This window comes from Prauserella cavernicola (assembly GCF_016595675.1).
GTDB classification, from domain to species: Bacteria; Actinomycetota; Actinomycetes; order Mycobacteriales; family Pseudonocardiaceae; genus Prauserella_A; species Prauserella_A cavernicola.
The window spans coordinates 226,912-282,125 of the sequence record NZ_JAENJH010000007.1; the positions used below are offsets into that span (position 1 = coordinate 226,912).

Here is a 55,214-nt window from a genome sequence, read left to right on the forward strand (position 1 = left end):
GTGCGCTTTCTGCTCACCGCGGGCGCGATCGGTCTGCTGTTCAAGGAGAACGCGTCGATCTCCGGTGCCGAGGTGGGGTGCCAGGGGGAGGTCGGCTCGGCCTGCTCGATGGCCGCGGCAGGGCTCGCCGAGGTGCTCGGCGCGACGCCCGAGCAGGTGGAGAACGCCGCCGAGATCGGGATCGAGCACAACCTGGGACTGACGTGCGATCCGGTGGGCGGTCTGGTGCAGATCCCGTGCATCGAGCGCAACGCGGTGGCCTCGATCAAGGCGATCACGGCGGCCCGGCTGGCGGTGCGGGGCGACGGCGCCCACCACGTGTCGCTGGACAAGGCCATCAAGACCATGCGCGAGACAGGCGCCGACATGAAGGACAAGTACAAGGAGACCGCCCGCGGCGGGCTGGCTCTCAACATCGTCGAGTGCTGAGGAGATCCCCGTGAGTGACACCTGCACCCTCACCCTGAGCTGTCCGAACCGCACCGGCATCGTCCGGGCGGTCAGCGGCTACCTGTTCGAGCAGGGTTGCGACATCGACGAGCACCGGCAGTTCGACGACGCGGCGCGCGAGAGGGTGTTCATGCGCACCCAGGTCAGCGCGCCCGACGGCGTGGACCTCGACCGGCTCGCCGCCGACTTCGCCCCGGTCGCCTCCGAGTTCCAGATGACCTACGAGTTCAGCGCCGCTCGGAGCGCGCGGATCCTGGTCATGGTCTCGAAACTCGGGCACTGCCTCAACGACCTGATCTTCCGCTGGCGGGCGGGCAGTCTGGGCGCCGACATCGTCGCCGTGGTGTCCAATCACGAGGACCTGCGCCCGATGGCGGAGTCGGCGGGCCTGCCGTTCGTGCACGTGCCCGTGAGCCCGGCGACGAAGGAGACCGCCGAGGCGCGCCTGTTGCGACTGGTGGAGGAGTACGACGCGGAACTCGTGGTGCTGGCGCGCTACATGCAGATCCTGTCCGACGCCACCAGCAAGGCGCTGCACGGGCGCGCGATCAACATCCACCACTCGTTCCTGCCCGGGTTCAAGGGGGCCAAGCCCTATCACCAGGCCTACGAGCGGGGCGTCAAGCTCGTGGGAGCCACCGCGCACTACGTGACGTCCGATCTGGACGAGGGACCGATCATCGAGCAGGAGGTGATCCGCATCGACCACACCTACGACCCGCGCGCCCTGCAGACCGTGGGCCGCGACGCTGAGGCGCTCGCGTTGTCGCGGGCGGTCCGCTGGCACTGCGAGCGCCGCGTGCTGCTCAACGGACACAGCACTGTCGTGTTCCCCTGAAGGGCGCCCACCGACGGGCAACGACGGTCACCGCGGGGTCAGCGATATCGCCGGGCACCGGCTCCCAGCGCCGACACGAGAAACCCGGGCCGGTGGCGTCCACCGGCCCGGGCTGTCGTCGAAGGTCAGCTCAGCGCGTTGTCCGGGCTCTGCGGCACCGCGGCCTCGACGTCGTCGTTGTTGGCGTAGGTGCCCTCCGGCAGGGCACGCAACGCCGCGAGGGTCTTCTCCCCGGCGTCGCGGGTCTGGGCGTACTCCAGGATCTCGCGCTTGTCCGCGGGAAAACGCAGTCCCTGCAACGCTTTCTGGGCTCGGAGATCGTCGCGTGTGGTCACCGGCTGCTCCTCAGCTCTCGGCGAGGGTCTCGACGAGCTCGCCGACGCGGTGCTCCGGCAGCGTCCGCGCGACGTCGGCCAGCGCGATCATGCCGACCAGCCGGTCGCCGTCGATCACCGGCACCCTGCGCACCGCGTGCCTGCTCATCGTGGCCAGCACCTCCTCGGCCGGGTCGTCGGCGCCTACGGTGACAGCCTCGCTCTGGTTCAGGTCGCCCGCGGGGAAGGTGCCCGCGTCGCGGCCCTTGGCGACCACCTTCGTGACCAGGTCGCGGTCGGTCACCACGCCCTTGATCTTGGAATCCTTGCCACAGATGGGCAGAGCTCCGACACCCTCACCGGCCATGATCCGCGCCGCGTCGGCGGCGGTTGCGTCGGTGGCCACCACGGTGGGGTTCGGGTTCATGATGTCGCGTGCGGTGGTCATCGGGTCAGCTCCTCGTCCTTGCGTCCGTACGGGTTTCGGCACCGCGATCGTGGTGTGGTCCAGGGCTGCCCAGCACGCACCGACGGCAAACGCGCGGAGACGCTCCACACAGGAACGAGTGGTCAGGACGAGTCGCCCGGAGCCAGCTCCCCGCACGCGGTCACCACGGCACCGGAGTCGGTGTAGCGGCGCCGGGGCAGCGCGGACAGGTGCCCCAGCACGTCGTCGTCGGCACCGGCCGCCGCGGCCTGGCGCACGAGATCGCTGTGGTCGCAGGGAAACTCCACTCCGGCGATGGCCGTGTGGAGGCGGTGCCAGTTCGGGGCGGTCATCGAGGTCGGCTCCCTTCGGGGTGACTCGGCGCCCGCCGTGTTCCCGCCGCCCGCGCGGGGGTAAACCCGCCCGGCGCTCGTCAGCTGAGCAACCCGCTCCCGTGAAGGTGGTCGAACACGACCCGGTTGACGGCCGAGACCCGGTCGCGGTCGGCGAAGGTCAGCCACGCCAGCTCCGCGATCTCACCGCTGGGCGAGGGCGTGCCCCGGTGGTCTGCGGTGTAGCACGTCACGCGCACCACGGCACCGTCCGGTGTGCCGTGAGCGGCCGCCTCGAACGTGCCGACGTGTGTCGCGGTGCTGGTCTCGATGGTGACGGCCAGCTCCTCGTGGATCTCCCTGGCGAGCGTGTCGAGGTCGGTCTCGCCGGGCTCGCGCTTGCCGCCGGGAAGGTAGAACACGTCCTTGCCGTGCGAGCGGGCGCCCAAAATCGCGCCGTCGGAGATCTGGATCCACGCGATCTTGTCGATGGTCGTCACGCCTCGAGTACACCAGGCCGTGCGGTCGGGAATGTCGGCCCCCACCACAGGTGACCTCGTGCGTTCGGGGTGTAACGAAACTCGGGTGGTCGCGACTGAGAGCCATGACCTCCACGCCGGACGTTCCCCCGGCGCCGCCACAGTCCGATCCGGGCGCCGCCGAGATCACCACCGCGTTCACCGTCAACGGCACACCGCGCACGGTCGGGGCCGACACCCGTGTCACGCTCCTGGACGCCCTCCGCGACCGGCTCGGGCTCACCGGCACCAAGAAGGGCTGCGACCAGGGTGCGTGCGGAGCGTGCACCGTGCACGTCGACGGCAGGCGCGTGCTCGCGTGTCTCATGCTGGCGGCCCAGTGCGACGGCCGGGAGGTGACCACGATCGAGGGTCTGTCCCGCGAGGGGCGGCCCCATCCCATGCAGGACGCGTTCGTCCGGCACGACGGTTTCCAGTGCGGCTACTGCACTCCCGGCCAGATCATGTCCGCGGTGGCGCTGCTGCGGGAGGGCCGTGCGGGCACCGACGAGGACATCCGCGAGTTCATGAGCGGCAACCTGTGCCGGTGCGCCGCCTACCCGAACGTCGTGGCCGCGATCAAGGACGTGGCGCGGGAGGGAGGCGACCATGCGCACCTTTGAGTACGTGCGCCCGGACGGAGTGCCCGGCGCGCTCGCCGCGCACGCGGGCGACGCGGCCACCGCCTTCCTCGCGGGCGGCACGACCCAGCTGGACCTGATGAAGGACGGCGTGCTCGAACCGGCCCGGCTGGTGGACATCAGCCGCCTGCCGATGCGGGGGAGCACCACCACCGGCGCCGCGCTGCGGGTCGGCGCGCTGACGACGATGGAGGAGCTGGCCACCGACCCCACGGTCGAGCGGCGACTGCCGCTGGTGCGCGAGGCGCTGCTGCTCGGCGCGTCCGTGCAGCTGCGCAACATGGCCACGATCGGGGGCAACCTGCTGCAGCGCACGCGCTGCCGGTACTTCCGCGACCCCGCGGTGCCCGCGTGCAACAAGCGTGCGCCGGGATCCGGGTGCGCCGCCGTCACCGGCCCGGCCAGGATGCACGCGATCCTCGGCGTCAGCGAGCGCTGCATCGCCCTGCACGCCTCCGACGTCGCGGTGGCGCTGGTCGCGCTCGACGCCGTCGTCGAGATCGAGGGCCCCGGGGGCGCGCGCCGCGTCCCGCTCACCGAGTTCTATCTGGAGGCGGGCGGACGACCGGAGGTCGAGCACACGCTGGAGCACGGCGAGCTGATCACCGGCGTCGAGATTCCGCTGCCGCCCGAGGGCACCCGCTCCGGCTACCTCAAGGTGCGTGACCGGGTCTCCTACGAGTTCGCCCTGACCTCGGCCGCGGTCGCGCTCCTGATCGAGGACGGCGTGGTCCGCGACGCACGGATCGGGCTCGGCGGAGTCGGCTCGACACCGTGGCGCCCGCGCGCCGCCGAAGCCGTGCTGTCCGGCGCGCCCGCCACACCGGAGGTGTTCCGGGAGGCGGCCGACGCCGCCGTCGCGGGGGCCTGGACGGTGCCGGGCACGGAGTTCAAGGTCGAGCTGGCCCGGCGGACACTGGTGCGCCAGCTGCGCACCGTCGCGGAGGTGACCCGATGAGCACCGCGGAGGACCTGCCCGTGCTCGGCGCGCCCGTCGACCGGGTGGACGGCCCGCTGAAGGTCACCGGGCAGGCGCCCTACCCGTCCGACGTCGACCTGCCCGGCCAGGCGCACGCCGCACTGGTCCAGAGCACGATCGCGGCCGGCCGGATCACCGACCTCGACACGACCGAGGCCGAGAAGGCGCCCGGTGTGCTGGCCGTGCTGACCCACCACACCGTCCCGCGGCTGCCCCGGGGGCCCATGACGAGCCTGGGGGTGTCGCCGCCCGCGCCGCTGCAGGACGACCGCATCCGGCACCACGGCCAGCACGTGGCGCTGGTGGTCGCCGAGAGCCGCGAGCAGGCCACCGCGGCGGCGCGGCTGGTCCGGGTCGAGTACGCGCCGGCCGACCCGGTCCTCGACTTCGACGACCCGCGCGCGGTGTCCGTCGACGACCCGTGGGGCCTCGACAGCCACCGCGGCGACGTCGATGCCGGGCTGGCCTCGGCCGACGTCACGGTCGACGCCGTTTACACGACCCCGGACAACACCAACAACCCGCTGGGCCTGTTCAGCACGCTCGCCGCGTGGGAGGGCGAGCGGCTCACCGTGTACGACGCGACCCAGTGGCCCGCGATGGTGCGCGAGACCCTGGCCGAGGTGTTCGGGGTGCCGGAGGTGTCGGTGCGGGTGCTCAGCCCCTTTCTCGGCGGCGGGTTCGGCGCGGGGCTGCGGGCGTGGCCGCACGTGATCCTGGCGGTGCAGGCGGCCAGGGACGTCGGGCGGCCCGTCAAACTGGTGCTGACCAGGCCCCAGATGTTCACCTCGGTCGGGCACCGGCCGAAAGGCGTGCAGCGCGTCCGCCTCGGTGCCACCGCGGACGCCACGCTCGTGGCGATCGAGCACCACAGCACGTCGCTGCTCGCCGTGGAGGACGACGACTACGAACCGTTCGCCGCCGGTTCCGCTGTCGCCTACGCCTGTCCCCACGTGGTGACCGCGGATCGGCAGGTGCGCGCCAACGTCCCGGCGCCGGTGTCGATGCGGGCTCCGGCGCACGCACAGGGCAACTTCGCGCTCGAGTCCGCGATGGACGAACTCGCGTGTGCGCTGGACGTGGACCCGCTGGAGCTGAGGCTGCGCAACCACGCCGACGTTCATCCCGCGCTGGGCCTGCCGTGGTCCAGCAACGCGCTGCGCGAGTGCTACGCGGTCGGGGCCGAGCGGTTCGGCTGGTCGCGCCGCCCGGCACGGCCTCGCTCGCGGCGCGACGGGCACTGGCTCGTTGGCCAGGGCATGGCCGGGGTCAGCTATCCCTGGTACCAGGCGCCGAGCCTGGCGAGGGTGACCGTCACCGCCGACGGCGGCGCGACGGTGGCGAGCTCGGGCATGGACATCGGCACGGGCACCTACACGGTGCTGACACAGCTCTGCGCGCACCTGCTCGGCCTTCCCCTCGAGCAGGTGCGCTCGGATCTCGGGGACTCCGATCTGCCGGAGGCGCCGCAGGCGGGCGGCTCCGGGCTGACCAGCGCCCTCGGCTCGGCTGTGGCCGATGCGTGCGAGCGGTTGCTCGGCGCGCTGCTCGAGCTCGTGCGCGACGACCCCGAATCGCCGTTGCACGGCAGCGATCCCGAGGACGTGGTGGCCGCGGGTGGTGGGCTGCGCAGGCGCGGGGACCCGGGCCGGGGCGAGACCTACGCGGCGATCCTCGCGCGGCACGGCAGGCCGCAGCTCGGCGCCGACGGCGCCAGTACGCCCGCGCAGCCCACGGAGCTGGGCATGGCCCTCGCCGGCGCCTTCGGTGCGCATTTCGCCGAGGTCCGGGTCGACGAGGATCTCGGCCTCGTCCGGGTATCCCGGGTGACGACGGTGATCGACGGCGGCCGGATTCTCAACGAGAAGACCGCGCGCAGCCAGGTCATCGGCGGTGTCATCGGCGGGATCGGGATGGCGGTGTTCGAGGACACGATCACCGACCCCACCACCGGCCGGATCGCGAACGCGACCTTCGGCGACTACCTCGTGCCCGTGCACGCCGACGTCCCCGACCTCGACGTGACCTTCGTCGGTGAGCCGGACCGGGCCTCCGCGCTGGGCGTCAAGGGGGTCGGCGAGGTCGGACTGGTCGGGGTCGCCGCCGCGATCGCCAACGCCGTCCATCATGCCACCGGAGTCCGCGTGCGGTCGCTGCCGATCACCCTGGATGCGTTGCTCTGACGGGATCGCCGTCAGCCGAGCCACGCGCGGCTGACGAAGGCTTCGGCGCCGAGGGGCAGGCGCACGTTCTCGTCCGCCGCGAGTCCGCGGCAGAGCGCCATCAGGCTGTCGTGCTCCGGCGCCGTCCCGGCTCCGCCGGAGCTCTGCCCTCCGGGATGCCACCGCGCGTGCCAGTCCGCACCTCGCAGCAGTACGAGAGGTCCATCGAGGACGGTGCCGATCGTGTCGTCGATCTCCGCCAGCAGCGCGGCCGAGCCGTCGTCACAGGCGTCGCATCCGCACGCTGGCAGCGCCGTGAGGGTGAGGTCGGGCCTGGCGAGCCCGAGGTGCAGCACGGCCAGCGGTATGTCCCTTTCGGACATCGGCACGTCGCGTTCGAGCAGCAACAGGGGCAGGGTTCCGGGCTGGTCCGAGGTGATGCGGGTCCCGCGGGTGAACCGGCCGGACCCCGCGTCGACGGGGCCGAGTGGTTCCACGTCGATGCCGGGCAGCTCGCCGAGGCGCAGGGCCCAGACGTGGGCGCGGGCGTGCACGACGCGGTACCCGGCGGGATCGGTGACGCGCGAGTACTCGTCGTGGTGGGGCCCGGATCCGTCCTCGTGCGGATCGGGCCACGAGGGGCTTCCGGGGCGGTCGTAGCTCGCCGTCACCCGCCGCCGTAGCTCGTCCAGCGTCACCATCGCCGCCACGGTAGCCGGGGCACGGCACGGGCGACACGCCCATAAGGCGTGCCGGTTGTCAAGGGTTGTTCAGTTTAGTCCGGTCGGCCGGGTGGCTTCGGCCGAACCAGGTCTTTTTCCGGTTGGTTATTGACGAACACGCCGGAGGCTGGCGATCCTGCGGCGTCACCACCTTCCCTGCTCGAAAGGTGTTGTTCCGTCATGAGATCCCGTCTCCTCCTCGCGGTGTTCGCGCTCGTCGCCGTCTTCGGCGCCGCGCCGGCCTCCGCCGATCCCGCGCCCGCGGCCTCCGCGAGCGATGCCTGCTTCACCTGGGACCGCGAGCTGTCGGAGGGCGCGTCCGGCGCCGACGTCCGCCAGTTGCAGATCCGGGTGGCCGGCTACCCCGGCACCGGCTCGGTGCTCGCGCTCGACGGCGAGTACGGTCCCGCGACCAAGGCCGCCGTGAACCGTTTCCAGGATGCCTACGGCCTCGGTGGCAACGGCGTCGCGAACCAGGCCACCTTCGACAAGATCTACGCCCTGCAGGACAACGACTGCACGCCGGTGAACTTCACCTACGGCGAGCTCAACGGCTGCAACTCCAACTGGTCGGGCGGCAACGTCTCGGCCGCCGAGGCCAAGGCCAACGCCCTGGTGTCGATGTGGAAGCTGCAGGCGATGCGCCACGCGATGGGCGACCAGCCGATCGTGGTCAACGGCGGCTTCCGCAGCGTCGCGTGCAACGACGCCGTGGGCGGCGCACCCGCCAGCAGGCACCTCTACGGTGACGCCGTGGACCTGGGCGCCGGTTCGCAGGGCTTCTGCGCGCTCGCGCAGCAGGCGCGCGAACACGGTTTCCGCGAGATCCTCGGCCCCGGCTACCAGGGCCACGACGACCACGTGCACGTCGCGCACCGGAGCAGCCAGTTCTGGTCCGCTCCCAGCTGCGGCATCTGAGGTCGGCTCCCCGGTGCGCTCCGGCGCACCGGGGAGTGTCCCGTGTGGAGTGAACGACGGTTCGGTCTGAACGGGAGACCCGGTGCCGAGAACGGCCGGGCAGAACGAGGCACCGCGTCGCGAGCCGCGACGCGGTGCTGACGCACGTGGTGCGCGGCGTCGGCGTCGGGCCCTTCGGCCGCCACTACGCCACCACGGACGCGCTGTTCCCGACGTGCTCGCCGCCAGCGGTCTGGAGAACCGCGCTCGCGGGTTCACCGCCGATGGTGGCCGCAGACGCACTCCGCGCGCGCCGGGGTCGAGACGTCGGTGTCCGTGCGCCCGGACGTCGCCTGAGCACCGGCGCGCGCGGAGCGGGCCTCAGCGCGTCAGCTCGGCCACCTCGTCGAGCCGGCGCAGCTTCTCCGGGTTGCGGATCGCGTAGAGGCGGCTGATCCGGCCGTCCTCGATCACGAAGGCCACGGCCGTCTCGAACTCGCCCGCCGGGTCGACCCTGGCCGCCATCCAGCCGTTGACGTGCAGGGTGGTGATCGGCGCCTCTGGCGCGAACTTGGCGAAGTTGGCGAGCAGCGTCGCCGCCAGTTCCGCGCCCACGATCGGACGCCGCGCCGCGGCCGCCAGCCCGCCGCCGTCGGCGACCACGACGACATCGGGGGCCAGCACGTCCATCAGCCCCCGCACGTCCCCCGTGGACAGTGCGGCGAGGAAGCGCTCCACGACCCGCTGTTGTTCGGCGCGGCTCACCTCCATCCGAGGGCGCCTCGCGGCGACGTGCTTGCGGGCCCGGTGTGCGATCTGCCGGACGGCGGCGCCGGACTTGCCGACCGTCTCGGCGATCTCGTCGTAGGGCACGTCGAACACCTCGCGCAGCACGAACACCGCCCGTTCGGCAGGCGCGAGCGTCTCCAGCACGGTGAGCATCGCGATCGAGACGCTCTCGGCGAGTTCCACGTCCTCGGCCACGTCGGGGCTGGTCAACAGCGGCTCGGGCAGCCACTCGCCGACGTAGGTCTCGCGGCGCCGAGAGACCGTCCGGAGCCGGTTCAGTGCCTGCCGGGTGACCATGCGCACGAGGTAGGCCCTGGGTTCGCGCACCTCGGCCCTGGCGGCGTCGCCGAGGCCGTCCCACCGCAGCCAGGTCTCCTGCACCACGTCCTCGGCGTCGGCGGCGGAGCCGAGCATCTCGTACGCGACGGTGAAGAGCAGGCGGCGGTGGGCGACGAACGGCTCGGCTGTCATGCGGGCGAGCGTACGGCGAGCGGGCGCAGGTCACAGGTGGCCGAGAACTCCTGCGACTCGATGCCGAACGCGGTGTTGGTCCGGCTGACCATGTTCCCCAGTGCCACGCACGCCGTCAGCTCCACCAGCGCCGCGGCGCCGAGCTGATCCAGCAGCCGGGCGGACAGCTCGTCGGTGACGGTCGGCGGGGTCTGCGTCATGGCCTCGGCGTAGGCGAGCACGTCGCGTTCCAGAGGCGTGAACACGGTCGACTCGCGCCACCGGGGCACCTCGCGGGCCTTGTCGACGTCGAGGCCCTGGTTGTGGGCCATGAAGTAGCCGAGGTCGAGGCAGAAGCCGCAGCCGACCAGCGACACGGCCGCCATGTGCGCCAGTGACTTCAGGTTCTCGTCGCACTGGTCGAACTTCTGCATCTTGCGGCCGACGGCGTAGCTGAAGCCGAGCACCTTCTTGTTGTGCCAGGTCACCGCCATCGGTTCGGGGACGGCGCCGATCATCTTGCGGCACATGCGTTTCACCAGCGCTCCGTAGAGGCCGGTGAGCTCCGCCTTGGGGATTCTTGTGGTACCGGTCATGGCTTCCTCCCAGGTCGGTCGGTGTCGGCATGCAGACACCGGCCGTCCGTTGGTTGTGACACCCGGAGGGACGTCGTGTCTCGCGGTGCACCGCCGGACTTCAGCCCTGGGTCGCGACGAGCAGTGCCGTGACCGCGCCGAGGTCGCCGAAGACGTGGATCACGAGGTTCCACGTCATGCCGCGGTTGCCCAGCATGGCCGCAGCGCAGACGAGGCCGTATACGGCGGTGGCGAGCACCCCGGTGAGGCCGCCGGGGCTGCCGGTGATGTGCCCGAGACCGAAGACGAGGCACGACATCACCACGGCAGTGCCGGTGCCGAGCAGCCGGCTCGCGGTCGCGATCAGGGCGTGCCGGTACAGCAGCTCCTCGCTCACCGCGTTGACGAGCGAGCCCGCGAGCATGACCGGCGCCCACGGGAGTACCAGCTCTACGAGTTCCACGCCCGCGAGGCCGGTCCCGGTGACCGCGGGGTCGGACAGAAACAGCGCCAGTACGGCGACGATCACCACCGGCCCGGCGAGTCCCCAGCGCAGGCCGGGAATCCCGGTGGGAGCGTTGAGCGTGCCGCGGCGCACGAGCAGGTCGTGACGGGACCACCGGTTACGCCGCGCGAGCACGACCAGCACCGCCACCGACGACAGCTTCATCGAGTTGACCACTAGGAATGCGACAGGAACGGCGACAGTGCCCAGCCACGTGCTCACCGCGGGCACGGCGGTGACCAGGGCCGAGACCCAACCGAACACCGACAGCGCCCCGAGCGCCAGTAGTGCGTCGGCGCTTGGGCGTTCTCGGCAGACCCGCGCCAGCGCGAACAGGACGACGGTCGCCGGCACGCCCACGCCTGCCTGGACCTGCCACGCGGGGGACACCTGCACCGCCACGCTGCCGGCCAGCGTCACGGCCACCCCGGTGGCCAGCGCTGCCAACGGGCCCGCGGCTGGTCGCGGCCGAGCCGGAGCGGGGGCGCTCACCGCGCGGCCCCCTCGTGCTCCGGCTCGCCCCGGCCGGCGAAAGCCGGACCGGCGAGGAACCAGCCCGCGGTGATGACACCGAGCAGCGCCAGTACGCTCCAGTACGGATGCCGCGCCAGCTCTTCGGCCGAGCCGGGTACCGGATCGCCCTCGACGGCTACGAGCACGAGGAGCAGCCCGGCGGCGATCGCCGCGGCTAGCACCACGCGCAACCATTCGCGCCAGAGCCCGCGAACCTCGGCGCGAGACCCCTTGGCCGGCTTGACCGGCGCGGGTCCGTCGGCGAAGCGGTGCCGGAACCGCGCGTCGGCCCAGGCGATCGTGGCGTGCCCGAAGGCGAGAGTGAAGCCGAGGTATACGGCAGCCAGCGCATGAGCCAGACTCGGGGCCGCTCCCTGGGCCAGGTCGGCGGCGACCAGCGTCACGAGTACCACGTCGACGAGGGGGACACCGCGCAGCAGCCAGATGCTCAGCCGCTCGCGGCGCGCGAGGTAACGCACCACCAGGCCGCCCAGTAACAGCACCCAGAACGCGGCCTCGGCCGCAACGATGGCGACGACCATAGCGGACTCCTTACTCTGCGGCATTTCGCATGTGGTGGCCGAACACAAAGGACTCCAGCAATGCGAAGGCGCGCTCGCGCGTGAGCAGCGCCGGCGCCGTCAGGAGCTCGAAGGTGAGACCGTCCACAAAAGCGTTGAGTCCGGCCGCGACCTCATCGTGGTCGGCGGTGGGGCAGAGGTGTCCGAGCTCGCCTAATCCAGTGACGACGTGGGTGAGGAACCGCCGCACCTCGGCCGCCTGCTCGGCCACGATCGCGGCGAGGTTCTCGTCGAACCGGGAGCGATGTACGAACTCCAGCCAGATCCGCAGCTCTCTGGTGGTGTCGTCGCGCAGCGGCATCAGCTCGGTCAGCATCGCCACCACCCTGGTCCGCACGTCGGGCTCGGCGGCGGCGCGGCGGACGCGCTCGCCGACTCGCTCCGACAGCGACCGGAGTGCGAACGCGTGCAGCTCGGCCTGGGTTCCGAAGAAGTGGCGGACGGAGCCGGTGGCGAGCCCGGCCTCGGCCGCCACCTTGCGGACCGAGGCGTCCTCCAGTCCGCCCCGTTCGAGGATCCGCCACACCGCGTCGACGATCTCGCGCCGCCGTGCCTCCTGATCGATGGTCCGTACCATGCCGTCAATCTAGCACACCTGTGCTGGTTTGCCTGACGTGAATACGCGCAGGTCTCGTCTAGTGCGAGTTGTGCAGTGGCGCTCGGCCATATTCGGCCATATGCAGTCGTCGTCGACGGGAAGTGGGAGTGATGGAAACGCGTGGATCCACGTTCCGGTGGCGATCGAGATGTGCGAGCGCCACCGGAGTGCCACCCACATGCCACCGGAGTGCCTCCGGAGCCGAGCACACTGCGGCCGCGTACGTGCGACTTACGAGAAACCTGAAGGCAGGACGATGAACTACCCACCGCAGCAACCTGGACAGCCGGGTCCCCACGGCTGGGGGCAGGGCGGACCCGGTCCCCAGCCGCACCAGCCCTACAGCCGGCCGCCCGGTGGGCCGCCACCGAAGAAGAAGACCGGCCTCGTCGTCGGGTTGTCTCTCGCCGCCGTCGCGGTGGTGGGCGGCGTCATCGCGCTGGTCCTGGTGCTCTCGGGCGGGGACGACGACACGCAGCAGGCGGAGGGCTCCGGCGGTGACGCCGCCACGGTCGAGCAGAGTGAGGCGCCACCGGAGAGCGGTGCGGCATCGGACGAGAGCGCTCCGGCGACCGACGACACGGCTCTGCTCGAGGAGCTCGCCGACAAGACCGTGGAGGCGCTCAACACCCAGGACGGTGATCTGGCCAGGGAGGTCTCCTGTAACCCCGAGACGGTGAACACGGACGGCGCGGCGAGCGGAATCCGGTTCGAGCGCGACGGACCGCCCGAGGTCGTCGGGCCGGACGAGGCCCACATCCCGATCACGGCGAGCGACGGGACTCAGTCGGACAGCGGCGCCTTCTCCGCGAAGAAGCTGGATGGGCGCTGGTGCAACGACGGGATGGTCCAGCAGTAGCAACACTGTGCCGAGCGGGAGCGATCGCGACGGCCTTGCCGTCATGACCGTCGCGATCGCTCCGTCCACGTTGGACGTCGCCCCGCTCGGCGCGGCCCGGGGCCTCGACCAGGCCCAGGACGCGGTCAGCCAGGTTCGGTGAGCCCGAGCCTGGCGATGCGCTCCGGGTCGGCCAGGATGTTGATCTCGACGATCCGGCCGCCCCTGACGGTGGGGGAGAACACCGCGACCGGCCTGCCCTCGACCATCGAGACCAGCCCCGCCGCGCCGTTGACGAGCACGGGTTCGGCGGGCGGTTCGGCGCGGTTGAACAGCATGGCCTGTCTCGCCACGTTCTCCGCTCCGCGCACGACCCTCGACGGTCCCGCGGCGCCGGAGTCGACCCTGAGCACGACGTCGGGGTCGAGGACCGCGACGAGTGCCTCCAGGTCGCCGCCACGTGCGGCGGCGAGGAACGCGTCGAGCACCCGGCGTTGCGCGGGCAGGTCGGTGTCCGGCCGCGCGGCGCCGCGCACCCGGCGGCGCGCCCTGCTGGCCAGCTGCGTCGCGGTGGCGGGGGAGCGCCCGACGATCGGGGCGATCTCGTCGAACGGCATGCCGAACAGGTCGTGCAGCACGAACGCCAGCCGCTCCGCGGGTTTCAGCGTCTCCAGCACCACGAGCAGCGCGAGTCCGACCGAGTCGGCGAGCACGGCGTCCTCGGCCGGGTCCGCCGCGGTGCCCACCATCGGGTCGGGCACGTGCGTCTCGAGTGGTTCCTCCCGCCGGGATCGTCGCGAGCGCAACATGTCCAGGCAGACCCTGCTGACCACGGTGGTCAGCCAGCCGCCCAGGTTGCTCACGTCGCTGGTGTCGGTGCGGGCCAGCCGCAGCCACGCCTCCTGTACGGCGTCGTCGGCCTCGGTCACCGAACCCAGCATCCGGTAGGCCACCGCGCGCAGATGCCCGCGCTGCTGCTCGAACCGCTCCGCCAGGAAGTCGCGCTCGTCCACGGTCTCGATCCTCCGTCGTCGTCCGTCACCACCTTGACGGACGGCACGCTGCCGATGTGACAGGACCGGGACACGCCCGCTACGGGGCCGTTCCGGCGGCGTGCCCGTGCCCGTTGTCGTGGGCAAGGATGCCCGACACGGGAGCGGGGCCGGGGTCGTCGCCGTCGGTGTGGTGACGCACCCAGTCGTCGAGGTCGAGCGCGGCCTCCAGCGGGTGCCGGAGCAGGTGCTCGCGCCACCAGCTCGTGTCCCCGGAGCCGTCGCGGGCCCGCGCCAGCGCGGCGCCGAGCTCGTCCCGGCTCGCGCCGTGGAGCCGTTCGAACTCCGCGGCGGAGGCGCAGAGCCTGCGTGCGGCCGCGAGCACACCGAGCGCCTCGGCCAGTGTGGCTCCCGGTTCGTGGTCGCGGGCCGGGACGAGCGCCCTGGCGCGCTCGGCCAGTTCGCACGCGTCGTGCGACAGCGCCACCCTGGCGCGCGCCGCATCGGCTCCGCTGGCTCCGGTGACCGGCATCGTCGTCTCCGTTTCTCAGCCGCGCAGGAAGTAGAGCACCGTCATGACCACGGCGATCGTCAGGATGGCGCCGCGCAGCAGGCCCGAGGGCAGTCCGCGGGCGAGGTGGGCGCCCGCGTAGCCACCCGCGACGGAGCCCACCAGCATCGCGGCGAGCAGGTGCGGGTGGCGCAGCACGTCGGAGGCGAGCAGGAACAGCACGGTCGCGCTGAGGTAGACGGCCGCGAGCTGGGCGATCCGCATCGGGTTGGTGGTCGCCGCGTCGAGGCCGAGCCCGGCGCTCCACCACGCCAGCATCAGGATGCCTACGGCTCCGCCGAAGTAACCGCCGTACATCCCGAGGACGAACTGCCCCGCCAGCACCGCGCGCGGGCTGAGCGTCACCGACCGGCCGAGCGCGGCGGCGAGCACCCGGGACAGCCGGCGTCCGCAGGCCAGAACCACGGTCGCGAAGGCGAGCAGCCACGGTGCGGCGGTGTCGAACGCCGACGCGGACAGCACCAGCAGCAGCCCGGCCCCCACGGCGCCGCCGGCGACGCTCACCGCCGTCAGTGTCCGCGTGGACGCGCCCCCGACCTGCCCGATCTCGCGCCGGTACACCCACGCGCTCGCCACCGCGCCCGGGACGAGCGCCACCCGGGACAGGGCGTTGGCCGTCACCGGAGGCAGGCCGATCGCGACCAGCGCGGGCAGTGCCACGAACGTGCCGCCCCCGCCGATGGCGTTGAGCGCACCGGCGGCGACACCGGCCAGCAGGGCGAGGACGAGCTCCGACATGCCTGTGAGCCTCGCGCTGGGGGCGCCCGGTCACAATGCGCGATTGCCGCACCCAGCCTCTGTTGTGGCCTGAGGCTGAAATCTACGCTGAGACCGTGCGGTATGACCTGGACGACCTGCGCCTGTTCCTGCACGTGGTGGACGAGGGCTCCATCACGGCCGGCGCGCGGCGGATGAGCCTGAGCCTGCCCTCGGCCAGCGCCAGGGTGCGCGCGCTGGAACGGCACGCCGGGGTGGAACTGGTGATCCGGGGCCGCCGCGGCGTGCGGCCCACCCCGGCGGGCAGCACCCTGGCCCGGCACGCGCGCGACGTGCTCGTCCAGACCGCGCGCCTCGACAGCGCCGTCGCGAGCTACCGCGACGCACCGGCCGAGCCGCTGACGCTGCTCGCGGGCGGCTCGGCGATGCACCGGATCGTGCCGAGGGCGCTGATCTCGTTGCTGCGCGAGTATCCCGACCTCGACGTCGCGGTGTCGGAGAGCCGCACGCCGCGCACGGTGCGGATGCTCGCCGACGGCAAGGCCGACCTGGGTGTCGTGCTCGACGACGAGGCCCGCGACCGGGGACTGCACACCGAGCCGCTGGGGGACGACTCGCTGGTGGTGATCGGCCAGGCGGGCGGGATCCTCTCCGGCCGTGAGTCGCTGACCTACCGCGAGGTCGCCGAGCACCCGCTCGTCGGGCTCGACGCCGGATCCTCGCTGCGCCGGTGGATCGAGAAGTATCTCGGCCCGCACGCCCCGGCCGTGCGCTACCGCACCACGGCGGCGGATCTGGGACTCGTCGTGGCGCTGGCCGCGGCGGGCGCTGGCCTGGCCGTGGTGCCGCGGCCTGCCATCGATCCCGGCGCCTCACTCGACGTGTGCTCGTTGCGGGAACCGTGGTCGCGCAGACAGCACCACCTGGCGTGGGGCACCACGGTGCGGACGTCGTCGACGGCCACGGCCGCGCTGGCCGAGCACCTGCGCCTGGCCGCGCGCGCCGAAACGGGGCGACACCCGGATGTGCGACCCGCCGCGCCAAATCTTGATTGAGTCCAGAAAATAGGGCAGACTGCCGGGCGTGCCGACAACGACGGACTACGAGCGCATGCTGCGCGGGGTCTCCCTGCGCGTGACCCGGCCCCGGGTCGCTGTGCTGTCCGCGGTGCACGGCCACCCGCACGCCGACACCGATTCCATCATCGGCGCGGTGCGTGCGGATCTCGGCGAGGTGTCCCATCAGGCGGTCTACGACGTGCTGCGGGCACTGACCACCGCGGGTCTGCTGCGGCGCATCCAGCCGCTGGGCTCCGTGGCCCGGTACGAGTCACGGGTCGGGGACAACCACCACCACGTCGTGTGCCGGTCGTGCGGCGCGATCGCCGATGTCGATTGCGCCGTGGGTCCCGCGCCCTGCCTGACCGCGTCCAACGATCACGGGTTCGCGATCGACGAGGCCGAGGTCATCTACTGGGGCCGGTGTCCCACCTGTTCCACCGCAACAAGTTCCTGAGCGCATGCTCCGATCCCGGAAGGATTTCCGTGTCTGACAAGCCGGACGCCGAAGTTGGCGAGATGAACGTGGAGAGCTCGGGCGGCTGCCCGGTCTCCGCAGGGCGCTTCAAGCACCCGACCGAGGGTGGGAGCAACAACGACTGGTGGCCGAACCAGCTCAACCTGAAGATCCTCAGGAAGCACACCCCGGCCTCCGACCCGATGGACGGCGGTTTCGACTACGCGGCCGAGTTCGCGAAGCTCGACCTCGACGCACTGGCCAAGGACGTCGACGCGGTGCTCACCACCTCGCAGGACTGGTGGCCCGCCGACTTCGGTCACTACGGCGGTCTCATGATCCGCATGGCGTGGCACAGCGCGGGTACCTACCGCATCGATGACGGCCGCGGTGGAGCCGGCGCCGGCATGCAGCGTTTCGCGCCGCTCAACAGCTGGCCGGACAACGGCAACCTCGACAAGGCCCGCAGGCTGCTGTGGCCGGTCAAGAAGAAGTACGGCAAGCAGATCTCGTGGGCCGACCTGATGATCTTCACGGGCAACCGCGCCCTGGAGACCATGGGCTTCACGACCTTCGGCTTCGCCGGTGGCCGCGCGGACGTGTGGGAGCCGGACGAGGACGTCTACTGGGGTCCCGAGCGCACCTGGCTCGGCGACGAGCGCTACAGCGGCGACCGTGACCTCGAGCGTCCGCTCGGCGCGGTCCAGATGGGCCTCATCTACGTCAACCCCGAGGGCCCCAACGGAAACCCGGACCCGCTGGCCGCGGCGCGCGACATCCGCGAGACGTTCGGCCGCATGGCGATGAACGACGAGGAGACCGTCGCGCTCATCGCGGGTGGCCACACCTTCGGCAAGACGCACGGTGCCGCCGACGCCGACGAGTACGTGGGCGCGGAGCCCGAGGGCGCCTCCATCGAGGAGCAGGGCTTCGGCTGGAAGAACAGCTTCGGCAGCGGCAAGGGCCGCGACGCCATCACCAGCGGGCTCGAGGTCACCTGGACCTCCACGCCCGCCCAGTGGAGCAACGGCTTCTTCGACAACCTGTTCGGCTACGAGTGGGAGCTCACCAAGAGCCCCGCGGGCGCCAACCAGTGGCAGCCGAAGGACGGCGCCGGTGCCAACACGGTGCCGGACCCGGAGAGCGGTGAGCTCACCCGCCCGCCGACAATGCTGACGACCGACCTCGCGCTCCGGTTCGACCCGGTGTACGCGCCGATCTCGCGGCGCTACCACGAGAACCCGGAGCAGTTCGCCGACGCGTTCGCCCGCGCCTGGTTCAAGCTCACCCACCGCGACATGGGCCCGTTCCAGCGCTACCTCGGCCCGCTGGTGCCGCAGGAGGAGCTGATCTGGCAGGACCGCGTGCCGGCCGTGGACCACGAGCTGGTCGACGACGCCGACGTCGCGAACCTCAAGGCCAAGCTCCTCGACTCGGGCCTGTCGGTGTCCCAGCTGGTCTCCACCGCGTGGGCGTCGGCCTCGACGTTCCGCGGCAGCGACAAGCGCGGTGGCGCCAACGGTGCCCGCATCCGCCTCGAGCCGCAGCGCGGCTGGGAGGTCAACGAGCCCGACACGCTGGCTCAGGTGCTGCGCACCCTCGAGGGCGTCCAGGAGTCCTTCAACAGCGCCCAGTCCGGCGCCAAGTCGGTCTCGCTGGCCGACCTGATCGTGCTCGGTGGCGTGGCCGCGGTGGAGCAGGCCGCCAAGGCCGCGGGTGTCGAGGTCACGGTGCCGTTCACGCCGGGCCGCACCGACGCCTCGCAGGAGCAGACCGACGCCGACTCGTTCGCTCCGCTGGAGCCGAAGGCCGACGGTTTCCGCAACTACCGCGGCAAGGGCAACCGCCTGCCGTCGGAGTACCTGCTCGTCGACCGCGCGAACCTGCTGAACCTGAGCGCGCCCGAGCTGACCGTGCTCGTCGGCGGGCTGCGGGTGCTGGGCGCCAACGTCCAGCAGTCGGCGCACGGTGTGCTCACCTCGACTCCGGGCGTGCTGACCAACGACTTCTTCACCAACCTCCTCGACATGGACGTGGAGTGGAAGTCGACGTCGGAGGACCAGGAGACGTTCGAGGGCGTCGACCGGGCTTCCGGTGCGGTCACGTGGACCGGCACGAGGGCCGACCTCGTGTTCGGGTCGAACTCCGAGCTGCGTGCCGTCGCCGAGGTCTACGCCAGCGACGACGCCAAGGAGAAGTTCGTGCGCGACTTCGTCGCCGCGTGGGACAAGGTGATGATGCTGGACCGTTACGACCTGGTCTGAGCCTGATCCGCTGACGAGGGCCCGGGACCGCCGCACGGCGGACCCGGGCCCTTCGTCGTGTCCCGTCCCGGATCGCGCGCCGGGCAACCCCGTGGATGGTCCAGACGTCTTCAGTGCAGTAGCGAAGGCAAAGGATTGACGAAGGGGGACACCGTCATGACCAGCAACGTCGCTCGTGTCATCGTGCTCGGCTGCGCCACCGCGCTCGCCGCCGCGACGCCGCTGTCCGCGGTGGCACAGCAGGATGATCCGGGCACCCGCACCATCGCGGCCGATGTGGACGGTGACGGAACACTCGACCGCGTCACGGTGCGCCAGCTCGACGACTCCACCCAGACGCTGACCTTCGAGGTGGCGGGACGCACCGTCGAGGTGACCACCGAGGGGGAGGGCTTCGCACCGCTCGAGCAGCCGCGCCGCGTCGACGTCAACAGCGACGGCCGCGACGAGGTGGTGCTCGCCCGTGCCGTGGGCGCCAACACCGTCACCTTCGACCTCTGGAGCTACGATCCCGTGCGCGCCAAGATCTTCCCGGTGAGCACACCGGACGGCGCACGGCTCGACGTCTTCGAGGGCGGCGGCGTCAACGCGACGTCGGGCTACACGTGCGTCGACCACCCGGACACCGGCGCGCGGGACTTCGTGACCGTCAACGCCTACCGCACCGAGGCGGGCACGTTCGACGGCGAGCGCACGACCTATAGCGTCGACGGCGACCTCGCCCGCCAGACCGATCGGGTCGAGTTCACCGCGGTCGACGAGGACGACCCGGTGCTCGCCACCGAGCCGTCGAGCTGCGGCACCGTCTGAGGACCGAGTACACAATGGACGACGGTGGGTGGCGGGGCCGTCCGCCACCCACCGGCTCGTCGCTCAGTCGCCGAGTGCGTCGATGATCGCCCGCGTGGCGGCCGCCGTGCCCGCCTCCGGCGAACCGGTGGGCAGGATGCGGATGTGCCCACCCTCGTAGGCCGCGCGCACGGCGGCGCGCACGCGCTGGGCCAGTCCCGCAGCGCCGATCCGGTCGGCGAGCATCGCCGCGGCCAGGATCTGGGAGGTCGGGTTGGCGAGGTCGCGGCCCGCGATGGTCGGGGCGCTGCCGTGGATCGGCTCGAAGTACGCCGTGCCGTCGCCGATGTTGCCCGCCGGGCACATCCCGAGCCCGCCGATGGTGGCGGCGCCGACATCGCTGAGGATGTCGCCGAGGAAATTCTCCATCACCAGCACGTCGAAGTGCGATGGGTTGGCCACGAGATCGTGGCCGGCGGCGTCGGCGTAGCGGTAGTCGCGCTCGATGTCGGGGTACTGCTCGCCGATCTCGTCGAAGATCTGCCGGAAGAACGCGAAGGTGCGCAGCACGTTGCTCTTGTCCACGCACGTGACGCGCCGGACGCCGTCGGCGGGGGCGCCGTCGCGCGTGCGGGCGAGCTCGAAGGCGTAGCGGACCACGCGCTCGACGCCAGGCCGCGTCATCAGCAGCTGGTCAGTGCACGCGTGGTCGTTGCCGACGCCGAGGCCGCGCGCGAGGTAGAGGCCCTCGGTGTTCTCCCTGACGATGACGTAGTCGATCGGCGCGGTGCCGCGCAGCGGCCGGTCGATGCCCGGCAGCAGCGTCATCGGCCGCTCGTTGACGTAGGTGTCGAGCCCGCCGCGCAGGATCCCGCCGAGCAGCCCGCCCTCGGTGCCGTCCGGCTTGCGCACCTCCGGCAGCCCGACCGGACCCTTGAGGATGCCCGCGTACCCGCTCAACCGCGCGAAGGTCTCGTCGGACAGTGCGCTGCCGGTGCGGCGGTAGGTGTCGGCCCCGGCGTCCTCGGTCGTGAACCGCAGCGCGATGTCCGGCCCGGCCGCCGCCTCCAGCACCTGGACCGCGCTGTCGACCAGCTCGGGCCCGATGCCGTCGCCGGGGATCAGCGCGATCTCGTACGGGGTCGGGGTGGTGGTCATCGGCGCTCCTCATCCGAAGCCGTCATGCGTCAGGAGTCCCGGGCCGGCTTCCTCGCCCGCGAAGCGCTCAGCGTGGACCAGCGCGAACAACATTGTCAACATAGCCGATCAATGTTGACAACCTCGCGAGTGGCCCCCTACGGTGACCGCCATCGCCGAGCGAGGAGGCTGATGCGATGGCGGAGCAGACGGCAGAGGCCGACGGTGAGCTACTGACGGCCGACGAAGCCGCGGACCTGCTCGGGGTGCGACGGCAGACCGTGTACGCCTACGTGAGCCGGGGGCAGCTGACCCGCGACTCCAAGCCGGGCAGCAGGCAGAGCTGGTTCCGGCGCACCGACGTCGAGGCGATGGCGCGCGGCGATCGTGCCCAGCAGGCGGGACGCAAGGCGCCGACCAACCGCACCGAGGTCACCTCCATCGTCGACGACCAGCTGCTCTACCGCGGCCGCGACGCCGTGGAGCTGGCCCGCACAGCGACCTTCGAGCAGGCCGTGGAGTGGCTCTGGCGGGGTGCCGAGGACGACGTCCCCGCGTGGCGTGAGCTCGCGGACCTGCCCGCCGAGGTGGCGGCGCTGCCGCTGCCCGCCCAGTGTCTTCCGCTCGACCGGCTCAAGCTCGCCACCGCGGGTATCGCCACCGTCGACGGCCTGCGCTACGACCTCTCGACACCCGCGGTGCTGGCCGTCGCCCGGTCACTGCTGGCCGCGCTGGTGCGCAGCCTCCCGCCGCGAGGCGAGACCGGTGATCCCGGCTCACTCGCCGCACAGCTGTGGCCCCGGCTCACCGCGGCTCCGGCCCGTCCCCGAGGTGTCCGGCTGCTCGACCAGGCACTGGTGCTCGTCGCCGATCACGGGCTCGCGCCGTCCACCAGGGCGGTGCGGCTGGCCGCCTCGGTCGACGCCGACCCGTACTCGGTGGTGCTGACCGGGATGAGCGTGGCCAGCGGGCTGCGGCACGGCGGATCCTCCATCGCCGTGCACGGCCTGCTGGATGACATCGGCGAACCCGGCCAGGTGGCCGCGGTCGTCGCCGAGCACCTGCGCCGGGGCGGCCCGCTGCCCGGTTTCGGCCAGCCCCGCTACGTGCGCGCCGACCCGAGGGCGGCGTTCCTGCTCGGCGAACTGCTCGCCGACTCCACTGTGGACCCGAATCGCCTGCGCGTGGTGCGCGAGGTGATCGAGCTGGTCGAGAACCGCAGCGACGAGCACCCCAACGTGGAGTTCGCCCTCGGCGCCCTGTGCTTCGCCCACGACATGGTGCGCGGCGCGGGGGAGGCCGTCTTCGTCCTCGGCCGCGTCGCGGGCTGGATCGCCCACGCGCTCGAGGAGCACACCGGCAGGCACTGACCCCTCCGCCCGCCTTTCCAGCACCAGCACCGCGCCGCGGGATACCCGCGCGCGCTCTTCTCCCTACCCAGCCCCGGTCCGCCGGGGCCCCGACCCGTGCCCGTGGAGACGCAACGATGCTCGCCGTACTCGGTTTTCTGACCCTGGGTGCCTTCATGGTGCTGGTGATGCGGAAGTACGCGACGGCCTTCGTCGCGATCATCGCCGCACCCGTGGTGGCGGCCATCATCGCCGGCCGCGGCGGCGATCTCGGTGACATGGCGCTCGCCGGCATCGAGACCGTCGCACCCACCGGCATCCTGCTGTTGTTCGCGGTTCTCTACTTCGGCGTGATGATGGACGCCAAGCTGTTCGACCCGATCTCCAACGGGATCATCCGGCTGTCCAAAGGGGACCCGGTGCGCATCTGTGTGGGCACCGCGGTGCTCTCGCTGCTGGTGGCACTGGACGGCGACGGCACCACGAGCTACATGATCATCTGCTCGGCGTTCTTGCCGATCTACCGCCGCATCGGCATGAACCCGCTCGTGATCGCGGCCATCGCGACGATGAGCCTCGGCGCCATCTCCGGCTCGACCCCGTGGGGCGGCGCGGCGACTCGTGCGATCTCGGTCCTGCACCTCGACGCCACCGAGTACTTCGTGCCGATCATCCCGTCGCTGGCCCTGACGTCGCTGTTCATCATCGGGATCGCCTACCTGCTCGGCCGCGGGCAGCGCAAGCGGATCGACCGCGCCGTGATCGAGGAGGTCGCGGCCGAGATCGCGCAGCGGGCCCCCGACCGCGCCGCCGCGCGCAACTGGCGCCTGTGGTTCAACGCCGGGCTCACCGTGCTGCTGCTCGTCCTGCTGATCACCGGCGTCGCGCCGCTGGTCACGCTGTTCATGGGCGGCTTCGTGATCGCGCTGCTCGTCAACCACCCGAAGCTCGCCGACCAGGGCGAGGTGATCCGGCGGCACGCGGCGTCGGCGGTGCCCGTGGTGATGCTCGTGCTCGGTGCCGGGATCTTCACCGGGATCCTGTCCGAGACCGGCATGGTCGACGCGATGGCGCAGGCGCTGCTGGCCGCCGTGCCGGACTCGCTGGGCAATCTCATCCCGGTGTTCACCGCGCTGATCGGCCTGCCGTTGAGCTTCTTCATGTCCAATGACGCGTACTTCTTCGGCGTGCTGCCGGTGCTCGCCGAATCGGCGGGGCAGTACGGCATCGAGGCCTACGACATCGCCAGGGCCGGCGTCATCGGCCAGATGCTGCACTCGGTCGGCCCCGCCTCGGCTCCGCTGTGGGTGCTGCTCGGGCTCATCAAGAAGGACCTCGGCGAGTTCCAGCGCTTCGCCCTGCTGTGGGTGATCCTGGCCTCGCTCGCGTGGATCGGCTTCGCGGTGCTGACCGGGGCGATCAGCGTCTGACGTCCGAGGTGAGCTCGAGATCGAGGGTCACGTGCTGCTCGGTGCTGAGCGTGACCTCGTGGGCCGAGGGCCGGTACAGGCTCGTCACCACCGTGTAGTCGCCGGGCTTGAGACCGGGCAGCTCGTAACGGCCCTCGGCGTCGGTGACGACGCTGGCCACCTGGCCGCCGCCCGCCCCGGTGACGGTCACGATCGCACCCGCGAGACCGCCGCCACCGGGCGCGGTCACCGTGCCACGAAGCCGTCCGGCGGCGGCGACCACGAGCTCGAGCTCGACGGGCCGCTGCGGCGTCAGGGTGACCGTGACCGCGCAGGGGCGGTGGTGCTCGAGCTGCGCGGTGACGGTGGCCTCCCCGGTGGGCAGCCCGTCGAGCGCGAACGCGCCGTCGGCCGCGGACACGGTGCTGCCGAGCACCTGGCCGAGCGTGCCGGTGACGGTCACCGCCGCGCCGTCGACGGGGGCTCCGGCCGCGGCGCGGCGCACGACACCGGTGACGACGCCGTGGCCCGCCAGTGTCACGTCGTGCACGGCACCGGAACCGTTGAGCGCCACCGAGGTCGCGTCGGGGTGGAACCCCTCGGCGGTGACGATCACCGTGTAGCTGCCGGAGGCCAGACCGGTCACGGCGTACTCGCCGTCGACACCGGAGCGGGCCCGGCTGACCTGACGGCCGTCGGGCCCGGTCACCGTCACCACGCCGCCGGTCAGCACGCTGCCGCCGTTGACGCGCAGCACGCCCGTGATCTCGCCCGCGGGCGAGATCACGGGCTCCGGAGCGGGTTCCGGGCCGGGTGCGGGCTTGGCCGCGCGCCTGCCCGGCAGGAAGGACGCCACCACGAGCGCGGCGAGGGCGGCGATCGCGCCGATGGCCAGCACCACGCGGAACCCGTCCTGCGAGGGCACCGGCGTGCCGCCGAGGTCGATCGTCAGGTTCGCGAGGATCACGCCCGCCACGGCGCTGGAGATCGACGTGCCGATGGAGCGCATCAGCGTGTTGAGGCTGTTGGCGGCGGCGGTCTCGGAGACCGGCACGGCGCCCATGACGAGCGCGGGCATCGCTCCGTAGGCCAGCCCGATCCCGGCGCCGACGACGCTGGAGGCGATCACCAGCTGCCAGATCTCGCCCATCATCACGATGGTCAGGCCGTAGCCCGCGGCCACCACGACCGCGCCGAGCATCAACGTCACCTTCGGGCCCATGGTGCGCGAGACGCGGGCCGACAACGGCGCCATCGCCATCATCACCAGACCGTTGGGTGCCATCACCAGACCGGCGACAAGGATCGTCTGGCCGAGCCCGTAGCCGGTGGCCTCCGGCAGCTGCAGCAGCTGCGGCACCACCAGTGACATCGCGAACATCGCGAACCCGAACACCACGGACGCGCAGTTGGTGAGCAGCACCTGACGCCGGGCGGAGGTGCGCAGATCGACCAGCGGCTGCCGCGTGCGCAGCTCCCAGAAGCCCCATGCGAGCAGCACGACGACGGCGGCGCCGAGCAGGCCCAGGGTCGTCGAGCTGCCCCAGCCCCAGTCCGCGCCCTTCGAGATGGCCAGCAGCAGGCAGAACAGCGCGACCGACAGGCCGACCGCGCCGGGCAGGTCGAAGCGGCCTCCGGTGCGGACGCTGGACTCGGGCACGATCGCGAGCACGAGCGCCCCGGCGACCACGCCGAGTGCCGCGGCGGTCCAGAACAGCACGTGCCAGTCGGCCTGTTCAGCGATGAACGCCGCCGTGGGCAAGCCCAGCGCACCGCCGACGCCGAGCGAGGCGCTCATCAGCGCGGTCGCCCCGCCGAGCCGCTCGGCGGGCAGCTCGTCGCGCATGATGCTGATGCCGAGCGGGATCACACCCGCGGACAGTCCCTGCAGCGCCCTGCCGACGATCATCGGCGCCAGGCTCTCGGACAGTCCGCAGATGACCGATCCGACGATGAGCATGCCGATGCTGAACAGCAGCATGCGCCGCTTGCCGTACATGTCGCCGAGCCTGCCGACGGTGGGCGTGGCCACGGCGGCGGCGAGCAGCGTCGCGGTGATCGCCCACGTGGTGTCCGCGGCGGATGCGCCCAGCAGCGACGGCAGCAGCGGCACGAGCGGGATCACGAGGGTCTGCATGAGCGAGACGACGATGCCGCCGAACGCGAGCGCAGCGACCACGGCGTTCGGGCGCACCTGCGGAGGCGCTGGTGTCTCTGGGGGCCTGCTGAGGGCGTGGGTCATGAAGGGCGGCTCCCGTCGTGCCACTGGAACTTAAATCAACTGATTGAATTAAGATAGCACTCCGAGGTGACCGGCCACCGCCCGGTGGGGTGGGTCGATGAGGAAGAGTGGTGCGATGCGACACGGACTTCGGCACGGATGTCAGGCGCGGTGATGACGATGACGGGCACGACGAGGTCCGCCAAGGTCGCCGCGACCCGCGAGCTGATCCTCGCCGCCGCCGAGCGGCTCTTCGCCGAGCACGGCGTGAACTCGGTGTCCAACCGCCAGGTCGGCGAGGCCGCCGGGCAGGGCAACACCACCGCTGTCAGCTATCACTTCGGCACCAAGGCCGATCTGGTCCGCGCGATCGTGCGCAAGCACAGCGGCCGGGTCGAGGTGCTGCGCAGGGAGCTGGTCGAGGAGGTCGCCGGGTCCACCGACGTACGCGCCTGGATGGCCTGCCTCGTGGTGCCGCCGGCCCGGCATCTCGCCGAGCTCGGCAGCCCCACCTGGTACGGGCGGTTCGGCGCCCAGATCACGACCGATCCCGTGTACCGGCGGATCATGGCCGAGGAGTCGCTCGGGTCGCCGTCGCTCGTGCGGGCCGCCGAAGGGCTCGGCCGGTGCCTTCCCGATCTGCCCGCCGAGGTCAGGGCGGAGCGCCGGGACATGGCGCGGGTGCTGATGACGCACATGCTCGCCGAACGCGAGCGCGCGCTGGCCGACGGCGAGCCGACCTCGCGCGCGACGTGGGAGGACGCCGCGGCCGGGCTCACCGACGCGCTCGTCGGGCTCTGGCTCGCACCTGCGTCCGGCTAGCCGGAGCCTCAGCCGCCGCGCACGGCCCGGCGGGTGCTCTCGCCGAACATCGCCAGTGCGCGCAGTGCCGTGCCGAGCTCCGCGATGTCGGCGGGGTCGCCGAGCGAGCGGCCCAGTACGTCGGTGATCCGCTTGAGCCGGTGGCGCACCGTGTTGGGGTGACAGAACACGCGCTCGGCCGTGAGCTTGGTGGAGCCCTGGCTCTCGAACCACGCCCGCAGCGTCAGCAGCAGCACGTTGCTTTCCTCGCCGGGGAGTTCGAGGATCGGCCGCAGCACCTGACCGGCCAGTTGTGCCGATGCCTCGGGGTCGCTCGCGACGAGGCCGGCCAGCGGCGACTCGTGGAACTGCACCACCTCCCTGGCTCCCGGGTCCACGCTGGACAGTGCGACGCGCGCGAGGTGCAGTGCCCGCGCCGTCTCGCCGAGGCCCGTGAACACGGGGCTCACGCCGACGCGCCCGCGTGGTTGCTCGCGCAGCAGCGCCAGCACCGGCTCGGGTTCGCGCAACGACACCACGCCCACCTGCAGCTCGGGCGTCAGCCGCCAGGCCGAGGCGTGGTGCTGGCGGAGCAGCCGGTGCTCGATCAGCGGCAGCGACTCCTGGCCCAGCCCCGGGGTTTCGGCGGCCACGACCACGAACGTGCCGTCCAGCGGCAGGTCGAGCATCCGCGCGATGTCCCACAGGGTGCCCTCGGTCGCGGTGCGGCCCGCGAACAGTGCCTCGACGAGCGCGAGCCTGCGATTCTGCTGGGTCCGGCTGATCTCGGCCATCGTCTCGCGGTAGGTGGTGGTGAGCTCCTCGAGGTAGTCGTCCATCAGGGTCCAGATCGACGTCGTGACGGACACGAGCGTGGCGAGGTCCTGTGCCGGTGCGGTGAGTTCGACGCAGCACCGCCACACACCGGTGAACCCGATCCGGAACGCCGTCAGCAGTTCCGGCAGCGGAGCGCCGAGCAGCGCGCGCTGCCTGCCGGTGGCGCGCGCCTTCGACAGGTCGGGCGCGCCGGTCTCCTGCAGGGAACGGACGAGGAACTGGAGGTTGTCGCGGCACGAGGCGAGCAGTTGTTCGTGCGTGACGAATCGCTGCTCGCGATACACCGGCATGTCGTCGAGGATCAGCTCGTAGGTGGTTCTGGTCAGCTCCGGCAACCGCGACCACACCCGGGCGGCCAGTTCCGCCACCTCCGGTTCGGCGCCCGTGTAGCGCATCAGATGTCCGCCCTCCCCGTCGAGGATGCCGCGAGCAGACATCTAACACGACCGGGCGGCACCGTGCCCGCCTCAGGAAAAACGCCCCGCAACCGCGGAGGTTGCGGGGCGTTTTCGCCGCAGCTGCGCTACATCTTCGCCGCCGCGGTCTTCACCGCGTCGCGGATGCGCGAGTACGTGCCGCACCGGCAGATGTTGCGGATCTCGTCGAGGTCGGTGTCGCTGATCTCCCTGCCCTGCGCGTGGGCCTGGTTGACCTTCGCGATGGCGGCCATGATCTGGCCCGGCTGGCAGTAGCCGCACTGCGCGACGTCGTGGGCGAGCCATTCCTCCTGCATCGGGTGCAAAGTGCCGGACTCGGCGTCGGCGATCCCTTCGATCGTGGTGATCTCGTCGTCGGGCCCGACCGCCGAGACCGGCACCGAGCACGGGTTGAACGCCTTGCCGTTGAGGTGGCTGGTGCACGCCTTGCAGACGTTGATGCCGCAGCCGTACTTGGGGCCGGTGATGCCGAGCAGGTCGCGCAGCACCCACAGCAGCCGGACCTTGTCGTCGGTGTCGACGGTGACCCGAGTGCCGTTGACCAAGAAAGTGTGTGGGGACAACGAAGACTCCTCAGAACGTGTGGGCCAGGCCGTCGACCGGCGAGTCGGGAATCGGCGGCACCGTGGGCTTCGGCTCGAAGCTCAGCGTGCCGTGGTTGATGGGGAAGCGGGTCGGCATGGTGCCGGTGGCCCTGCCGTAGGCGGCCGCGGTGGCGGCGAACGCGCTGGCGACGGCCAGCTCGCCCGCGCCGCCGGGCTCGCCCGTGGTGGCGGGCAGCACCACCACCTCCAGTTCCGGCGGCGTGTTCCACTGTCGCGTGTAGAAGTAGTTGTCCCAGCTGGCTTCCAGCGGCAGTCCGTTGTCCATGTGCAGGCTCGAGGTCAGCGCCAGCGCGATGCCGTCGTTGACGCAGCCGATGGTCTGGGCCTCCAGGCCCTTCGGGTTGATGGGCAGCCCCGCGTCCACCACGGCGGCCACCCTGGTCACGCGCGGTCCGCCCACGCCGTCGCGGATCGGGCGCTCGACGGTCTCGGGCCTGCAGTCGATCTCCACGAGCACGGCGCTGGCGCTCTTGTACTCGCAGTGGAACGCGATGCCCTGCGCCATGCCGTCGGGCAGCTCGCGGCCCCACTGGCCGACCTCGGCGGCCTTGTCCAGCGCGGTGCGGAAGCGCTCGTCCTTGAGGAAGCCGCGGCGGAACGTCAGCGGGTCCTGGCCCATCGCCGAGGCCAGCTGGTCGACCACCAGCTCGCGCGCGCACACGACGTTGGGGGAGTAGACGTTGCGCATGCTGGCCGTATGGAACTTCAGCGGCACCTCGTTGAGCAGGTTGGTGACCACCCCGAAGTTGTACGGATTGGACTGCGAGAGCAGGAACACCGTCTGCGAGAACCCGACGTCGCCCACGGGCAGCTTGGCCGCGACGGCGGTGAGGATCTCGCCGAGGCCGTGCCCGAAGTCGGTGGTGACACTGGTGTGCCGCTGCTCGTAGCTCACCACGTTTCCCAGCGCGTGGTTGACGCGGATCCGGGAGATCGACATCGGGTGGGTGCGGCCGTGGCGGGAGTCGTCGGCCCGGTGCCACATGAGCTTCACCGGCTTGCCCATCGCCTGGGAGACCTCGGCGGCCTCCAGCGCGGCGTCGCCGAACAGCTTGCGCCCGAACGAACCGCCGCCCGTCACGACGTGCACCGTGACCGCCGGGATGGGCAGGCCGAGCATCGCCGCGATCTGTTCCTGCGCCACGATCGGCGACTTCAGTCCCGACCAGATCTCCGCGCGGTCGGCGCGGACGTCGGCGATCGCGCAGTTGGTCTCCAGCGCGCTGTTGCTGGCGAAGTTGAACACGAACTCGGCGTCGATGGTCTTGGTCAGCACGGGCGGCACCGCCATCGGCAGGGTCGCCGCGCGGAGCTTGTCCTCGACGCTGGCGTCCGACTCGCCGTCCACCGGTCCGGGTCCCCAGTCGACCCGCAATGCCCGGACGGCGTCGATGCACTGGCCGAAGGTCTCGGCCCGCACGGCCACGCCCGAGGACACCTCGACCACGTCGGTGACCCCCGGCATCGCCGCCACGGCGCCGAGGTTGGCCACCGAGCGCACGGTGCCGCTCGTGGTGGGAGGGCGGCAGATCATGGTCGGCTTCGCGTCCGGCACCGCCAGGTCCATCGTGAACTGCTTGCGCCCGGTGACGGCGTCGAGCGCGTCGATCCGCGTCGTCGGCGTGCCGATGATCCGGAACTCCTCGGCCGCCTTCAGCGTCGTGCTGACCTCCTCGGTGCGCGGGCTGGCCGCGGCCTCGGCCAGCGAGCCGTAGCTCGCGGAGTGGCCCGCGCTCGAGCGGATCATGCCGTCGCGCGCGGTGAGCGTGGCCGGGTCGAGCTTCCACTGCTCGGCGGCGGTGGTCAGCAGGCGGCGGCGAGCGACGGCGGCCGCGGTGCGCACCGGAGTGTAGAGCGAGCGCACCGAGTTGGAACCGCCGGTGAGCTGGTTGAAGACGAGCTCCGGCCTGGCGTCGGCGAGGTTCACGCCCACCTTCTCCAGCGGCAGGTCCATCTCCTCGGCGATGAGCATCGCGACGGTGGTGGTGATGCCCTGGCCGACCTCGGCCCTCGGGACCGCGAACGACACGGTGCCGTCCCGGTTCAGCTGGATGCCGATGAGCCCGGACGTCGGCGCGGCCGCGAGCGTCAGCGCGTCGCCGAGGTCGAGCAGGTCGGCGGGCCCCGGCAGGCTGGGGATCGCGGCCTCGGCCGGGGTGTCCGAGCTCAGGTCGGCGCCGAGCCGCGCCGCGACCGCCAGGGTCGGTGCCGCGAGCAGGTAGCCGAGGAACCGGCGCCGTTCGAGGGCCGGAGCCCCGTCGCGCCGGGGCGATCGCCGTTGATGCGCCATCACAAGTCCTTCCGGGATCCGCAGTGATCGCGGCCACGATAGGAACGGGCGCGGGGGCGGGGCAACGATACGTAGCGGTGCGCCCTCATCTCTGTGACGGGATGACAGTCTCGTGCCACAGAACTGTGACGCGGGCACACCCGAACGTCGCATCCGGTTGCGCGCAACGGAGCAACGGTAAAGATGACACGTCAACTAGTGAGCTAGGCTCGGGCACGTGACCCGCTGGCTCGACGACACCGAACAACGCGCGTGGCGCGGCTACCTCGACATGAACGCCGAGCTGACCGCGCGCCTGCACCGCAGGCTCCAGGCCGACTCCGGCCTCTCGCTCGCCGACTTCGACGTGCTGGTCAAGCTCACCGACCAGCCGCAGCCGCGGCTGCGCGCGGGAGAGCTCGCCGAGGCGCTGCAGTGGGAGAAGAGCAGGCTCTCGCACCACCTCGCCCGCATGCAGAAGCGTGGCCTCGTCGCCAGGCAGGACTGTCCCGACGACGGCCGCGGCGCGTTCGTCGTGCTCACCGATCAGGGCAGGGCCGCGATCGACCAGGCCGCGCCCGCCCACGTCGAGACCGTCCGCGACCTCGTGTTCGACCAGCTCACGACCGAAGAGGTCGCGGCGCTGACCTCGATCACCGACCGCGTCAGGGCCCGGCTCGACGCCACCGCCTGACGCGCGCTCGTTACGCGCGCGCCCCGCTCACGGCCTTCTCGGTGCCCGTGCCGTCGGTGTCATCCGTGTCGGTACCGCTGTCGGTGCCGGTCTGCTGCGCGGCGCCGGGGGCGCGGCGGACGAACAGCGCGGCCACGAGTGCGAGCAGGCCGATGCACCCGGCGACGATGAACGACGTGTGCAGGCCGTCGGCGTCGGGGCTGGCCGCACCCGCGGCGCTGCCGAGAGCGGCGACGGTGATGAACACCGCCGTGCCGAGCGCGCCCGCCACCTGCTGCAGCGTGGCGAGGATGGCGCTGCCGTGCGAGTACAGGTGATCGGGCAGCGAGCCGAGCGCCTCGGTCATCAGCGGCGTCATCATCAGGCCGAGTCCGCTCATCAGCAGGACGTGGATGGCGATCACCGTGCCCAGTGACGAGTCGGGGCCGAGCGTGGTGAACAGCCACAGCGAACCCGCCATCGCGGTCGCGCCGGGGATCACCAGCGGCCGGGCGCCGTAGCGGTCGAACAGTGCGCCGACGGGACGGCCGAGCACCCCGAGCACGAGCCCGCCCGGCAGCACGGCCAGGCCGCTGACGAACGTCGTGGTGTTGAGCACGGTCTGCAGGTACAGCGGCAGCAGGATCGCCGCGACGCCGAGCAGGCACATGAACAGCAGGGCCGACAGCGTCAGCGCCACCACGAAGCTGCGCTGGGTGAACGGCCGGAGGTCGAGCAGGGCCTTGTCCTCGCGCTGCAGGCGGGTCTGGCGCCAGCCGAACACCGCGAGTGCCAGCACACCAGCGACCAGCGGCAGCCACGGCGGCACGGGGTGCTCGCCACCGCCGCCCTCACCGACAGAGGACAGGCCATAGAGCAGGCCGCTGAATCCGACCGCGGACAGCAGCACCGACGGCAGGTCGAGCGGCTTGGAGCGGGTCTCGCTGTCGAGGCGCAGCCAGACCGCGCCGATCACCAAAGCGGCGATCGACAGCGGCAGCACGATCAGGAACATCCAGCGCCAGCCCAGCGACGACAGGATCGCGCCGCCGATGGTGGGGCCGAGCGCCGGGGCGACCGCGATGACGATGGTGATCGTGCCCATCGTCGCGCCGCGCCGGTGCGGCGGCACCAGGCGCATCACGGTGGTCATCAGCAGCGGCAACATCACCGCGGTACCGCACGCCTGCACCACGCGGCCCGCCAGCAGTACAGCGAAGCCGGGCGCGAGCGCGCTGATGAGCGTGCCGATGCTGAACAGCGTCAGCGAGGTCAAAAACACCTGGCGTGGTGTGAACCGCTCGAGCAGGAACCCCGTTGTCGGGATGACCACGGCCATCGTGAGCAGGAAGCCACTGGTCAGCCACTGCACGGTGGTGGTGGAGACGCCGAGGTCGACGGTCAGGTCGCGCAGGGCGACGCTGAGGATCGTCTCGTTGAGGATCATGACGAACGCCGAGACGACCAGCACCCCGATCAGCAGGGTGGCCCGTGGTGCGGCGGGTCTCTCGTCAGAGGCCGCGGCCGTACTGTGGGCAGAGTCGATCATGGGTGCACCTCGGGTGAGAGAAGAAGTCGATCAGGGGCCGCAGCGTCGAAGTCCCGCTGACCAGACTGTCACAACCCGCCCCCCTCCCGGCAATCGGATTTCCCTCGCGGCGGAATAGTTGACGTGTCAACTGGGTTCCCTAAGATGTAGATGACACGTCAACTAGTGAGGTTGTCGAGGGCGCCTCACGGCCACCGCGAACCGGCGGACACTGACGGCAGGCCCTCGATCGACGGAGGAATGCCATGCAGTTCGGGATCTTCTCGGTCAGTGACATCACGACCGACCCCACCACCGGCCGCGCACCCACCGAGGCGGAGCGCATCAAGGCCGTGGTCACCATCGCGCGGAAGGCCGAGGAGGTCGGGCTCGACGTGTTCGCTCTGGGCGAGCACCACAACCCGCCGTTCTTCTCGTCCTCACCCACCACGACTCTCGGCTACCTCGCGGCCAGGACCGAGCGCCTGCAGCTGTCGACGGCGACCACGTTGATCACCACCAACGACCCGGTGAAGATCGCCGAGGACTACGCGATGCTGCAGCACCTGGCCGACGGCCGCGTCGACCTGATGCTGGGCCGGGGCAACACCGGCCCGGTGTATCCGTGGTTCGGCCAGGACATCCGCCAGGGCATTCCGCTGGCGATCGAGAACTACGCGCTGCTGCGCCGCCTCTGGGACGAGGAGGTGGTGGACTGGGAGGGCAAGTTCCGCACCCCGCTGCAGGGCTTCACCTCCACGCCCCGCCCGCTCGACGGCGTCGCTCCGTTCGTCTGGCACGGCTCCATCCGCAGTCCCGAGATCGCTGAGCAGGCCGCGTACTACGGCGACGGCTTCTTCCACAACCACATCTTCTGGCCCGCCTCGCACACCAAGCGCATGGTCGAGTTCTACCGCCGCCGCTTCGAGCAGTACGGCCACGGCAGCGCCGAGCAGGCCATCGTCGGGCTGGGCGGGCACGTCTTCATGCGCCCCAACAGCCAGGACGCCGTGCGCGAGTTCCGGCCCTACTTCGACAACGCGCCCGTCTACGGCCACGGTCCGTCTCTCGAGGACTTCAGTGAGCAGACCCCGCTGACCGTCGGCAGCCCCCAGCAGGTCATCGACCGCACGCTCGGGTTCCGCGACTACGTGGGTGACTACCAGCGCCAGCTGTTCCTCATCGACCACGCCGGACTGCCGCTCAAGACGGTCCTCGAGCAGCTCGACCTCCTCGGCGAGCACGTTGTTCCGGTGCTCCGCAAGGAGTTCGCGGCCCAGCGTCCAGCCGGAGTGCCCGACGCACCCACCCACGCCTCGCGGGTGGCCGCCCGCGAGGCCGAGACCGCGCAGCCGGTGGCCTGACGCACCGTTCGCGTAGCAGAGAGGACAGCTCCGATGACAACTTCGCGATCGACACCCGACCGCGCCGCGCACGAGGCCGAGCGCGCCCGGATCCGCGACGCGCATCTGAGGCCGGCGGGACAGCGCCCGGCCTCCACGGCACGCGGCATTCACCACACCGCTCTGATCAGCAGTGACGTCGAGCGGACCGTCCGGTTCTATCAGGACGTGCTCGGATTCCCGCTGACCGAGCTGATCGAGAACCGGGACTACCCGGGCTCGTCGCACTTCTTCTTCGACATCGGCAATGGCAACCTGCTCGCGTTCTTCGACTTCCCCGGACTGGACGTCGGGCCGTACGCGGAGGTGCTCGGCGGGTTGCACCACCTCGCCATCAGCGTCGAGCCGGACCGGTGGGAGGAGCTGGTGCGCCGGCTGACCGACGCCGGTGTGGAGCACGAGGTCCACAGTGGGGTTTCGGTGTACTTCCGCGACCCCGATGGCGCCCGGGTGGAGCTGATCGCCGACCCGCTCGGCGAGATGTACGGCAGCCAGGTGCTCTGACGACGAGTCTCGCCGGTGACCGGAGCGATTCCGGTCACCGGCGAGTTGTCACGGGGTGGTGGCCGGGTCTCCGTCGATCGCGGCCTCGAGCTGGGGCACGAGCTCGTCGAGGAGGTAGGGGATGCTCAGCGCCGACGCGAACGAGAACGCGTTGCCGTAGTCGCTGGACTCGTCGATCCGCAGGTCACGGCCTTCCTTCGCGACGCGCAGCCGGTTGTAGAGCGGATCCTTCTCGAGCTGTTCGCCGCCGTCGCCGACGAACCAGATGAGCACGTCGGTGTCCAGCAGGTCGGCGCGTTCCCTGCTGACGTTGGCGCCGAACTGGTTGCCGATCACCTGGTCGAGCTCCTCGGGCAGCGTGAAGCCGAGCGCGCTCAGCAGGCGGGAGCGCGGGTCCTGGCTGCCGAAGACGAAGTATCCGTCATAGGTCGTGGCGAGCAGCCCGCTCGCCTCGGCGAACTCGGGGTGCTCCTGCTTGACCGACTCGATGCGGCCTTCGACGTCGTCGACGAGCTGGTCGGCCTGGTCGGCCTTGCCGACCGCCTTGCCGACCGTGCGCGTCTGCTCCTGCCACGGGATGCCGAAGTCGGCGTGCTGCTCGGGCTGCGCGATCGTGGGCGCCAACTGCGAGAGCGTGTCGTAGTCCTCTTGGGACATCCCGGCGTACAGGCCGACGATGAGGTCGGGCTGCTGCTCGGCGATGCGCTCGAACTGCAGGCCGTTGGAGTCGTCGAGGACCACGGGGGTCTCGGCGTCGCCGAGCTTGTCCTCTGCCCAGGGGCCGACCGCGCCCGGGTAGTCCGTGACGAGCCACTTCGTGCTGGCGACGGGCACCACGTCCAGTGCCAGCAGGGCGTCCTGGTCGGTGAGGCCGACGGCCACGACGCGCTCCGGCCGCTCCTCGATCGTCGTGGAGCCGTACTTGTGCTCGATGGTCACGGGAAACGCTCCGTCGGAAGCGTTGCCGGACGCGGAGTCCGACTCGGACTGTTCTGAGCCGCCGCACGCGCTCGCGAGCAGCATCGTGGCGAGGGCGAGGGCACCGAGGCCGGTTCGCCGGGCTCGCCGGGAGGAAAGAAGCGCAACCATGCGGTGAAGGTTTGCCTATCCTAATCGCCGCGTCAAGCCTCTGTGCCCAAGGCCGCCTCGCCGATCACGCGACGATAACGCGCGGGTCGGCGCCGGGCACGGGCGAGAGCGGTGCGGCGGCCCCGAATCCACCGCACCGCCGTCGTCTCCCTACTCCGCCCGCAGACCGTCCAACCTGGTCACCTGCCGCAGCAGTGGCAGGGTGACCGCGGTGGCCGCGAGCACGGCGAGCACCGCCGCACCGCACACCACGCCGATGAGCCCGGCGTCGACGCTGAACTCCAGCCCGCCGTAGCGCAGCGTCGGCAGCGTGATCCCGATGCCGGCCGCGACGGCGAGCACCACCCCCACGGTCACCGGGATCGCGTTCTGCCACAACGAGGCGCGGGCCAGCACCGGCAGTGGGACTCCGGCCGCGGACAGCGCGGCCAGCGGACGGCGCCGTTCGGTGGTCTGTTCCACCGAGAGCAGCAGCAGCGACAGTGCCGCCACGGCCAGCACGAACAGCGACGCGGTGAGCATGATGCCCCGCATGGCGGCCGTCGACTCGTCGATGCGCACCGAGTCGAACAGTCCCATCGGCGGCCGGATGTCGGCCTCCCAGCCCAGCGGGCTCAGTGCCGTCGCCGCCGATACGAACGCCGCCTTCGGATCACCGGTGGTGGTGGCGAAGTACGCGCGCTCGGAGGCCTCGGGTGGTGTGGCCCCGCCCAGCGTCTCCAGCGCGCCCGGAGTGACGAGCAGCGTCGAGCTCGCGAGGCTTGAGGCGCTCTCGGCGGGGATGTGCCGGAGCTCGTCCGGAACCGTCCACTCCGGACCGAAGACGGGTCCGCTGTCGGAGTAGGAGACGAAGCGCCCCGTGTCGCCGCCCGTGGCGGCGCTGGTTCCGACGGCGAACACGTCTCCGTCGGCGCAGTCGCCGACCTCGGCCTGTGTGGCCAGCGCCGCGCAGTCGCCGGTGACCAGGCCCACCGTGGCACTGGATTGGTAGGCGCCCACGTTCAGCGGCGACATGGTGATCTCGTGCACCGCCGCCACGTCGGGCTCGGCCTCGAGCAGCGGCAGCGCCTCGTCGGCGCGTTCACCCGAGACCTCGGCCACGACCGGGGTCTGCGAGCGCCAGGTTCCGCCCGGTGGCTCGGTCAAGCCGATGGCGCCGACCAGGGTCTGGATCAGGATCGAGCCTGCCAGCACCACGACGAGCCCAGAGACGACCCGGCTGGCCGTCCCGCTCTCCAGTTGCAGCCTGCGCACGGCGAACTGCCACGACGGCGACCCGCCCCGCAGGCGGGCGACCGTCTTCTCCACCGCCCACGGCAGCAGCGCCGCGACACCGATCAGCAGCAGGGCGCTGCCCGCGGCCAGCGCCACGCCGACCTCCGGACCACCGGAGCGTTCCTCGGTGAAGAGCGTGCTGCCCAGCAGCAGCGCGCCCACGCCGGTGATGGCCCAGCGCCACCACATGCGCCTGCGGGTCGGTTTGCCGTGCCGGACCACGCCGAGTGGCTCGACGATGGTGCGGCGCAGACCGAAGATCGCTGCCCCGACGGCGAGGCCGGGCACGACCAGGACGATGAGCGCGACCAGCGGCCAGGCGGGCACGAAGTCCTCGGCGAAGAACCGCACGCCGAACAGGTCCAGGTCGGCGATCAGGGGCCGCAGTGCCACGAACAGCCCGCCGCCCAGCGCCAGTCCGGCCAGCGCGCCGACCAGTGACTCGGCCGCGGCGATGCGGCGGACCTGCCGCGCGCTCACGCCCAGCAGCCGCAGTGCGGCGAGCCTGCGTTCCCGTTGCGCCGCACCCATGCGCGACGCCGAGGTGACGAAGATCAGCAGGGGCAGCAACAGGATTACCGCGACTGTCGAGACGAGCGCCACCATGGTGACGTCGCGAAGTCCTCCGCTCGGCGGGACACCGAACGAGTAGACCTCCTGGACACGTTCCTCGCCCGCCAGCCGTTCGGGCTCGGCGCCGACGAAGACCACCTGGTCGTTGGCCATGCCCAGGCCCGGTTTGGTGACCTCGCCGACGACCTCGCCCCCGATGCGCGCCCTGGCCGTGGAGCCCTCGGGCGTGTCGAAGAAGTCGAGAGCGCCAGGGGAGGCGACGACCTCACCGGGGGAGGGGATGCGGTCGAGACCGGGTGGGATCGGCGTGTCCGGCCCGCTCGGTGCGACGACGACGGCCTGGAGGTACCGGTCGCCGGTCTCGATGAACCAGTCCAGCTGGTACAGCGGGTCGACCCCGGAGACCGGCTCGGTCAGCGGAGTCTGCCCCGCGGACCTGGCCGACTGCTCGTTGGCGATGGTGGTCGCGGAGGCGGCGGGGAGCAGGATCGCGACGGCGAGGCCGACACCGAGCGTGGTCATGCACAGCCGCAGCAGTGCCTGCCCTGACATCCGGCCGCCCCCGACGGCCAGCCGGAGGCCCAGCAGGAGATCGCGGATCATGACACCAGCTCCCGGTCGGTGGCCGTGCCGTCGCGGACCACGATCTCGCGGTCGGAGTGGGCGGCCACGCGGGCCTCATGGGTCACCAGCACGACCGCGGCGTTGGCGCTGCGGGCCGCCTCGGTCAGCAGCTGCATCACCGTCTCGCCGTTGAGCGAGTCCAGCGCGCCGGTGGGTTCGTCGGCGAACACCACCTGCGGATCGCCCACCAGCGCCCTGGCCACGGCCACGCGCTGGCCCTGCCCGCCGGAGACGTCACCGGGCCTGCGGGCACCGAGCTCGCCGACCTCGACGCGCTCCAGCCACTGCCGGGCCTTGGCCTCGGCGACCTTGCGCTTGACTCCGCCGAGCCGCAGCGGCAGCGCCACGTTCTCCAGGCACGTCAGCTCCGGCACCAGCTGGCCGAACTGGAACACGAACCCGAAGTCGGTGCGCCGCAACGCGCTGCGCTCGGCGTCGCTCATCGCGACCAGGTCCCGGCCCTGGTACTCGATCGAGCCCGAGTCCGGGGTGACGATGCCGGCGAGGCAGTGCAGCAACGTGGACTTGCCCGAGCCCGAGGGCCCCATGACCGCGAGCACCTCACCGGCGCGCACGCTCACGTCGGCCCCGCGCAGCGCCTGGGTGGCGCCGAACGTCTTGTGCAGGTCCCGCCCGACGAGCAACGGTCCGGTCATGGGCGCACCACCTCCGCGAGCGCGTCGAGCCTGGCCGCGGTCAGCTCCAGCCACCGCAGGTCGGCCTCCAGGTGGAACAGGGCGTGGTCGCAGATCAGCTGGTCTGCCAGATCGCCGCCGGTCTTGCGCCGGGTCAGCTCGCGCATGACCTTCAGGTGCGCCGAGCGCTGGGTGTCGAGCACCTCGGTGGCGCTCCGGCCGGACAGCAGAGCCAGCACCACCTTGGTATAGAGCGTGTTCTGGAGGTACGGCTCCGGGTTCTCGGCCGTACCCAGCCACGTCTCGACGTCGGTGACCCCGGCGTCGGTGATCGTGTACCGCTTGCGATCCGGCCCGGCGCCGTGCTCGACACCCGCCTCCTCGACCAGACCATTGCGCAGCAGCCGCGACAACGTCGAGTACACCTGTCCGTAGGCGAGCTGCCTGCCCTGCGCGAACTGCTCGTCGTAGGCGCGCTTGAGGTCGTAGCCGTGCCGCGGCCCCGGTTCGAGCAGCGCCAGCAAGGTGCGTGACACCGACATGGCTTCTCCTTCCCTGTGGATCGAGCCCCCGCTGAGCGGAACTATACACACGAAGTATTCATCATGTGTATACCCTTGTCGGATAGTGATCTCCGCAGGTCAGCGGCAGTGTCGGTTTTTCAAGTGGGCGGTGTTGTCGTTGTCGCCCCATCCCGTCCGGCGGTAGCGTTCGTCCCGCTGCGGCGCCCGCGGGGGCACCGCGCCGCGGCGAGTGTTCCGGCCCGCGCGAGGGGCGCCACCGCCCGCTGTCGAACGGGCCCGCTGGGACCTGGTGGGAGGGAGGCCGCGATGGTGACGTATCGGTACCGGTGCGAGCGCGACGGCGGATTCGACGTTCGGTTGCCGATCGGCACGGCGGAGCCCAGTGCCCGCTGCCCGGTCTGCGACGGCGCATCCGTGAGGGTCTTCACCGCGCCCGCGTTGTCACTGGGCTCCCGGAGCCTGATCGCGGCCATCGACGAGACCCAGAAGTCCCGCGACGAGCCCGCCGTCGTGGCCGCCCCGCCCGCACGCCGCCGCCGCGCGTCAGCGCAGGTTCCGAACCCCGCGCTGCGGCACCTGCCGAGGCCCTAGCCCCGCGCCGGACCTCGGGTCGTCGCCGGAAGGCCGGCCTGGCCTTCCGCTTTCGGTCAGGAGATGCCATGCCGCCAGTTGTGTTTCCCCTCGACTCGACGAAGAAGTTCACCGACCAGCGGATCGTCGGCCACAACCGTTGGCACGGCGAGATTCCGGCCCAGGTGCACGTGAGCCCGGGCGACGTGTTCCGCGTCGACTGCCGCGAGTGGTTCGACGGCGCCATCCACAATGACGACTCCGCCGAGGACGTGCTGCACGCACCGCTGCCGGGCGTGCACGTGCTCAGCGGGCCGATCGCGGTCGAGGGCGCGAAGCCCGGCGACCTGCTGATCGTCGACATCCTCGATGTCGGCCCCATTCCGCAGGAGGACTCGGGCCCGCTCGCGGGACAGGGCTGGGGCTACACCGGAGTGTTCGCGACGCAGAACGGGGGAGGGTTTCTCACCGAGTGGTTCCCCGACGCCTACAAGGTGATCTGGGACTTCCGGGGCGGCACGGCCACGTCCCGGCACATCCCCGGCGTGTCCTACACCGGGATCGTGCACCCCGGCCTGATGGGCACCGCTCCGTCGGCGGCTCTGCTGGCGAAGTGGAACGCGCGCGAACAGGCGCTCATCGACACCGATCCCGGCCGGGTGCCGCCACTGGCCCTGCCACCGCTCGCGGACTCGGCGATCCTCGGCACTCTCACCGGGGCGGACTTCGACCGGGTGGCCGCCGAAGCCGCTCGCACCGCGCCGCCGAGAGAGAACGGCGGCAACCAGGACATCAAGAACTTCACCAAGGGAACGCGGGTGTTCTACCCCGTCTTCGTCGACGGCGCGAACCTGTCGATGGGGGACCTGCACTTCTCCCAGGGTGACGGCGAGATCACCTTCTGCGGCGCCATCGAGATGGGCGGGTTCCTCGACCTGCACGTCGACCTGATCAAGGGCGGGATGGACACCTACGGCGTGTCCGAGAACGCGATCTTCCTGCCCGGCAACACCGATCCGCAGTACAGCGAGTGGCTCGCGTTCTCCGGAACGTCGGTGACGCTCGACGGTCAGCAGCACTACCTCGACTCGCACCTGTCGTACCAGCGGGCGTGCCTGCACGCGATCGACTACCTCACCAAGTTCGGCTACAGCCGCATCCAGGCCTACATGATCCTGGGCTCGGCGCCGATCGAGGGCAGGCTCTCCGGAGTCGTGGACATTCCGAACTCGTGCTCCACGGTGTATCTGCCCACCGCGATCTTCGACGTCGACGTGCGTCCGTCGGCCTCGGGGCCGGAGCAGGTCGCCCCAGGGCCGAGCGTGCCGACGGCCTCGTTCTGAGCCGCCGGTCCGCCGCCGGAGGAGACGGTCATGACAACAGCGCAACCGGCACACGGCCCGCTGCACTGGGTGGACGGCACGATGCCCGAGTTCGACCAGGCGGTGCTCCGGATCCCCATCGTCGGGTTCCTGGAGTACTGCCTGCGGGGCATCGGGCAGGTCGTGTTCATGAACAGCCCGATCACCGGCGCGTTCATCCTCGCGGCCGCGTGGACCCACGAGCCGTACCTCGGGTTCTCGGGCACCATCGGGGTGCTCGCCTCGACGCTCACCGCGCTGGTGCTCGGATTCGACCGCGGCGCGATCCACGCGGGGCTGTTCGGGTTCAACGGTGTGCTCGTGGGACTCGCGCTGGGCCTGTTCCTGTCGCCGCAGTGGGACGTGCTGGTGATCGTGTGGACCGTGGTGCTGAGCGCGGCGTCGTCGATACTGATGGCCGCGCTCGGCTCGGTGTTCGGCGGTGCGTGGGGTGTGCCGCCGCTGACGCTGCCGTTCAACTTCGTCACCTTGCTGTTCCTGGTCAGCGCGTTGCAGCTGAGCCGGGGACACCTGGGGGACCTGGTCGAGCCGGGAGCACCCGCGGTGACCGGGCCCGAGGTGCAGACGGCGCTGCGCGAGAGCGCGAGCGCCGTGGGCGACACCGACGCCGTGGCGGTGATCAACGCGATCTTCCGCGGCATCGGCCAGCTGTTCTTCCTCAACAGCCTCCTCGCCGGGGTGCTCATCATCGTCGGAATCGCGTTCTGCTCGCGGATCGCGGCCGGCTTCGCACTGGTCGGCTCCGCGGTCGGCATGCTCACGGGCATGGCGCTGGGCGCCGACGGGGTGCAGATCTACAACGGACTGTGGGGCTTCAACTCGTTCGACGCGGCGCTGGCGATCGCGGGTGTGTTCTTCGTGCTCACCTGGCGTTCGGCGTTGCTCGGGGTGTTGTGCGCGATCTTCACCGCGGTGTTGTTCGGCGCGATCGCGTCGATCTTCGTGCCGTGGGGCCTGCCCGCGCTGACCCTGCCGTTCTGCTTCGGCACCCTCACGTTCCTGTTGCTGAAGGGCGCGTCGAAGTACTTCACATTCGTGCCTCCCGCCGACGTCGTCACTCCCGAAGAACACCTGCGGCGGGCCCGCAGGGAACGCGAGGCCTTGTCGGCCGAGGGGCAGTCGTGATCCAGCGACAACATCCGATCGGAGGTCCGCCATCATGGTCAAAGTCCTGTGCGTGCTCTACGACGACCCCGTGAGCGGGTATCCGCCCGCCTATGCCCGCGACGGCATCCCCGCCGTGGACCACTATCCCGGCGGCCAGACCGTGCCCAGCCCGGAGGCCGTCGACTTCGTGCCCGGTGAGCTGCTCGGCAGCGTGTCGGGCGAGCTGGGCCTGCGCCGGTTCCTCGAGTCAGGAGGTCACCAGCTGGTCGTGACGTCGGACAAGGACGGCGAGAACTCCGTGTTCGACCGGGAGCTGCCCGACACCGACGTGGTGATCTCCCAGCCGTTCTGGCCCGCCTACCTCACCGCGGAACGGATCGCCACGGCTCCGAAGCTGAAACTCGCGATCACGGCGGGGATAGGCTCGGACCACGTCGACCTGTCCGCCGCGATCGAGCACGGCGTCACCGTGGCCGAGGTGACCTACTCCAACAGCATCAGCGTCGCCGAGCACGTGGTGATGATGATCCTGTCGCTCGTGCGCAACTACCTGCCCTCGCACCAGTGGGTGCTCGACGGCGGCTGGAACATCGCCGACTGCGTGTCCCGCTCCTACGACGTCGAGGGCATGCACATCGGCACCGTCGCCGCGGGCCGCATCGGGTCGGCGGTGCTGCGCAGGCTCAAGCCGTTCGACGTGCACCTGCACTACACCGACCGGCACCGGCTGCCCGAGGAGACCGAGCGGGAACTCGGCGTCACCTATCACCCCGACGTCGCGTCGATGGTGAGCGTGTGCGACGTCGTCACCATCAACTGCCCGCTGCATCCGGAGACGGAGCACATGTTCGACGACGCGATGATCGGCCGGATGAAGCGCGGCGCCTACATCGTCAACACCGCGCGCGGCAAGATCTGCGACCGCGACGCGGTGGTGCGGGCGCTGCGCTCGGGTCAGCTGGCGGGCTACGCGGGCGACGTGTGGTTCCCGCAGCCGGCGCCGGCCGACCATCCGTGGCGGACGATGCCGCACCACGGCATGACGCCGCACATCTCGGGCAGCTCGCTGTCGGCTCAGGCCCGCTACGCCGCGGGCACGCGCGAGATCCTCGAGTGCTTCCTGGGCGGCAGGCCCATCAGGGAGGAGTACCTGATCGTCGACGGCGGCAAGCTCGCCGGCGCGGGCGCGCACTCCTACAGCGCGCGCTGAACGCCGGGGGAGCAGTCCTGTTCGGACAGTAGCGAGCGCGCGTGGCACAGGGCGAAGCCCAGCAGGTTCAGCCCGCGCCAGCGCGCGGGGTCGCCTGCGCGGGGATCGTCGGGGGCCAGACCGATGCCCCACACCCGGTCGACCGGGCTGGCCTCGACCAGTACCCGGTCGCCGGTGCCCAGCAGGAAGTCGCGCAGCTCCGGGTCCGCGCCGAACTTCGCGACGTTCGCGGCCACCACGATCGCGAACCGGTCGCGGTGCCAGCGCTGCTGCTCGAACCCGGCCACCGCGCGGCCCAGCCGCTGCGCCTCTCCCGGGTCCGGACCGTCCAGGATCGCCGCCGCGGAGACGTCGTCGCCGAACAGCCTCGCCTTGCGCCACATCATGTAGTGCTCGGCGGTGGCGAACCGCTGCCCGTCCACGGCGAAGGGAGCGGGCCACCACTGGCTCAGGCAGCCGGGGCCGATCCGCCCGTCGGGCTCGGGACGGTGTCCCCGGAAGAGCAGGAGCTCGACCGGCTCACCGGCGCGCAGCCGCGCGGCGAGAGCATCGGCGTCCCACGGCGGATGGCTCACGGGCGACAGTATGCCGACGGGGCGGGTGCCCCCTCGGCACCCGCCCCGCTCGCCGGTCCTGTGTCAGCCGCGCTGGAACTCCTCCCAGGTCACCTTCGTCACCTGGGGGCCGTCGTCCTTGCCGTTGTTGGCGAGCCCGTTGCGGCCCTCGAAGTAGTCGCCCGCCTGAGCCTGTGCCTCGGGCGACATGTCGGTGTCGCTGATCGCGATCGCGTGGATGTGCGCGGCCCAGTCGCCCTGGCTCTCGGTGCGGTGCCAGGCGGCGAAGCCGACCTCGCGCAGGGCCTTCACGGCCGCGTCGGTGTCGGAGAGCCCCCGCACGGAGAGGTCCACCGCGCCGCCGCCGTCGTGCGTGCCGCCGGAGGCTCCGACGCCGCCCGCGTTGTAGGAGCCCTGGGTGACGGTGAAGTCCTCGCCGGAGCGCCGCTCCGCGGCCTTGACCATGTCGGCGGTGCGGGTGTTCACGGTCTTGCCGTCCATCGTGGTCTTCGAACCGACCGTGATCGCCGCGCTGAGCGTGTAGCTGCCCGTGCCCAGTTCGGTCAGCGATCCCTTGCCCGGCAGTCCGCTGGCGGCGAGCCCGGTGTGGCCGAGCGACTCCTGGTACTCCTGGTAGGCGGTCACGGTGGTGGTGCCGAAGTGCCCGTCGACGTACTTGCCGTCCAGCAGGTCCTTGTCGGCGAGCGCCTGCTCGACGAGCTTCACACTGTCGCCGGAGCCGGGCGTCACGGACTGGTCGCTCTTGTACGGGTCCCACATCGCGGCCTTGACCACGGCTTCCATGTTCACCGTGGGTGCGGCCTCGGCGGGGCTCGCGGCCCCGGTGAGTGCGGCGCCGGTCAACGCGGTGATCGCCGCGGCGACGGTCAGCGTGCGCATGAGAGTTCCTCCTCGGTGTCGGCGGCCTGGTCAGTCGCAGTGCTCGAACGGGCTGGTGAACTTCTCCGAGCCGACGGAGCCGCCCCACTTCACGCATTGGCCGGCGGCGGCCTTGCTCACCGGGCCCGCGTAGTAGGTGAAGTCGCCGGAGTCGGTGGCGCGGGTGGATCCCTCGACCTCGAGGAACGCCGAGGCCGGGCTCTTCTTGTCGAGCGAGCTCTGCTTGAGCGTGGTGACGCAGTTCTTGCCGTTGCCCGCGTTGTAGAGCAGGTAGACGGTGCCCGCCTTACCGAGCGCGTGCTTGTTGATCACGGAGTAGCCGGACCCGCAGACCTCCTGCGGGGTGTGCGGGTTGCCGCTGCCGCCGTCGCAGGAGTTCTTGCTCGTGAACTCGGTCTTGCCGGGGTAGGTCACGGCCTTGCCGTCGAGCGTGACGCGCGTGGCCGTGCCGCTCTGGCGCTGCTCGTAGTGCAGGTGCGGCCCGGTGACGCCGCCCGTGGCGCCCGCCTTGCCGATCCGCGTGCCGAGCGAGACCTTCTGGCCCTTCGACACCTCCTGCGCGGACAGGTGCGCGTAGCGGGTGGTGTGGCCGCCGCCGTGGTCGATCTCGATCCACTTGCCGTAGCTGGTGCCGCCCTCGTCGCCGACGACCGAGACGGTGCCCCCCGCGGAGGCGAGCACCGGGTCACCGGTGATGCCGCTCTTCTGGAAGTCGACCGAGTTGGCCGGGTTGTGGCCGTCGAAGGTGGCGGCGGTCGCGGTGTAGCCGCAGGTGAACGGCATCTGGTAGTTGGGCGCCGCCGAGGCGGGGGCCGCGCCCGTGGTCAGCATCGTGGCGAGGGTGGTGGCGGCGACGGCGCCCGCCGCGGTGACGGATCGGACGAGGGGCATGGGTTCCTCCAGGACTGTCGTGCCGGAACGTGGCCGGAAAACGCGCTCACTACGGGTGGCGGTATCCCTCCCCGGTGCGGATCGGGGCCGGCGCGACCGCGATGGCGAGCCGGGAGCGGAGCGTGGTCATCGGGCCGGTCCTTCCCGTCGGGTGGAGGCGGTGGGTACAACCATGACCAGGCCCGAGCGGCGTCCGATACCCCGCATTCGATCTTCTTGACGTCAGATCGTGGCCGTCTGACAGCGGCCCCACCTGGGTTGACACCGCTGTTTTGCCTGTTCAGGGCACCGACTGTCGTCCTATCGTGTTAGGATCCAACCCGACACGGAAAGTGACGATCCGGCCGTGTCAACCCGACGGATCCGCGGCGCGTTCGCGTGGTCGCCAGCACTGGTACGCCCGGGGAGGACAGCGTGCCCAGCCCGAAGATGGTGGAGCGGCCGGCGGCCCTCGAGGAGTTCGTGGCTTCGCTGCGGCGGCTACGCGAGCGGGCGGGCGATCCGTCGTTTCGCCGCATGGCGTCGAAGTCCGGAGCCGTCTCACACGCGACCCTGCACCTCACCGTCACCGGTCACCGGCTGCAGCCGTGGGAGACCGTGCGGGAGTTCGTGCGGGCCTGCGACGGGGACGAGGACGAGTGGCACGCCCGCTGGCAGCGCACCCGGGACGCCCTCGCCGACGGCGCCGGCACCTGCGGTTCGGCCGACAGTGGTGACATCGGCGAGCCCCGGACGGCCGATGACCCGGAACCGGCGGAACCGGCGGCAGCGGTGCGGGCCGCCCCGCTGCCCGCACCAAGGGACGCTGTCGGCGTGCCCGTCCCGGCCGCCGGGACTCCGGAGCGGCCGCGTCCGTGGTGGCGTTCGGCTCCGGTGACCGCGGGTCTGGTGGCCGTGGTCGTCGCGTTGGTGGCCGTGGTCGTGGTCCTGGTGGCGAACCCGGGTGATCAGCCACCCTCCGAGCAGTCGGTCGCCGCCGCGAGCGGCTCGCTGCATCCCGGCGACGCGACGCGGTTCGTCGGCGACGTGACCATTCCCGACGGCACCGAGGTCCGTCCCGGTTCACAGTTCGTCAAGGTGTGGGAGCTCCAGAACACCGGTTCGGTGGAGTGGCGGCAGCGCCATCTCCAGCGCATCGACCTGCCGATCGGCCAGGACGACTGCCGCACGCCGGAACGCATCCCGGTCACCGACACGGCCCCGCGGGAGCACGTGCAGATCACCGTCACCGTGCGCGCGCCCGCCACCGCGCCCGCCGACTGCAAGGTGCGCTGGAAGATGGTCGACGACTCGGGTCGCGAGCTGCTGCCCGGCTACCGGCCGATCTTCTTCGAGGTGCGCGTGCGGTCCTGACCGGAGGGTGTTCCCCGAGACTCCGGCCCCCTTTCCGGTGCTGTGCTTCGAATGTCCGGTTCCCGGCTCGTCCGTGGCCGGAGGATCAGCCGGACGGCCGGTGGCGCGTGGCGGCGTGGTGACACCATGATCGTCCGATGCCCGCGCTCCCGCGGGCCCGTGGGGAGGATGGGACGCGAATGTACGAAGCTCCGGGCACGCCGTGCTGGGTCGAGCTCGCGACACCGGATCTGGACCGGTCGATGCGGTTCTTCCAGGACGTCTACGGCTGGCAGTTCACCCAGGCCGCGCCCGGCAGCGACTACTGGATCGCGCTGCTGTTCGGCGAGCCCGTCGCCGGGTTCCGCAGGCACACCACGTCGGTGATCGACTGGACCGTGTACCTCGCGACCGACGACGTGGTGGCGACGGCGGGCCACGCCCAGCAGCTCGGCGGAACGCTGCTGCAGAGCCAGACCGAGGTCGTGCCGGGTGTCGGCTCGAAGGTGCTCGTCGACGACCCGTCCGGGGCCACGTTCGGGCTGTTGCAGCCCGTGGGCGCGCGGCCGTTCACCGCGGGTGTGCCGGGCGCGCTGATCTGGCTGGAGTTCGTCACGCGCAGCGCCACGCTGGCCGACCGGTTCTTCGGCAGCCTGTTCGGCTACGAGCAGACCCAGTTCGGCGACGCCAGGACGCTCGACTACGTCGTCTACTCCAGCGGCGAGCACTCGGTGGTGGGCCGCGTGCGCATGGCCAGGGACACCCCGGCCGACGTGCCGCCTCGCTGGATCGCGCACTTCGCCGTGGACCCCGACATCGGCTTCGACCGCACCCTGCACGCCGCGCGCACCGCGGGAGCGCGCCTGCGCTTTCGCCCCTACACCAACGCGCTCGGCAAGGTCGCCGTGCTGTCCGACCCGCTCGGCACCCGGTTCGCGATCATCGACCCCGCGCTGGCGTCGAGCTGGGACCACCACTCGGCCGCCGACGACCCCTACGGCGACTGAGCGTTCCGGCCCCTGCGTATTGTGGTCGCGATGTCCGGTTTTCGCGCGCGCAGGCGGAACCGGAGCGTGACGGTGGACGTCCGATGAGGACGGTCGGTGGACAGGGCATGAGGAGATCGGGGCCATGAGCGGAATCGTCGCGGGGCCGCCCCCGCTCGTGGAGATCACGCCGTCGCGCAGCAGCATGGTGCGGACCGTGGCGGTCATGGGTCTGGCGGTGGGCGTCCTCGGCATCGCGGCCGTGGGGTCCAGCGCGCCGGGGGTGATGGCGGGCGTCGCGGGACTGCTGGCGCCCTTCTTCGCTCTCGTCGTGCTGTACCAGAAGCGGGCGCGGGTGACGCTGACCCACACGGAGTTCGGTACGACGGCGCTGTTCGGGACCCGGCGTACCTCCCGCGCGGAGATCGGCGCCGTGGTGCGGGCGACCCTGCCCCCGCCTCCGCGTGGTGGCAGCGGCCCGATTCACAACGTGTTCGTCGTCGACCGGAGCGGGAACAAGGTGGCGCGCCTCTACGACACGCTCTACGCGCGCGCCGACCTGGACCGGCTGGTCGCCGAGCTCCGCGTGCCCGTGTACGGCCCCGACCCGGGCCACGTCGTCACCGCGAAACAGCTCGGCGAGCAGTTCCCCGGGCTGGTGCCGTGGATCGAGCGCAGGGTGTTCCTGGCCGCGGCGCTGATCTCGGTCGGCGTTCTCGTGTTCGCGATCGTGCTGGCCGTGATCATCTACGAGCTCTACTACTGAGTCGCGCTCGAGCACCCGGGACACCTGGCGGGGTAGCGTGCGGTGACGGGTGCGTGCGCGGGTGCCACCGGCCGCGCGCCGCGGTGACCACGCGCAGGAGGGCGACATGGCCGAGCTCGAACGCTTCCACCTCACGATCGGCGGCGAACCGGCGCAGGCGCGTTCGGGAGCGACGTTCGAGTCGCAGAACCCCTACACCGGGCGGCCGTGGGCGATGGTGCCCGACGGCGGTCCCGAGGACGTGGACGCCGCGGTCGAGGCGGCCCGCGCCGCGCTGACCGGCGAGTGGGCGTCGCTGACCGGCTTCGCCAGAGCCGCCCTGCTGCGGCGCCTCGGCGACCTCGTGACCCGCGACGCCGAACGCCTCGCCACGCTGGAGGTGTACGACTCCGGCAAGCTCTACCGCGAGATGCTGGGGCAGCTGCGCGGGCTGGGCACGTGGTTCCACTACTTCGCCGGCCTCGCCGACAAGCTCGAGGGCAGGCAGATCCCGTCGCCCAATCCCGACTACCTCGTCTACACGCGCAAGGAGCCCGTGGGCGTGGTCGCCGCGATCACGCCGTGGAACTCGCCGCTGCTGCTGATGACCTGGAAACTCGCACCCGCATTGGCGGCGGGCTGCACCGTGGTGGTGAAACCCTCCGAGCACTCCCCGGCGGCGACGCTGGCGTTCGGCGACCTGGTGGCCGAGGCCGGGTTCCCTCCCGGAGTGGTCAACGTGGTGGCGGGGCTGTCTCGTGAGACCGGCGCGCGGCTCGCGTCGCACCCCGGGGTGGACAAGGTCGCGTTCACCGGTTCGACGGCCACCGGCAGGGCCGTGGCGAGGGCCGCCGCCGACAACCTCAGCGCGGTGACGCTGGAGCTGGGCGGCAAGTCGCCGCAGGTGGTGTTTCCCGACGCGGACCTGAAAGCCGCGGCCAACGGGGTGATCGCGGGGGTTTTCGCGGCCACCGGGCAGACGTGCATGGCGGGTTCCCGGCTGATCGTGCACGCCGACGTCCACGACGAGCTGGTCCGGCTCGTGGCCGAGCGTGCCTCGGCGATCCGGCTCGGCGACCCGTTCGACCCGGAGACCGAGATGGGCCCGGTCGCCAACGCGCCGCAGTACGAGAAGGTGCTCGGCTACCTCGACACCGCGCGCGACGAGGGCGCCACGGTGGCCTGCGGGGGCGGCGCGGCGGAACTGGGCGGGCTGTTCGTGCGGCCGACCGTGCTCACCGGGGTCGGACCCGGGTCGACGATCGTGCGCGAGGAGGTCTTCGGGCCGGTGCTGTCGGCGTTGACGTTCTCCGGCGAGGACGAGGCGATCGCGCTGGCCAACGACACCCGGTTCGGGCTCGCGGGCGCGGTGTGGACCAAGGACGTGCACCGGGCGCACCGGGTCGCGGCCAGGATCAGGGCGGGCAGCGTGTGGATCAACGCCTACCGCGTGGTGGCGCCGAGCGTGCCGTTCGGCGGGTTCCAGTCCTCGGGCCTGGGCAGGGAGAACGGCATCGACGCGATCAACGCCTACACCGAGGACAAGGCCGTGTGGGTGGAGCTCACCGGCGGTACCCGCGACCCGTTCACCCTCGGCTGAGCGGCCGGTGCGTCCACGTAGGACGGTGAGCGGGTGCGGCGCGAACCGCCGTCGCGGGAGGTTGCCAGGGTGGCCTAACCTTCAGGTGTGACGGTGGGGATCGGGGGCGCCCGGAGCGATCGGGTGCGACGGGCGCGGTCCCGGCCCGTGCGACTGGCCATCGGGTTACTCGCGGCCGTGGCGCTGCTGCTGGGCTGCGGGGTGCTGAGCCTGCTGACCGGATCGGAACCGGTGGCCTTCGGCGACGTGCTGCGGGTACTGGTCGCCGACGACCGTAGCGAACCGGCGATCATCGTGCACGACCTGCGGATGCCACGCACCGTGGTGGGGATCTGCGTCGGGATCGCGCTCGGGCTCGCCGGCGCGCTGATGCAGTCACTGACGCGCAACCCGATCGCCGACCCCGGCGTGCTCGGCATCAATGCGGGCGCCGCGTTCGGCGTGCTGGTCGCCATCGTGGGCCTGGGCATCGGGAGCTTCACCGGCTACGTGTGGTTCGCCTTCCTCGGGGCCACCCTCAGCACCACCCTGGTCTACGCGATCGGAGGCAGGGGCGACGACAGCGGTGCGCCGGTGCGCCTCGCGCTCGCCGGCACCGCCATCGGCGCGGCGCTGGTCTCGGCCACCGAGGCGATGGTCTTTCTCGACCCCAAGGCGTTCGACGAGTACCGCTTCTGGATCGTCGGCGACATCGCCAAACCCGAGCTGGGCGTGGTCTGGCAGCTGCTGCCGTTCCTGCTCGCCGGGACCGTCCTGGCGCTCTCGCTGGGCCCGCGGCTCAACGCGATCGCGCTGGGGGAGGAGCTGGGCACGGCACTCGGTGTCGGGCTGCTGCGTACCCGGGTGCTGGTGGGTGTTTCGGTGCTGGTGCTGGCCGGTCTGGCCACGGCGGCGGCGGGACCGATCGGGTTCGTCGGGCTGGCCGCGCCGCACCTGGCGCGCGCGGTGACCGGACCGGACCAGCGCTGGGTCCTGCCCTACGCCGGAGTGTTCGGCGCGGTGCTGGTGCTGCTCGCCGACGTGGTGGGCCGCGTGGTGCTGCCTTCCGGCGAGCTGCGGGTGGCCATCCTGACCGCGATCGTCGGAGCGCCACTGTTCGTCGCGCTGGTCCGGCGCCGGAGGGCAGCCGCATGAGCACCAGAACCGTGCGCGCGGCGGGACTGTCGGCGCGTTACGCGACCCGGCCCGCCACGGCGAGCGGGCTGCTCGCGCTCCTGCTGCTGGCCCTGACGGGGTACGCGCTGACGGTGGGCGAGCTGCCGATCTCGCTCGGCGAGGCGCTCGGGATGCTCGCCGGTGAGCCCGGTCCGTCCGGAGTGGACTACGTCTTCTGGACGGTGCGGCTGCCGAGGGTGCTCACGGCCCTGCTGGTCGGTGCCGCGCTGGGGGTGAGCGGCGCGATCCTGCAGAGCCTGTCCCGCAACCCGCTCGGCAGCCCCGACGTGCTCGGCTTCGCGGGCGGTGCCGCGACCGGTGCGCTGGTGCAGATCCTGGTGCTCGGTGGTGGCGCGCTCGCCGTCGCGCTGAGCGCGCTCGCGGGTGCGTTCGTCACCGCGGCGCTCGTCTACCTGCTCGCCTACCGCAGGGGAGTGCCGGGACACCGGCTGGTATTGGTCGGAATCGGCATCGGCGCGCTGCTGATGTCGCTCAACCGTTATCTGCTGGTCTCGGCCGAGGTCGACGACGCGTTCCGCGCCGCGGTGTGGCTGACCGGCAGCCTGCTCGACCGCACCTGGGACCACGTCACCATCGGCACGATCGCGGTCGCGGTGCTGGTTCCCGTGGCGGTACTGCTGCTGCGCAGGCTCTCGCTGCTCGAACTGGGCGACGAGCTCAGCACCGGTCTCGGCGTCCCGGTAGGACAGACGCGGCTGCAGCTGTTCGCCGTGTCCGTGGGCCTCGCCGGCGCGGCCACCGCGGCGGCGGGTCCGGTCGCGTTCGTCGCGCTGGCCGCGCCACACCTCGCCCGGCGGCTGCTGCGCTCCGCGGGCCCGAGCCTGGTCGGGTCCGGACTCGTCGGCGCCGTGCTGCTGCTCGGCTCCGATGTGGCCGCACAGCAGCTGTTCCCGACCGGGGAGCTGCCCGTCGGCGTCGCCACGGGCGTGCTCGGCGGCGTGTACCTGGCGACGCTGCTCGGACGGCACTGGAGCCGGCGCCCGGCGGCGAGCGGGTGAGCGGCCGGAGTCGCGGCCGCTCACCCGCTGTTCATGCGAACCGGGGGACCAGCCGCTCCAGGTCGTCGAGCAGCGCGCCCGCCGCGGACGCCGAGGCGCCGTCCCACCAGGACACCCGCGGCACCTCGAAGACCTTGCCCGCGCGCACTGCCGGCAGCCGCCGCCACAGTTCGCCCTCGGTGTAGCGGCGGAACGTGCTGGAGACCTGGCCGCCCTCGAACGCGCCGCCACCGCTGAAGTGGATGAGCACGTCGGCGTCGGCGAGCCTGCTCACCTGTTCCGGGGACAGACTGGTGTAGGTGTCCTCGGCTTGCTCGGGCGCGCTGGACTCGGTGCGCCGGACCCCGGCGTCGGTGAGGATCCGGGACGGGAAGATGATCGAGTCGGTGACGATGCGCAGCTCGTCGGTGGTGAACCGGAGCAGCGCGACCTTCTTGTCCGCCAGCAGCTCCGCGTTGTCGTTCTTGAACCGCTCGGCCCGATCGCGGTACTCGTCCAGTTTCCGTTGCTGTGCCTCGCGGACGCCGTAGATCCCGGCCACCGTGAGCGCGGACTCGTGCCATTCCACGGCGTCGCGGGTGTTGGCGTAGGCGACGGTGCTCGCCAGTCCGGCCACCGCGTCGTAGTTGTCCTGCAGCGAGGCGGTGTTGCCGACCACGAGGTCGGCATCGAACCCGGCGAGCCGTTCCACGTCGACCTGGCCGAAGCCGAGGTGCTCGAACTCCCGCTTCCCTCCGGGAAGGTAGCCCGGCACCGGTGGTTCCGCGTCGAGCGTGGCCGAGGCCACCAGCGGGATGCCGTGCTCCAGTGCCACCTGCATCGCCTGGCCGGGATCGAGCGCGATGACCCGCCGAGGTGAGCGCGGCACATCGGCCTCGCCGTAGGGATGCGTCACGGCCTTGGTGTCCGTTGTGGACTGTTCACGTGGCGTGTCGCGCGGGCCGCAGGCGCTCAGTCCCAGCGTCGCCAGGCCGGCACCGAGGCCGGTCAGTACCGTGCGTCTTCCCAGTGGGGAAGCGGGTGTTCTCACAGAGGTCCTCCCAGAGCGGGGTGCGGCAGGACTCAGTCGCTGAAGGCCTCGGCGAACTTGGTCCTGCGCACGGTGTCGTCTTCCAGTGGGCAGGTGATGCAGTAGCCGTGCTCGGGGTCGGCACGGAAGTCCAGGCAGCAGGTGCCTCGCACCGCCCAGGCGCCGCGCGGCCGTTCGGGTTCGAACCAGAACAGCCGTGGTCCCGTGCGGATGGGGGCGCCCGCGGCGAGCAACGCGGTGGTGAGCCGTTCGCTCCTCCTCCATGCCTTGTCCAGGTCGTCGCCGCGTTTGCGCGCCGGGTTCAGCATGTAGAAGTTGAGCATGTCCACGACGTATCCCCACAGCGTGCGGCGTCCGACCCGGGTGTGCGCACTGAGCGCGTCGATCACCGGTCCGAACAGATTCAGCATAAGTACGCTTGTCCACTCGTCGAGCTCGTGCTCGTCCGAGACGGGGACGGTGCCCGGTTCGGCGTGGGCGTCGCGCACGGCCACGCGCGGGCTGACGACGTGCACCTCGCCGAGCAGGTTCCGCTCGTCGGCGGGCAGCCAGACGACGTCGGGGCGCAGCTCGGCGGAGCGTTCGGAGAGGTAGGTACCCGCCGCGGCGAGGAAGATCAGCTCGCGGGCGAGGCTCTTGAGGAAGTGCACGGCGGCGGCGCTGATCTGCTGGGGGCCCCGCAGTTCGCGGAAGGCGTCGAAGGCGGGGCCGATCATGCCGTCGTCGACCAGGTGGTCCAGCCGCCACCAGCGGGTGCCGGGAGAGTCGGCAGGCGGTTCGTCGAGCAGCACCGGAAGCGGTGCGAACGTGAGCTCGGCACACGCCTGGACGACGGGGGCCAGGGGGCCGCGATACCTCGCCTG

Annotated in this window: 55 protein-coding genes (2 of these 55 only partly in view); 27 read left to right on the forward strand and 28 right to left on the reverse strand. The window is 71.4% G+C overall.

The window, feature by feature from the left end; all coding sequences use genetic code 11:
* Both JHE00_RS25355 and purU read left to right on the forward strand, forming a co-directional pair.
* On the forward strand, positions 1-429 hold the final stretch of the coding sequence (locus tag JHE00_RS25355) for an L-serine ammonia-lyase (RefSeq protein WP_200322534.1). Its footprint begins 945 nt before the window's first position; 429 of the gene's 1,374 nt are visible here — the last part of the coding sequence; its start codon lies beyond the left edge, outside the window; the stop codon is at positions 427-429.
* A gap of 10 nt (positions 430-439) precedes the next feature.
* On the forward strand, positions 440-1,288 hold the full coding sequence (gene purU, locus JHE00_RS25360; RefSeq protein WP_200322536.1) for a formyltetrahydrofolate deformylase: 849 nt from the start codon (positions 440-442) through the stop codon (positions 1,286-1,288).
* Between the two features lie 125 nt (positions 1,289-1,413).
* Here purU and JHE00_RS25365 read toward each other — a convergent pair whose 3' ends face one another.
* The 4 genes from JHE00_RS25365 to JHE00_RS25380 all read right to left on the reverse strand — a co-directional run bounded on the left by JHE00_RS25365 (position 1,414) and on the right by JHE00_RS25380 (position 2,861).
* A complete protein-coding gene (locus JHE00_RS25365; protein WP_200322538.1) occupies positions 1,414-1,623 on the reverse strand; it encodes a DUF2795 domain-containing protein in 210 nt (69 codons plus the stop codon).
* A 10-nt stretch (positions 1,624-1,633) separates the two neighbouring features.
* Positions 1,634-2,050, reverse strand: coding sequence for a CBS domain-containing protein (locus JHE00_RS25370; RefSeq protein WP_200322546.1), 417 nt, complete (start codon positions 2,048-2,050; stop codon positions 1,634-1,636).
* Between the two features lie 122 nt (positions 2,051-2,172).
* A complete protein-coding gene (locus JHE00_RS25375; protein WP_200322548.1) occupies positions 2,173-2,382 on the reverse strand; it encodes a DUF2795 domain-containing protein in 210 nt (69 codons plus the stop codon).
* A gap of 80 nt (positions 2,383-2,462) precedes the next feature.
* Positions 2,463-2,861, reverse strand: coding sequence for an NUDIX hydrolase (locus tag JHE00_RS25380; RefSeq protein ID WP_200322550.1), 399 nt, complete (start codon positions 2,859-2,861; stop codon positions 2,463-2,465).
* Between the two features lie 104 nt (positions 2,862-2,965).
* Here JHE00_RS25380 and JHE00_RS25385 point away from each other — a divergent pair, with 104 nt between their 5' ends.
* Genes JHE00_RS25385 through JHE00_RS25395 form a run of 3 tightly spaced genes read left to right on the forward strand, consistent with a single transcriptional unit; the run spans position 2,966 to position 6,682 of the window.
* A complete protein-coding gene (locus JHE00_RS25385) occupies positions 2,966-3,502 on the forward strand; it encodes a (2Fe-2S)-binding protein (RefSeq protein ID WP_200322552.1) in 537 nt (178 codons plus the stop codon).
* On the forward strand, positions 3,489-4,478 hold the full coding sequence (locus JHE00_RS25390) for an FAD binding domain-containing protein (protein WP_200322554.1): 990 nt from the start codon (positions 3,489-3,491) through the stop codon (positions 4,476-4,478). The genes JHE00_RS25385 and JHE00_RS25390 overlap by 14 nt, the downstream gene beginning before the upstream one ends.
* Positions 4,475-6,682 carry a xanthine dehydrogenase family protein molybdopterin-binding subunit gene (locus JHE00_RS25395; RefSeq protein ID WP_200322556.1) on the forward strand — a complete coding sequence of 736 codons (2,208 nt, stop codon included), beginning with the start codon at positions 4,475-4,477 and terminating at the stop codon, positions 6,680-6,682. The genes JHE00_RS25390 and JHE00_RS25395 overlap by 4 nt, the downstream gene beginning before the upstream one ends.
* An 11-nt stretch (positions 6,683-6,693) precedes the next feature.
* On the opposite strand, the gene JHE00_RS25400 is transcribed toward JHE00_RS25395, so the two are convergent.
* A complete protein-coding gene (locus JHE00_RS25400; protein ID WP_200322558.1) occupies positions 6,694-7,362 on the reverse strand; it encodes a DUF6226 family protein in 669 nt (222 codons plus the stop codon).
* 201 nt (positions 7,363-7,563) lie between these two features.
* Here JHE00_RS25400 and JHE00_RS25405 point away from each other — a divergent pair, with 201 nt between their 5' ends.
* Entirely contained in the window at positions 7,564-8,301 is a 738-nt protein-coding gene (locus JHE00_RS25405; protein ID WP_200322566.1) for a D-Ala-D-Ala carboxypeptidase family metallohydrolase, read from the forward strand.
* 360 nt (positions 8,302-8,661) lie between these two features.
* On the opposite strand, the gene JHE00_RS25410 is transcribed toward JHE00_RS25405, so the two are convergent.
* The 5 genes from JHE00_RS25410 to JHE00_RS25430 form a co-directional block, all read right to left on the reverse strand.
* Entirely contained in the window at positions 8,662-9,540 is an 879-nt protein-coding gene (locus JHE00_RS25410; protein WP_200322568.1) for an RNA polymerase sigma-70 factor, read from the reverse strand.
* Positions 9,537-10,115: a carboxymuconolactone decarboxylase family protein gene (locus JHE00_RS25415; RefSeq protein WP_200322570.1), complete on the reverse strand. Its 579-nt coding sequence runs from the start codon at positions 10,113-10,115 to the stop codon at positions 9,537-9,539. Before JHE00_RS25415 ends, JHE00_RS25410 begins: the two co-directional genes overlap by 4 nt.
* A 100-nt stretch (positions 10,116-10,215) precedes the next feature.
* Positions 10,216-11,091, reverse strand: coding sequence for a CPBP family intramembrane glutamic endopeptidase (locus JHE00_RS35960; protein WP_200322572.1), 876 nt, complete (start codon positions 11,089-11,091; stop codon positions 10,216-10,218).
* Positions 11,088-11,654: a hypothetical protein gene (locus JHE00_RS25425; protein ID WP_230424927.1), complete on the reverse strand. Its 567-nt coding sequence runs from the start codon at positions 11,652-11,654 to the stop codon at positions 11,088-11,090. The genes JHE00_RS35960 and JHE00_RS25425 overlap by 4 nt, the downstream gene beginning before the upstream one ends.
* 10 nt (positions 11,655-11,664) lie before the next feature.
* On the reverse strand, positions 11,665-12,270 hold the full coding sequence (locus JHE00_RS25430) for a TetR/AcrR family transcriptional regulator (RefSeq protein ID WP_200322576.1): 606 nt from the start codon (positions 12,268-12,270) through the stop codon (positions 11,665-11,667).
* 277 nt (positions 12,271-12,547) lie between these two features.
* On the opposite strand from JHE00_RS25430, the gene JHE00_RS25435 reads away from it, so the two are divergent.
* Positions 12,548-13,150: a hypothetical protein gene (locus tag JHE00_RS25435; protein ID WP_200322578.1), complete on the forward strand. Its 603-nt coding sequence runs from the start codon at positions 12,548-12,550 to the stop codon at positions 13,148-13,150.
* 125 nt (positions 13,151-13,275) lie between these two features.
* Here the strand turns inward: JHE00_RS25435 and sigJ are convergent, their stop codons facing one another.
* The 3 genes from sigJ to JHE00_RS25450 all read right to left on the reverse strand — a co-directional run bounded on the left by sigJ (position 13,276) and on the right by JHE00_RS25450 (position 15,430).
* A complete protein-coding gene (gene sigJ, locus JHE00_RS25440; RefSeq protein ID WP_200322580.1) occupies positions 13,276-14,142 on the reverse strand; it encodes an RNA polymerase sigma factor SigJ in 867 nt (288 codons plus the stop codon).
* Positions 14,143-14,221: 79 nt separating this feature from the next.
* The gene (locus JHE00_RS25445) at positions 14,222-14,653 is read right to left on the reverse strand and encodes a hypothetical protein (protein WP_200322582.1); all 432 of its coding nucleotides are present in this window, start codon (positions 14,651-14,653) and stop codon (positions 14,222-14,224) included.
* A 15-nt stretch (positions 14,654-14,668) separates the two neighbouring features.
* Positions 14,669-15,430 (reverse strand): sulfite exporter TauE/SafE family protein, encoded by a 762-nt coding sequence (locus tag JHE00_RS25450; RefSeq protein ID WP_200322584.1) that lies wholly within the window; start codon positions 15,428-15,430, stop codon positions 14,669-14,671.
* A 95-nt stretch (positions 15,431-15,525) separates the two neighbouring features.
* Between JHE00_RS25450 and JHE00_RS25455 the strand changes: the two genes are divergently transcribed.
* The 4 genes from JHE00_RS25455 (at position 15,526) to JHE00_RS25470 (ending at position 19,998) form a co-directional block, all read left to right on the forward strand.
* On the forward strand, positions 15,526-16,464 hold the full coding sequence (locus tag JHE00_RS25455; protein WP_200322586.1) for a LysR family transcriptional regulator: 939 nt from the start codon (positions 15,526-15,528) through the stop codon (positions 16,462-16,464).
* A 28-nt stretch (positions 16,465-16,492) separates the two neighbouring features.
* The gene (locus tag JHE00_RS25460; RefSeq protein WP_200322588.1) at positions 16,493-16,924 is read left to right on the forward strand and encodes a Fur family transcriptional regulator; all 432 of its coding nucleotides are present in this window, start codon (positions 16,493-16,495) and stop codon (positions 16,922-16,924) included.
* 29 nt (positions 16,925-16,953) lie between these two features.
* Positions 16,954-19,188 (forward strand): catalase/peroxidase HPI, encoded by a 2,235-nt coding sequence (gene katG / locus JHE00_RS25465; protein WP_307832099.1) that lies wholly within the window; start codon positions 16,954-16,956, stop codon positions 19,186-19,188.
* A 156-nt stretch (positions 19,189-19,344) separates the two neighbouring features.
* Positions 19,345-19,998 carry a hypothetical protein gene (locus tag JHE00_RS25470; RefSeq protein ID WP_200322590.1) on the forward strand — a complete coding sequence of 218 codons (654 nt, stop codon included), beginning with the start codon at positions 19,345-19,347 and terminating at the stop codon, positions 19,996-19,998.
* Positions 19,999-20,061: 63 nt separating this feature from the next.
* Here JHE00_RS25470 and JHE00_RS25475 read toward each other — a convergent pair whose 3' ends face one another.
* Positions 20,062-21,135, reverse strand: coding sequence for an isocitrate/isopropylmalate dehydrogenase family protein (locus JHE00_RS25475; RefSeq protein WP_200322592.1), 1,074 nt, complete (start codon positions 21,133-21,135; stop codon positions 20,062-20,064).
* Between the two features lie 176 nt (positions 21,136-21,311).
* Here JHE00_RS25475 and JHE00_RS25480 point away from each other — a divergent pair, with 176 nt between their 5' ends.
* The gene (locus JHE00_RS25480) at positions 21,312-22,484 is read left to right on the forward strand and encodes a citrate/2-methylcitrate synthase (RefSeq protein WP_200322594.1); all 1,173 of its coding nucleotides are present in this window, start codon (positions 21,312-21,314) and stop codon (positions 22,482-22,484) included.
* Positions 22,485-22,600: 116 nt separating this feature from the next.
* A complete protein-coding gene (locus tag JHE00_RS25485) occupies positions 22,601-23,893 on the forward strand; it encodes a CitMHS family transporter (RefSeq protein WP_200322596.1) in 1,293 nt (430 codons plus the stop codon).
* On the opposite strand, the gene JHE00_RS25490 is transcribed toward JHE00_RS25485, so the two are convergent.
* Entirely contained in the window at positions 23,883-26,114 is a 2,232-nt protein-coding gene (locus tag JHE00_RS25490; protein WP_200322598.1) for an MFS transporter, read from the reverse strand. The genes JHE00_RS25485 and JHE00_RS25490 overlap by 11 nt on opposite strands.
* A gap of 153 nt (positions 26,115-26,267) precedes the next feature.
* Here JHE00_RS25490 and JHE00_RS25495 point away from each other — a divergent pair, with 153 nt between their 5' ends.
* Positions 26,268-26,915: a TetR/AcrR family transcriptional regulator gene (locus tag JHE00_RS25495; protein WP_372440498.1), complete on the forward strand. Its 648-nt coding sequence runs from the start codon at positions 26,268-26,270 to the stop codon at positions 26,913-26,915.
* An 8-nt stretch (positions 26,916-26,923) separates the two neighbouring features.
* On the opposite strand, the gene JHE00_RS25500 is transcribed toward JHE00_RS25495, so the two are convergent.
* From JHE00_RS25500 to JHE00_RS25510, 3 genes are all read right to left on the reverse strand, one after another.
* On the reverse strand, positions 26,924-28,126 hold the full coding sequence (locus tag JHE00_RS25500; protein ID WP_200322792.1) for a PucR family transcriptional regulator: 1,203 nt from the start codon (positions 28,124-28,126) through the stop codon (positions 26,924-26,926).
* Between the two features lie 128 nt (positions 28,127-28,254).
* Entirely contained in the window at positions 28,255-28,731 is a 477-nt protein-coding gene (locus JHE00_RS25505; RefSeq protein WP_200322602.1) for a (2Fe-2S)-binding protein, read from the reverse strand.
* Between the two features lie 10 nt (positions 28,732-28,741).
* Positions 28,742-31,063, reverse strand: a complete 2,322-nt coding sequence (locus JHE00_RS25510) for a molybdopterin cofactor-binding domain-containing protein (protein ID WP_200322604.1) — start codon at positions 31,061-31,063, stop codon at positions 28,742-28,744.
* 217 nt (positions 31,064-31,280) lie between these two features.
* On the opposite strand from JHE00_RS25510, the gene JHE00_RS25515 reads away from it, so the two are divergent.
* Positions 31,281-31,736 (forward strand): MarR family winged helix-turn-helix transcriptional regulator, encoded by a 456-nt coding sequence (locus JHE00_RS25515; RefSeq protein ID WP_200322606.1) that lies wholly within the window; start codon positions 31,281-31,283, stop codon positions 31,734-31,736.
* A gap of 10 nt (positions 31,737-31,746) precedes the next feature.
* Here the strand turns inward: JHE00_RS25515 and JHE00_RS25520 are convergent, their stop codons facing one another.
* Entirely contained in the window at positions 31,747-33,264 is a 1,518-nt protein-coding gene (locus JHE00_RS25520; protein ID WP_200322608.1) for a DHA2 family efflux MFS transporter permease subunit, read from the reverse strand.
* Positions 33,265-33,509: 245 nt separating this feature from the next.
* Between JHE00_RS25520 and JHE00_RS25525 the strand changes: the two genes are divergently transcribed.
* Positions 33,510-34,607, forward strand: coding sequence for an LLM class flavin-dependent oxidoreductase (locus tag JHE00_RS25525; protein WP_200322610.1), 1,098 nt, complete (start codon positions 33,510-33,512; stop codon positions 34,605-34,607).
* A 33-nt stretch (positions 34,608-34,640) separates the two neighbouring features.
* The gene (locus JHE00_RS25530; RefSeq protein ID WP_200322612.1) at positions 34,641-35,150 is read left to right on the forward strand and encodes a VOC family protein; all 510 of its coding nucleotides are present in this window, start codon (positions 34,641-34,643) and stop codon (positions 35,148-35,150) included.
* 48 nt (positions 35,151-35,198) lie between these two features.
* On the opposite strand, the gene JHE00_RS25535 is transcribed toward JHE00_RS25530, so the two are convergent.
* From JHE00_RS25535 to JHE00_RS25550, 4 genes are all read right to left on the reverse strand, one after another.
* Positions 35,199-36,239, reverse strand: coding sequence for an iron-siderophore ABC transporter substrate-binding protein (locus JHE00_RS25535; protein WP_200322614.1), 1,041 nt, complete (start codon positions 36,237-36,239; stop codon positions 35,199-35,201).
* Positions 36,240-36,389: 150 nt separating this feature from the next.
* Positions 36,390-38,690 (reverse strand): FtsX-like permease family protein, encoded by a 2,301-nt coding sequence (locus JHE00_RS25540; RefSeq protein WP_200322616.1) that lies wholly within the window; start codon positions 38,688-38,690, stop codon positions 36,390-36,392.
* Positions 38,687-39,367, reverse strand: a complete 681-nt coding sequence (locus JHE00_RS25545) for an ABC transporter ATP-binding protein (RefSeq protein ID WP_200322618.1) — start codon at positions 39,365-39,367, stop codon at positions 38,687-38,689. The genes JHE00_RS25540 and JHE00_RS25545 overlap by 4 nt, the downstream gene beginning before the upstream one ends.
* Entirely contained in the window at positions 39,364-39,888 is a 525-nt protein-coding gene (locus JHE00_RS25550; protein WP_200322619.1) for a PadR family transcriptional regulator, read from the reverse strand. Before JHE00_RS25550 ends, JHE00_RS25545 begins: the two co-directional genes overlap by 4 nt.
* A gap of 288 nt (positions 39,889-40,176) precedes the next feature.
* Here JHE00_RS25550 and JHE00_RS25555 point away from each other — a divergent pair, with 288 nt between their 5' ends.
* The 4 genes from JHE00_RS25555 (at position 40,177) to JHE00_RS25570 (ending at position 44,139) form a co-directional block, all read left to right on the forward strand.
* Positions 40,177-40,461, forward strand: a complete 285-nt coding sequence (locus JHE00_RS25555) for an FmdB family zinc ribbon protein (protein ID WP_200322621.1) — start codon at positions 40,177-40,179, stop codon at positions 40,459-40,461.
* A 68-nt stretch (positions 40,462-40,529) separates the two neighbouring features.
* On the forward strand, positions 40,530-41,783 hold the full coding sequence (fmdA, locus tag JHE00_RS25560; protein ID WP_200322623.1) for a formamidase: 1,254 nt from the start codon (positions 40,530-40,532) through the stop codon (positions 41,781-41,783).
* Positions 41,784-41,813: 30 nt separating this feature from the next.
* The gene (locus tag JHE00_RS25565) at positions 41,814-42,947 is read left to right on the forward strand and encodes an urea transporter (RefSeq protein ID WP_200322625.1); all 1,134 of its coding nucleotides are present in this window, start codon (positions 41,814-41,816) and stop codon (positions 42,945-42,947) included.
* Between the two features lie 34 nt (positions 42,948-42,981).
* Entirely contained in the window at positions 42,982-44,139 is a 1,158-nt protein-coding gene (locus tag JHE00_RS25570) for an NAD-dependent formate dehydrogenase (protein ID WP_200322627.1), read from the forward strand.
* On the opposite strand, the gene ybiA is transcribed toward JHE00_RS25570, so the two are convergent.
* The 3 genes from ybiA to JHE00_RS25585 form a co-directional block, all read right to left on the reverse strand.
* Positions 44,124-44,714 (reverse strand): riboflavin biosynthesis intermediates N-glycosidase, encoded by a 591-nt coding sequence (gene ybiA / locus JHE00_RS25575; RefSeq protein WP_200322629.1) that lies wholly within the window; start codon positions 44,712-44,714, stop codon positions 44,124-44,126. The two genes, JHE00_RS25570 and ybiA, sit on opposite strands and share 16 nt — an antisense overlap.
* Positions 44,715-44,777: 63 nt before the next feature.
* Entirely contained in the window at positions 44,778-45,593 is an 816-nt protein-coding gene (locus JHE00_RS25580) for a peptidoglycan-binding domain-containing protein (RefSeq protein WP_200322631.1), read from the reverse strand.
* Between the two features lie 30 nt (positions 45,594-45,623).
* A complete protein-coding gene (locus tag JHE00_RS25585; protein ID WP_200322633.1) occupies positions 45,624-46,484 on the reverse strand; it encodes a M23 family metallopeptidase in 861 nt (286 codons plus the stop codon).
* Positions 46,485-46,898: 414 nt separating this feature from the next.
* On the opposite strand from JHE00_RS25585, the gene JHE00_RS25590 reads away from it, so the two are divergent.
* The 6 genes from JHE00_RS25590 (at position 46,899) to JHE00_RS25615 (ending at position 53,321) form a co-directional block, all read left to right on the forward strand.
* The gene (locus JHE00_RS25590; RefSeq protein WP_200322635.1) at positions 46,899-47,837 is read left to right on the forward strand and encodes an NBR1-Ig-like domain-containing protein; all 939 of its coding nucleotides are present in this window, start codon (positions 46,899-46,901) and stop codon (positions 47,835-47,837) included.
* Between the two features lie 179 nt (positions 47,838-48,016).
* Complete coding sequence (locus tag JHE00_RS25595) at positions 48,017-48,823, forward strand: VOC family protein (protein WP_200322637.1); 807 nt, start codon at positions 48,017-48,019, stop codon at positions 48,821-48,823.
* 124 nt (positions 48,824-48,947) lie between these two features.
* The gene (locus JHE00_RS25600) at positions 48,948-49,568 is read left to right on the forward strand and encodes a hypothetical protein (RefSeq protein ID WP_200322639.1); all 621 of its coding nucleotides are present in this window, start codon (positions 48,948-48,950) and stop codon (positions 49,566-49,568) included.
* 106 nt (positions 49,569-49,674) lie between these two features.
* Positions 49,675-51,147 carry an aldehyde dehydrogenase gene (locus JHE00_RS25605; protein WP_200322641.1) on the forward strand — a complete coding sequence of 491 codons (1,473 nt, stop codon included), beginning with the start codon at positions 49,675-49,677 and terminating at the stop codon, positions 51,145-51,147.
* 87 nt (positions 51,148-51,234) lie between these two features.
* Complete coding sequence (locus JHE00_RS25610) at positions 51,235-52,281, forward strand: FecCD family ABC transporter permease (protein ID WP_307832100.1); 1,047 nt, start codon at positions 51,235-51,237, stop codon at positions 52,279-52,281.
* A complete protein-coding gene (locus JHE00_RS25615; protein ID WP_200322643.1) occupies positions 52,278-53,321 on the forward strand; it encodes a FecCD family ABC transporter permease in 1,044 nt (347 codons plus the stop codon). The genes JHE00_RS25610 and JHE00_RS25615 overlap by 4 nt, the downstream gene beginning before the upstream one ends.
* Positions 53,322-53,352: 31 nt before the next feature.
* Here the strand turns inward: JHE00_RS25615 and JHE00_RS25620 are convergent, their stop codons facing one another.
* Entirely contained in the window at positions 53,353-54,351 is a 999-nt protein-coding gene (locus JHE00_RS25620) for an ABC transporter substrate-binding protein (protein WP_200322645.1), read from the reverse strand.
* Positions 54,352-54,383: 32 nt separating this feature from the next.
* Positions 54,384-55,214, reverse strand: partial view of a (2Fe-2S)-binding protein gene (locus JHE00_RS25625; protein ID WP_200322647.1) — the 3' portion only. The gene runs 3 nt beyond the window's last position; 831 of the gene's 834 nt are visible here — the last part of the coding sequence; the start codon falls outside the window, past its right edge; its stop codon occupies positions 54,384-54,386.

What these genes read in the sequence shown, in the direction of transcription:
- JHE00_RS25370 (WP_200322546.1), bottom strand. Translation starts at nt 2,050, where the DNA reads ATGACCACCGCACGCGACATCATGAACCCGAACCCCACCGTGGTGGCC.
- JHE00_RS25375 (WP_200322548.1), bottom strand. Translation starts at nt 2,382, where the DNA reads ATGACCGCCCCGAACTGGCACCGCCTCCACACGGCCATCGCCGGAGTG.
- JHE00_RS25385 (WP_200322552.1), top strand. Translation starts at nt 2,966, where the DNA reads ATGACCTCCACGCCGGACGTTCCCCCGGCGCCGCCACAGTCCGATCCG.
- JHE00_RS25390 (WP_200322554.1), top strand. Translation starts at nt 3,489, where the DNA reads ATGCGCACCTTTGAGTACGTGCGCCCGGACGGAGTGCCCGGCGCGCTC.
- JHE00_RS25395 (WP_200322556.1), top strand. Translation starts at nt 4,475, where the DNA reads ATGAGCACCGCGGAGGACCTGCCCGTGCTCGGCGCGCCCGTCGACCGG.
- JHE00_RS25400 (WP_200322558.1), bottom strand. Translation starts at nt 7,362, where the DNA reads ATGGTGACGCTGGACGAGCTACGGCGGCGGGTGACGGCGAGCTACGAC.
- JHE00_RS25405 (WP_200322566.1), top strand. Translation starts at nt 7,564, where the DNA reads ATGAGATCCCGTCTCCTCCTCGCGGTGTTCGCGCTCGTCGCCGTCTTC.
- JHE00_RS25410 (WP_200322568.1), bottom strand. Translation starts at nt 9,540, where the DNA reads ATGACAGCCGAGCCGTTCGTCGCCCACCGCCGCCTGCTCTTCACCGTC.
- JHE00_RS25415 (WP_200322570.1), bottom strand. Translation starts at nt 10,115, where the DNA reads ATGACCGGTACCACAAGAATCCCCAAGGCGGAGCTCACCGGCCTCTAC.
- JHE00_RS25425 (WP_230424927.1), bottom strand. Translation starts at nt 11,654, where the DNA reads ATGGTCGTCGCCATCGTTGCGGCCGAGGCCGCGTTCTGGGTGCTGTTA.
- JHE00_RS25430 (WP_200322576.1), bottom strand. Translation starts at nt 12,270, where the DNA reads ATGGTACGGACCATCGATCAGGAGGCACGGCGGCGCGAGATCGTCGAC.
- JHE00_RS25435 (WP_200322578.1), top strand. Translation starts at nt 12,548, where the DNA reads ATGAACTACCCACCGCAGCAACCTGGACAGCCGGGTCCCCACGGCTGG.
- JHE00_RS25445 (WP_200322582.1), bottom strand. Translation starts at nt 14,653, where the DNA reads ATGCCGGTCACCGGAGCCAGCGGAGCCGATGCGGCGCGCGCCAGGGTG.
- JHE00_RS25450 (WP_200322584.1), bottom strand. Translation starts at nt 15,430, where the DNA reads ATGTCGGAGCTCGTCCTCGCCCTGCTGGCCGGTGTCGCCGCCGGTGCG.
- JHE00_RS25470 (WP_200322590.1), top strand. Translation starts at nt 19,345, where the DNA reads ATGACCAGCAACGTCGCTCGTGTCATCGTGCTCGGCTGCGCCACCGCG.
- JHE00_RS25475 (WP_200322592.1), bottom strand. Translation starts at nt 21,135, where the DNA reads ATGACCACCACCCCGACCCCGTACGAGATCGCGCTGATCCCCGGCGAC.
- JHE00_RS25480 (WP_200322594.1), top strand. Translation starts at nt 21,312, where the DNA reads ATGGCGGAGCAGACGGCAGAGGCCGACGGTGAGCTACTGACGGCCGAC.
- JHE00_RS25485 (WP_200322596.1), top strand. Translation starts at nt 22,601, where the DNA reads ATGCTCGCCGTACTCGGTTTTCTGACCCTGGGTGCCTTCATGGTGCTG.
- JHE00_RS25490 (WP_200322598.1), bottom strand. Translation starts at nt 26,114, where the DNA reads ATGACCCACGCCCTCAGCAGGCCCCCAGAGACACCAGCGCCTCCGCAG.
- JHE00_RS25495 (WP_372440498.1), top strand. Translation starts at nt 26,268, where the DNA reads ATGACGATGACGGGCACGACGAGGTCCGCCAAGGTCGCCGCGACCCGC.
- JHE00_RS25500 (WP_200322792.1), bottom strand. Translation starts at nt 28,126, where the DNA reads ATGCGCTACACGGGCGCCGAACCGGAGGTGGCGGAACTGGCCGCCCGG.
- JHE00_RS25510 (WP_200322604.1), bottom strand. Translation starts at nt 31,063, where the DNA reads ATGGCGCATCAACGGCGATCGCCCCGGCGCGACGGGGCTCCGGCCCTC.
- JHE00_RS25520 (WP_200322608.1), bottom strand. Translation starts at nt 33,264, where the DNA reads ATGATCGACTCTGCCCACAGTACGGCCGCGGCCTCTGACGAGAGACCC.
- JHE00_RS25525 (WP_200322610.1), top strand. Translation starts at nt 33,510, where the DNA reads ATGCAGTTCGGGATCTTCTCGGTCAGTGACATCACGACCGACCCCACC.
- JHE00_RS25530 (WP_200322612.1), top strand. Translation starts at nt 34,641, where the DNA reads ATGACAACTTCGCGATCGACACCCGACCGCGCCGCGCACGAGGCCGAG.
- JHE00_RS25535 (WP_200322614.1), bottom strand. Translation starts at nt 36,239, where the DNA reads ATGGTTGCGCTTCTTTCCTCCCGGCGAGCCCGGCGAACCGGCCTCGGT.
- JHE00_RS25540 (WP_200322616.1), bottom strand. Translation starts at nt 38,690, where the DNA reads ATGATCCGCGATCTCCTGCTGGGCCTCCGGCTGGCCGTCGGGGGCGGC.
- JHE00_RS25545 (WP_200322618.1), bottom strand. Translation starts at nt 39,367, where the DNA reads ATGACCGGACCGTTGCTCGTCGGGCGGGACCTGCACAAGACGTTCGGC.
- JHE00_RS25550 (WP_200322619.1), bottom strand. Translation starts at nt 39,888, where the DNA reads ATGTCGGTGTCACGCACCTTGCTGGCGCTGCTCGAACCGGGGCCGCGG.
- JHE00_RS25555 (WP_200322621.1), top strand. Translation starts at nt 40,177, where the DNA reads ATGGTGACGTATCGGTACCGGTGCGAGCGCGACGGCGGATTCGACGTT.
- fmdA (WP_200322623.1), top strand. Translation starts at nt 40,530, where the DNA reads ATGCCGCCAGTTGTGTTTCCCCTCGACTCGACGAAGAAGTTCACCGAC.
- JHE00_RS25565 (WP_200322625.1), top strand. Translation starts at nt 41,814, where the DNA reads ATGACAACAGCGCAACCGGCACACGGCCCGCTGCACTGGGTGGACGGC.
- JHE00_RS25570 (WP_200322627.1), top strand. Translation starts at nt 42,982, where the DNA reads ATGGTCAAAGTCCTGTGCGTGCTCTACGACGACCCCGTGAGCGGGTAT.
- JHE00_RS25580 (WP_200322631.1), bottom strand. Translation starts at nt 45,593, where the DNA reads ATGCGCACGCTGACCGTCGCCGCGGCGATCACCGCGTTGACCGGCGCC.
- JHE00_RS25585 (WP_200322633.1), bottom strand. Translation starts at nt 46,484, where the DNA reads ATGCCCCTCGTCCGATCCGTCACCGCGGCGGGCGCCGTCGCCGCCACC.
- JHE00_RS25595 (WP_200322637.1), top strand. Translation starts at nt 48,017, where the DNA reads ATGTACGAAGCTCCGGGCACGCCGTGCTGGGTCGAGCTCGCGACACCG.
- JHE00_RS25600 (WP_200322639.1), top strand. Translation starts at nt 48,948, where the DNA reads ATGAGCGGAATCGTCGCGGGGCCGCCCCCGCTCGTGGAGATCACGCCG.
- JHE00_RS25605 (WP_200322641.1), top strand. Translation starts at nt 49,675, where the DNA reads ATGGCCGAGCTCGAACGCTTCCACCTCACGATCGGCGGCGAACCGGCG.
- JHE00_RS25615 (WP_200322643.1), top strand. Translation starts at nt 52,278, where the DNA reads ATGAGCACCAGAACCGTGCGCGCGGCGGGACTGTCGGCGCGTTACGCG.